Below are 57,671 nucleotides of genomic sequence, written 5' to 3' on the forward strand. Positions count from 1 at the left end.
TCAAAAATATTTAGCCTTAGGTACAGTTTTCAAGCTCCATACAGTTGCCAGACAACACTATTACAGGCACTTTCAATCACATAATATTCCTCCCAAAAACGACTGTGTTACATCAATTAAAATCCATGTTACACCCTTAATACAGAATGCAACATCAGTTAATCTTTCTGCAATAGTAACATATTAGCTACTATTATCATACTTTCTACATTTGTCTCCGGGAACAAAAAGTTCTTTATCATTCATTTATTAATCTTAAAAACTAACAGAATTATGAAAAGCATGTATGACAACAGTTAACCCTACTTTATGACATCAGAGAAAATATAGTTATTAACTATCTTAAACTAATGGTAATGAAAAATGTAAAAAAGAAAATTCAAAGGATTCCTTACTTGTTTCTTTTGATGCTTTTCAGCTGCCTGACAGCTTCGGCACAACAAGGAATAACAGTGAAAGGAACAGTCGTGGACGACAATGGAGAGACGATTATTGGAGCCTCAGTAGTTGTAAAAGGTAATAATTCAATAGGTACAATCTCAGATATAGACGGTAATTTTATGTTGACCGTGCCCAATGAGAAATCTATTCTTGTCGTTTCGTTTGTAGGTATGGAGGCACAGGAAGTGAAAGCTTCCAAAGGAATAATGAAAGTGATTCTGAAAGATGACACACAGCTATTGGACGAAGTAGTTGTAGTAGGTTATGGACAGCAGAAAAAAGCATCAGTAGTGGGAGCCATCACACAGACTTCCGGAAAGACGCTGGAACGATCCGGAGTAAGCAATTTGGGAGCTGCCTTAACGGGTAATCTTCCAGGTGTCATCACTTCCAGTTCTACTGGTATGCCCGGTGCAGAAGACCCTAAAATCATTATCCGTACACAGAGTTCATGGAACAACAGTGAACCCTTGGTGTTGGTAGACGGTATTGAGCGTGAAATGAGTTCGGTAGATATCTCCTCCGTAGAAAACATTTCGGTATTGAAGGATGCATCAGCTACTGCAGTTTATGGAGTGAAAGGTGCCAACGGCGTAATCCTCATTACTACCAAACGCGGTAAAGAAGGAAAGGCCAACGTACAGATCAAGGCCAATATGACGGCTAAAGTAGTATCGAAGCTCCCTGAAAAGTATGACGCTTACGATACATTTTATCTAATGAACAATTCTATTGAGCGCGAAGCTGGTCTCAATCCTGCCGGATGGGCCAACTATACACCGGCAGCCATCATCGACAAGTATCGTCATCCGGCCAATGCCGAGGAATGGGACCGCTATCCTAATGTGGATTGGGAGAAGGAGCTTTTCAAGAAAGCCGCCATGTCCTACAACACTAGTGTCAACGTATCGGGTGGTACAAAAGTAGTGAATTACTTTGCAGCTGTGGATTTCGTGAACGAAGGAGACTTGTTCAAAAGCTTCGAAAACGGCCGTGGTTATAACTCCGGCTTCGGCTATAATCGTATCAACGTGCGCAGTAACTTAGACTTCCACTTGACCAAAACCACCAAATTCTCTACCAACCTGTTCGGTTCGAACGCACAACGTCAGTTGCCTTGGGATATGAACGACAATGATACCGGTTTCTGGAACTCAGCCTATAAGTCCGCTCCTGATGCCATGCGTCCCATCTATTCCAATGGCATGTGGGGATGGTATGCCCCACGCGATGCTGATGTACCCAACTCGGCCTACTTCCTGGCTGTGGGTGGTAAAGAAAAACGTACCACCACCAAAATGACAACTGACTTCATTCTGGAGCAGGACTTAGCCATGCTGACAAAAGGACTGAGATTCAAGGCAAACTTCTCTATGGACTACACTTTTGCAGAAAATAAACGTGGTCTCAGTGACCAATACAACGATGCACAACGCATCTGGGTGGATCCCGATACAGGCAATATCTCCTATAAATTTGATCCTGATACAGGAACCGGACTTGACAAGGTTATCAACCCTATCTATTGGTTACAGCAGTCCGGTAGTGCCAACATCGGTGCCACTTATCGTAAGCTTTATTACTCTATGCAGCTTGACTATGCCCGCACTTTCGGCAAACATGAAGTGACCGTTCTTGGCCTTTTCAGCCGATTAAAGGAGGCACAAGGAAGTGTTTTCCCCATCTATCGGGAAGACTGGGTGTTCCGCCTGACTTATAACTACGCCATGCGCTATTTCTTTGAGGCTAATGGTGCTTATAACGGCTCTGAGGAATTCGGTCCTGATTATCGTTTCGCTTTCTTCCCTTCCCTCTCACTGGGCTGGATGATTAGTGAAGAGAAGTTTATGAAACAACTGAAATTTGTCGATATGCTGAAGCTTCGCGCTTCCTGGGGACGAGTAGGTGATGATGCTGTGGTTGCTCCATGGCAGAGATTTACAGCAGGCCGCTTCTTATACAAAGATCAACTGAGCAATGGTGGTAACACTGTTATGGGTAGCATTAATCCGGACAATTCTCCTTATACCCACTGGAAAATCTCTTCACTAGGTAACTCTAATGTTTCTTGGGAAACTGTAGAGAAACGTAATATCGGTTTGGATTATGCTTTCTTTAACGGACTGGTAGCAGGTTCAGTAGACGTATTCAATGATACTCGCACGGACATTATAGTTAGTGGTGATAGCCGTGCTATCCCTTCCTATTTTGGCGCAACGGCTCCTCGAGCTAATTTAGGTAAAGTCAATAGCCACGGCTACGAATTAGAATTGCGTTTGAACCATGTATTCAACAACGGTTTACGTGCCTGGCTGAACACCAGTATGACTCATGCCATCAATGAAATCAAGTTCAGAGATGATGCCCCCTTGTTACCTGCTTATCAGAAAGGAGCCGGACATACCATCAACCAAGTCTATTCATACATAGACCATGGCAATCTGGCTACTTGGGATGATGTGATAGGTAGCAGTACCTGGACAACCGGAAATGATATGAAATTACCGGGTGATTATAATATCATTGACTTCAATGGCGACGGTATAGTTGACAACGACGACCGCGCTCCCTATCAGTATGCCAGTACCCCACAAAACACCTACAATGCTTCTCTCGGTTTTGACTGGAAAGGATTCAGTTGCTTCGCCCAATTCTATGGTGTAACCAATGTAACCCGTGAAGTCAATTTTCCGACGTTCCGTTCCACAGCCCACGTAGCTTATGCAGAAGGCACATATTGGACACCAGGAGGAACAGCTACCCTGCCCATTCCTCGTTGGGGAACCACTGTAGACGCAGCAGCAACCGGCACACGCTATTGGTATGACGGTGCTTACCTTCGCCTGAAAACTGTCGAATTGTCCTATACTTTCAAGAACAATTGGCTGAAGAAAATGGGAATCAACTCCTGCCGCCTCTACCTGAACGGTGACAACCTCTATATGTGGACCGATATGCCGGATGACCGTGAAGCCAACTACGGCACAGGCTCTTCAGACGGTGCCTATCCTACGGTACGCCGTTTCAATCTCGGTATCGATATAACCTTATAATAACGAAGAGATGATTATGAATAAATATATCAATAAACTATTTGTGATGTCGGCCATTGCAATGGCAGGCATGATGGGGATAACCTCGTGTACCGACTATTTGGACAAAGCTCCGGAAAGTGACTACCAAGAAAATGACCCCTACAAGAATTTCAAGAATTTCCAAGGTTTCACAGAGGAACTCTATAACTGCATCCCAGTAGTCTCGAACAACAAAGATGCCGGACATACTTGCTTCAACTATGGTGAAGAAGAATACTGGGAGCCGCAAGAAATGCGTATGCAAGCTCGTAGCGTAGACAACGGGGACTTTTGGGGTTGGACAACTGCTTACTATGGTTACCCGAACAATCAAGGGGCGGCAGGTTCAGCAAACCGAACTGACAAAGGTCACTTATGGGCCAATTCTTGGTATGCTATCCGTAAAGCCAACATAGGTATCGCCAACCTCAGCAATTTAGTAAGCGCTACGGAAGAAGAACGTAATCTCATAGAAGGACAGCTTTACTTCTTCCGCGCATGGTTCCACTTCATGCTGATGGAATGGTGGGGTGGCATGCCCTATATCGATGAGGTGTTGCCTTCAGACGTGACTCCTACATTGGCCCGTCTTAGTTGGCAAGAATGTGCTGAAAAATGTGTAGCCGACTTTGAACATGCGGCAGGTTTGCTTCCTGTCGACTGGGACGCAACAACCGCCGGAAAAACGACACTGGGCAAGAACAATATGCGTATCAACCGTATCATGGCTTTAGCCTACAAAGGCAAAACCTTGCTCTGGGCAGGTAGTCCGTTAATGAACTGGACTTCGGGTGGTGCGAAAGAATACAATACAGAGTTGTGCAAACGAGCTGCCGATGCTTTTGGACAAGCACTTGCCCTTACCGAATCAACCAACCGTTATGAACTGGCTAACTTCTCCGAATACAATGACATCTTCCTTTTACACAACTCCAGCGGTAAACTGAATGGAGTGAGAGAATCCATCTTCATGGAGAATATCAAGGATTATGCTGCACGCTGGCGCTGGAACATGGTCAATGATTTCCGGCCGCAATCCATTGAGTATTCCGGTATCAAGTGCTATCCCACAGCCAACTACGTGAATTACTACGGAATGCAGAACGGTTATCCGATTAATGATATGACAAAAGCAGATGCAGAATCGGGTTATGACCCTACACATCCTTGGAAGAATCGTGATCCACGTTTCTACAAAACTATCATGTTCGATGGCGTGAAATGGAAAAATACCGGTGGTGCAGGTGGAACAGCAGAATTGTTCACCGGAGGTCGGGAGAGTGAAGAGGCAAACGAAAAGAAAGGTTGCTTCACAGCCTATATGAATAGCAAACTTTGCCCGCAATTAATGAACACAGTTGATGGTTACAAAGAAAACAACATTATGATTCTCAGCCTTATGCGCCTGGCTGATGTTTATTTGATGTATGCTGAAGCTACAGTTGTAGGCTACAACGGTCCGAAGGAGAAAGCCACAACTTACTCACTCACAGCCGAAGAAGCATTGAACAAGATCCGCGAGCGTGCTGGTGTAGCCCCCGTACTCGAGAAATTCCTGGGTAGCACTGCTGACTTTCTGGGTGAATTGCGCCGCGAACGTGCTGTGGAACTATCCTTTGAAGGTTTCCGCTTTACCGACCTTCGCCGCTGGATGCTTCTTACTCAATATCCTTACACGCTGAAGACAAAGATTGAATTCGACCGCGCCAATCCTAATGACTATAATTACGATGCACCGGAAGAAAACGCTATCAAGAATTTACGTGAAATAGTATTGCTGGAGCGTAAATATACCGATAGACACTATTGGTATCCGCTTCCCAAAAAGGATGTCAGCATGTATGAAGGATTTTATCAGAATCCCGGATGGTAATCTTGACGTATTAACTAATAATGACGCAAAAAATGAATAGAAAGTTTATATATATTGGCTGTACTGTTTTTGCCATGTCTCTGTTTCACGCAGGAAGCATTCAGGCACAAGAAGAAAACAAGGATAGCCTAGTGAATGTAGCTTTCGGTACAGTTGCCCAGGAAGACTTGACGCATGCCATTTCTACTGTCAACACGTCCGAACTGATAAAAAAGGTTAATAGCTCCAGCAGCTTAGTAGGTCTGGAAAGCCTGATAGGTGGATACACCGGCAACATATGGGGCCAGGAAGCACTTATTCTGGTAGACGGGATACCTCGCAGTGCAAGCAATGTGCGCGCTTCCGAAGTAGAAAGTATTTCGGTAATGAAAGATGCCGCTGCCGTAGTACTTTATGGTAGCCGCGCAGCAAAAGGTGTTATTCTGATCACTACCAAACGAGGTAAAAATGAACCGATGCGCATCGACGTACGGGGAAATGCAGGTATCAATGTCCCCAAATCTTATCCTAAATACTTGGATTCGGACTGCTACATGACCCTTTACAATGAGGCTTGTCGCAATGACGGCTTGTCGCAAAGATACAATCCATCAGATATTTATAACACCGCCATGGGAACCAATCCTTATCGGTATCCGAACATCGATTTCTATAGTTCCGACTACCTGAGAAAGGCATATTATAATGCTGACATGACCGGTGAAGTATACGGAGGTAATGATCGCACACACTATTATCTGAACTTCGGTATGGATTATAGTAACGACCTACTGAAATACGGTGAAGCAAAAAATGCCTATAACATGCGTTTCAATGTACGAGGTAATGTAGACATGACACTTGCCTCATGGCTGAAAGCTACTACCAATGCAGCAGTTGTCTTTACCAATCAATATGCAGGTCGCGGAAACTTTTGGGGAGTTGCATCCACTTTGCGCCCTAACTGGTTTGCCCCGTTGCTTCCCATTGACATGATGGATACCAATGTCTCTCAGATACAGGAATATATTACCAATAGCAATCACCTGATCGACGGTAAATACCTGCTTGGAGGAACATCATCCGACATGACCAATCCTTTTGCAGATCTTCTGGCTGCCGGCTATGTCAAGGAAAAAGCACGTATGTTTATGTTCGATGTCAGTCTTGCAGCTGATCTGGGTTCTTTTCTGAAAGGCCTGTCATTTAAGACTTCCTATAGTGTAGACTATACATCTTACTATTCGGAAGCTTTCAGCGAGACCTACGCTGTTTATGAGCCTACATGGTCTCAAGTAAACGGCAAGGATATGATTATCGCCCTGAAGAAACACAATGAAGACAAAAAAGATCCGAATGAATATGTTGGTAAGTCCACTTACGATCAGACTATGACATTCAGTGCGCAGTTTGATTATGCCCGTACTTTCGAAAAATACCACAACGTAGCGGGCACATTTATAGGCTGGGGCTATCAGACGCAGAATTCTGCCGATGAAAACCATGAAAGCAGTGATTATCACCGCACCAGCAATGTAAACTTAGGCTTACGCGCATCTTATAACTATAATCACAAGTATTACGTTGACTTTAGTGGTGCTGTGATCCATTCAGCCAAGTTACCCGAAGGCAAACGCAACGCTTTCTCCCCGGCAGTTACTTTAGGATGGAGAATCAGTGACGAAAAGTTCATGGAGAATGTGGACTTTATAAATGACTTGAAAGTCACGGCTTCCTATGCTAAGCTGCATCAAGATCTCGACATCTCCGATTATTACCTGTATAAAGGAACTTTCTCCAAAAGACAAAATGAAGGTTTCTATGTACAATGGCATGATGGCACAGCCGGCGGATGGACTCCAGCTTCCAAGCGTGGTGATAATCCTAACTTAGGTTTCATCACACGTGAAGAGTTCCGTGCAGGTATTGATGCTACACTGTTCAACCGTCTGCTGAAGTTGAATGCCAACTATTTCAGACAGGAAACGAAAGGCTTACTTACCCAAGGTTCCTCTTCCATTTATCCTACGTACTTTGCTTTAAGCAGTAACTCCACCTTCATGCCTTGGATCAATTATAACGAGGACAGACGCAACGGTTTTGATTTCTCGCTGAGTGCCAACAAGAAGTTCGGTGACTTTGACGTAACACTTGGGTTCAACGGTATGGTATATTCATCTAAAGCCCTGAAACGTGATGAACTTTATGATGAAGATTACCAGTATCGCAAAGACCGTGCACTTGATGCCTCTTACGGTTATGTATGTGAAGGCTTCTTCCAAGATCAGGCAGACATTGATAGCCATGCTCGACAGACATTTGGTACAGTAAAACCCGGTGACTTGAAGTATAAGGATATTAACAAGGATGGCGTAATCGATAGCAAAGACCAGATTGAATTAGGAAAAAATGGTTGGGCTGCCCCTCCTTTCTCCTTCGGATTGAACCTGACCGTAAAATGGAAGAACTTCTCATTGTTTGCTATGGGATCAGGACAGACCGGAGCAGTAGACTACAAAAGCAGTTCTTACTACTGGAACCGCGGTACAAGCAAGTTCTCAGAAATAGTATGGGGACGCTGGACTGAGGAGACCAAAGATGTGGCCACCTATCCACGACTCACTACCACCAACGGTGACAACAACTACCGCAACTCCACTTTCTGGATGTACAAGCGCAACTATTTCCGCCTGAATCAGGTGCAGTTAACGTATGATTTCCCTGAAAATACTTTCAAAGGAACATTTGTTCGCGGCTTAAGCGTCTATTGTGGTGGCAACAACCTGCTTACCATTTCCAAAGAACGTAAGCATATGGAACTGAGTATCGGTTCCCCGCAATGCCGCAACTTCTATGCAGGTTTTAAGGCTGCATTCTGATTTTATTGATTAATAAAGAAGAAGATTATGAAAAAAAAAGTTATACCTTTTATAATAGGTGTCCTGATGCTTACCGGTTGTGATGACTTGTTTTCACCGGCCATCGAAAACTTCCAAGGCGTGGAAAACATGTACAACGATGCGGAATATGCACGAGGAATCTTGCACAATGTATACAGTCTAATTCCGGGTTATTACGACAACAGTGAATATGGCACGGATGACGCCGTGACCAATCAGCCGAGTAACGTGTATCTACAAATGGCCACTGGTGCCTGGACCTCAAGTTCGTATAATCCACAGAATCAATGGACCAATTCTTATGGTGCCATTCAATACATCAATCTCTTCCTGGCGAATGTGGAAGGTGTAAAATGGTCGGATGATGAAGAATTAAACAAACTATTCGCACAACGCCTCATCGGCGAAGCTTACGGACTCCGTGGCATGTTCTATTTTTACCTACTCCGCGCCCACGCCGGTTTCGGTGCAAACGGTGAACTACTTGGTGTGCCCATACTGACAGAGTTTCAGACAGTAGAGTCGGACTTCAACCAACCGCGTGCTTCATTTCAGGCTTGTGTAGAGCAAATCTATAATGACCTTTCCGAAGCAGAAAGAAGGCTTCCCTATGAATATGAAGATGTTTCGGGAAGCGTTCCTACAGACTTCCAAAGTCTCACAACAGATGTCGGGAAGTATAACACCGTCATGGGTGCCAAAGCACGTCAGTTGTATAATGGAATCATAGCCCGCGCTTTCCGCGCACGCACAGCCATACTGGCCGCCAGTCCTCTTTTCGAAGATGCTACTAACGCTGCCACATGGGTAGATGCCGCCAATGCCGCTGCTGCTGTGATAGATTATAAAGGAGGCGTATCAGGATTAGCCTCCGATGGAGTAGAATATTACTCCCCCAGCATTGTAAATACCATTCAGGATGGTGCTAATCCGAATGAAATCTTATGGAGAGGAAACAAAGGCAGTGGTGATAACGATCAGGAATCCCAAAATTTCCCACCAAGTTTGTATGGAAATGGTTATATGAATCCATCACAGAATCTGGTGGATGCATTTCCTATGACCAATGGATACCCCATCAGTGACGCAGCCAGCGGATATGATGGCAATAATCCTTATGCAGGACGTGACCCTCGTTTGGGTAAATATATCCTCTACAACGGAAGTACGATCAGCGAAAAGAGCATAACCATCAACATCAATGAGGGAAACCAAGACGGCGTTAATGTGACTGAAAACCGTTCGACTCGAACGGGTTACTACATGAAAAAGCGCTTGCGTATGGATGTGAACTGCAATCCGGCAGCCACCTCCAAACAACCGCACTACACTCCCCGCATCCGCTACACTGAAATGTATCTGGACTATGCTGAGGCCGCCAATGAAGCTTGGGGACCGAAAAACGCCAATGGCAGAAATTACTCCGCTTACAATGTAATCAAAGCGATCCGAAAACGTGCCGGCGTAGGTGGTTCCAATGATACTTACCTAGAAGCATGCGCTACCAGCAAAGACAAAATGCGTGAACTGATCCGCAATGAACGTCGGTTGGAACTCTGTTTCGAAGGATTTCGTTTCTGGGATCTCCGTCGTTGGAAAGCAGATCTGAACGAACCGGTATATGGTATTAACTGGAGTGGCAACAATTATCAGAAGATAACCGTGGAAGAACGTTCGTATGGAGAATACATGTACTGCTGTCCCATCCCCAATTCTGAGATACTGAAGTACAGCAATCTCATCCAGAATAAAGGATGGAAATAATCAATAATTGTAAACACTATCAATAAAATAGAATGATATGAAAAAGAAATTAGCATATATCGGACTGGCCTCATTGCTCTTATCTTTTACTGCATGTGAAAGCTCGGACAATGAATTTCCCGACTTCGATTATCAAACTGTATATTTTGCCAACCAATATGGCTTACGTACCATTGAATTAGGCGAGGACGAGTTCCTTGACAACTCTATGGATAATCAGCACAAAGTAGCCATCAAGGCAGCCTGGGGTGGTGGTTACACCAACCGTAAAAATGTGATTATTGATACCAAAGTAGATAAATCACTCTGTGAAAACCTCTACTTCAAAGGTACCAACATTCCTGTTACCCCTATGCCATCTTCCTACTATACATTGGCTGCCAACCAGATCAATATTCCTAAGGATAAAATTATAGGTGGGGTGGAAGTGCAATTCACCGACGCATTCTTCGCTGATAAGAAGTCTCTTGACAATTACTATGTGATTCCTCTGAAGATGACGGACGTACAAGGTGCAGACTCCATCCTTCAGGGTAAAGCTGCCGTAGAAAATCCCATATTGACAAATAGTGGAGACTGGAGCGTACAGCCCAAAAACTTCGTATTGTATGCGGTGAAATATGTCAATCCCTGGCATGGCGAATACCTGCGTCGCGGAGTGGATCAAGCTGTCATAAATGGAATCCCTTCACAATTAGTACGCCATCAGCCATATGTAGAGAAGGATGAGAAAGTAAAGATTACAACCGAAAGTTTGAAAGATAATATCCTATCATTATCAACTAAAGATGCACAGGGCAATCTTTTCAATTACAACCTCAGTCTGTTTTTTGCGGAAGACGGCAGTTGCACAATAGGTAGCACCTCCGATGACTTCACTATTTCAGGTACTGGCAAATTCGTAAAAAAAGGCGAAAAGAACAGCCTTGGTGGTAAAGATCGTGACGCTATCTACCTGAACTATACAGTTGACTTCAAGACCAAAAACATGCAGTATGCCACCAAAGATACATTAGTGTTGAGTAGCCGTGCCGTACAAGGTGGTAAGTCATTCGAAATAGAGATAAAATAGTATTATCTGGTATAAACGTTAAAACTAAGAGAATATGAAATATTTTAATCATAAACTAATCGGTCTTGCCATGATGGGCATAGCAGTCATGGCATGTACCGATGAGTACGACTGCAACCTTCAGATAGAAAAACCTGAAGAAGTGGCCAATAGTGAATACTTAGCCAGCTTCGACTTGTTGAAATCGTACATCAACCGCGATGCCAGTTCACCGTTTAAATTTACGGCAAACATGTCTTCAACAGACTTTATAAAAAAAGAGATCGGATATAGCACCATCCTGAACAATTTTGATGGTATAGATATTGGCGGTTCTTTCACACCTGTCAGTTCATTGAAAGAAGATGGTTCCTATGACTTTGGCGGAATGCAATTAGTGACTGATGCAGCCAAAGAAGCAGGTGTAACGCTGTATGGCGGTACACTCTGCTCCAACCAAGGACAACGCGCCGCTTACTATAATGAATTGATTCAGCCTATCATCATTCCCTTCGTACCCGAAAAAGGCAAAACCGTGATCTGTGACTTCGAAAATGATGAACTTGGTACAGCCTATGGCATGACCGGCGGAAGTCAGGCAGTGGTAGAAAATGATCCGGATGGTAAGAGTGGTAAAACATTACACGTAGGTACCGATGATAACAAAGCGGCCTATTCGCATCCTAAATTCAATGTAAAATTGCCGGAAGGCCGAAAACTGGGTGATTATGTTAACCTGACTATTGACATGCGCATTGTGAACAGTGACGGTATATATGGAGCAGGTATGAGAGTTTTTATCAATGGACAAGAATTTAACGTAGGTACAAATGCTCAAGGACTTGGTTGTAACCCGAATACCTGGAATCGTGGAGCAATCATTAGCTTGAACAGTGCCAAGGCTCCAGGCTTCATACTACCGGATGAATTGAAAGGGCTTACAGAATTCGAACTGGCTGTCGGCTCAGCTTCTGGAGGAGCACAATACTTTCTCGACAATATCGTGATGAATTATGAACTCCCTGGAACAGGTATTACCAAAATCGATTTCAGCAAAGATGCACTTGGTACGTCTTATCCAATGACCAACGGCAATCAAGCTGTGATAGAAGATAATCCTGAAGGTAGTGGTAAAGTGCTACATGTAGGTACAGCAGCTACTCCCTGCTCTTATTCTTATCCTAAGTTCACAGTAAAATTACAGAATGGAAGAACATTAGGCGACTACACCGGACTCTCTCTCGACATGTACTTGATAGATGGTAAAGGTGGCTGGGGTTCCGGTATGAGAGTGGTGATTAACGGACAAGAATTCAACAGCGGGCAAGGTCCGTTCGGTTTCGGCTGTGAAAGCAACAAATGGGGAAGAGATAAAATCTATATCACATTCCTGAAAGAAGGCGAAACAGCAGGAGGTGGAAAAATAGCTATCCCCAACTCAATGAAGGATCTGACCGAGATAGAACTCGCCGTAGGTTCAGGCTCGGGAGAATGGCACGCTTACATCGATAACGTCTGCCTACATTGGAAAGCTGATGACACCATCATCGAGAAAACTCCTGAAGAGAAAAAAAATCTCTTCACTGAAGAACTGAACAAATGGATTGGCGGTATAGTAAATGCAGGTGGTGAAACTGTAAAAGTATGGAATATTATAGGAGAGCCATTAGATAAGAGCGTGGATTCCAATACCTTCAACTGGGGCGAATACCTGGGCGATGTAGAGTATGCACGTACAGCTGTAAAGTTGGCACGTGACACAGCGAAAGTTGATCTCAACCTCTTTATCAGCAACACATTCAATCAACAGGATGAAATGGATCAGAAAGCTGATGAAATGGTTGCATTGGTGAAATCCTGGGAAGCAGATAATGTAACCAAGATTGACGGATACAACATCGTTCTCCATGCAGTTTACTCAAAAGACGCCACTGTCCAGAAAAGAAATGAAGAAATGATTACCGCATTGTTCGATAAGTTGGCACAGACCGGTAAGTCGGTACGTGTATCCGACCTCAGTATGATGGTGGAAAATGTAGATGGCAATTTTATTCAGACCAGCAAACTAACTGCGGATGAACGGACAGCTGCCGCCAACTATATGGCTTTCATTATGAAAGAATATCGGAAAGCTATTACTTCAGACAAGCAATACGGTATTTCTATTTCAAGTATGACTGAAACAAGCACAGGCAATAAAGTTTGTCCGTGGACATCGGGATACAACCGAAATGGAATGTATGAAGGAATAGTTGAAGGATTGAAATAAACCTAAATATTTACAGATGAAAAACATTGCATCATTATTTTGTTTCTTCCTAACGGGTATCCTCTTATGGGCTTGTTCGGATGGGGGAAATGAAGAAGCAAATGTAGATGAAAGGAAGAGCGCATACGCGCTCTTCCTTAAAAAATCTATTATCGTGAGCGCTGGAGAGAATCAAACAGATGTCGTTATAGAGTGGGCAAAAACATCCTGGGATATAACCCTCGGAAAGGGAGATGTTGTGAAAAACATAACCCCGATGTCAGGTGGAAGTAATGATGGAGAAAAACAGTATACAAAGATTCAGGTGATCTGCAACGCTAACACTACAATGAAACAGCGTACACAGACCATTCACATTACTGACAAGGTCAATAAACAAACTGCCGATTTGTTAATAGAACAGGACCCGGCATTTAAGTCAGTAGTGCTCAATATTGACCCTGTAGTAAAATACCAACCGATAGTAGGATTCGGTGGGATGTACAATCCTAAAATTTGGTGTGGTGGAAATCTCATTTCTGCCCGGCAACTGGATAAAATGTATGGTAACGGTGGATTAGGTTACTCAACCCTCCGCCTGATGGTTTATCCCAACGAATCAGATTGGAGTGCCGATGTGGAAGCAGCCAAAACAGCGCAGGAAAACGGAGCAATTGTCTTTGCATGTCCATGGGACTGTACGGATGCCTTTTCCGAGAAAATAAAAGTTAACGGTAAAGAAATAAAGCATCTCAAAAAAGAAAACTATGGAGCATATGCCGGCCACTTGATCCGCTATATCAATTTCATGAAACAGAATGGAGTAAATCTCTATGCTATATCTGTCCAAAATGAACCTGATATGGATTTTACTTACTGGACACCTCAGGAAGTAGTGGACTTTGTGAAACAATACGGTGCCAGTATTCGTGAAACCGGTGTCAGGCTAATGTCACCTGAAGCATGTGGCACACAGCCTGAATATACCGATCCGATAATCAATGATGTCGGAGCATTTGCACAAACTGATATTGTAGCAGGACACCTTTATCAAGGTTTTTCAGACTTAGATAACGGATATGTCAAAAATCGCCACGATTATATTTGCGGTCTCTATCCCCGCATTCAGGGAAAGACATGGTGGATGACGGAACATCTCTTCAACGATGGAGAAAAGTCTGACGATCCATCACAATGGGAGTTTCAAAAATGGCAATACAGCCTCAACCATCTCGGCAAGGAAATTCACATGTGTATGGAAGGCTATTGCAGTGCATATGTATACTGGTATCTGAAACGTTTTTATGGATTGATGGGTGATAGCGACGAACGCTGTCCGGTGGATGAAGGCGAAATCACAAAGAATGGCTACATCATGGCACATTATGCACAGTATGCTACTAGTACTACACGTATTAAAGCTGCTACGGATAATATAGGAATATGTGCTACAGCCTACATCAATGGAACAAACGACGAAATAACAGTGGTATTACTGAATTTAACAGGGGCTACCCAGTGTATTGAAATACCGTTGGCAGGAGTAAAAAATGCAACTGCTGTCGAAACCAACGAAAACAAGAATATGGAAACTGTCAAAGTCGAATCTTCAGAAACGGGCAATAGAATATATGTTTTGTCGTCTGGCAACAGCATAACTTCCATCCGATTGACTTTATAATTATACGAATAGATATTAGATAACCATATGAAACGTATTTTTTATACTCTCCTTCTATTAACAGTCACAGTACTTTCACCAAGTGCTGCCGAACAGTTTGTGTCTTTTACCCAAACAGGTAACAGTCTCTCTCTCCTCTCCCCTGGGAACCGTTCGTTTACTATTCTTTGCAGTGGTCGAGATGAGCACAAAGGAGTGCTTATAGCCATAGATAATTTGCAAGCAGACTTTGAAAGAGTTTGTGGAGTGAAACCTGAAAAGGTAAACGGTACCGCAGATAATGTTAAAATTATCATAGGCTCAATAGATAGCAGTCCGATCATAAAACAATTGATAAAAGCAAAAAAGCTTGATGCGAATCTGCTCAAAGGCAAAAACGAAAAGTATATCATTACTACGCTCCATTCGCCATTGAAAGGCATTGAGGGTGACGTATTGCTGATTGCCGGAAGTGACAAGCGCGGAACAATCTATGGTATCTACGAACTATCGAAACAAATGGGTATCTCACCTTGGTATTGGTGGGCAGATGTTCCCGTGCAACATCAAGATGCTATCTATATCAAGGAAGGTATTTACACCGATGGTGAACCCAAAGTGAAATATCGTGGCATCTTCATCAATGACGAATGGCCTTGCATGGGTGGATGGACCACCGAAAAATTCGGTGGATTCAATAGCAAAATGTATGTGCATTTGTATGAACTGCTACTGCGGTTGAAAGCCAACTTCTTGTGGCCCGCCATGTGGAGTGCGGCATTTTATGCAGATGATCCGATGAACAGTCCCTTGGCTAATGAGATGGGAATCATTATCGGCACCTCCCACCACGAACCAATGGCACGCAACCATCAGGAATATGCCCGCAACCGGAAAGCTTATGGAGAGTGGAATTATCAAACCAATAAACAGGGGGTAGACCGTTTCTTCCGCGAAGGTATCGAACGTATGAAAGGAAAAGAAGAAGTAGTAACTATTGCCATGCGTGGTGACGGAGATGCTCCGATGGGATCTGATACAGACACTCGCTTATTAGAAAACATTGTGAAAGAACAGCGCAAGATTATAGCCAATGTAACAGGTAAGCCTGCTTCTGAAACTCCCCAGTTATGGGCACTCTATAGCGAAGTATTGGAGTATTATGACAGAGGAATGAAAATACCTGATGATGTGATGATTCTGCTATGTGATGACAATTGGGGCGACGTTCGCCGCCTACCAGACTTAAATGCCAAGCAACATCCCGGAGGATATGGTATGTATTATCATGTCGACCTGCATGGAGCACCACGTGCTTATCAATGGCTGAACATGACACAAATCCAGCACATGTGGGAGCAACTTATTCTAACTTATCAGTATGGTGTAGATAAAATGTGGATATTGAATGTCGGTGATTTAAAACCGAATGAGTTCCCCACAGACTTCTTTTTGCGTATGGCCTGGAATCCTACAGCCTATACTGCCGACAATTTGATGGATTATACCCGTGATTTTTGTGAGCAACAATTTGGTGAAACCCAAGCTGATGAGGCTGCTCGTATATTAAATCTCTATTGCAAATATGCATCGAGAATTACGGCTGAGATGTTGGATAGTAAGACCTATAACCTCGAGAATGGAGAATTTAAAGCCGTTACCGATGAATTTCTGGCATTGGAAGCCTATGCTTACCGACAGTTCTCATCATTGCTTCAAGAGCAGAAAGATGCTTATAGAGAACTGATTCTGTTTCCGATTCAGGCAATGGCTAATCTTTACGAGTTATATTATGCCGTAGCCATGAACCGTAAGTTGGCTCAATGTGGAGATGTACGTGCTAATCATTGGGCCGACCGCGCTGAATATTGCTTTAAACGTGATGCAGAACTTTGCCATGATTATAACCATCATATTGCCAACGGTAAATGGAACCATATAATGGATCAGACACATATAGGCTATACCAGTTGGGATGAACCGAAGGGCGGAAACATTATGCCCAAAGTGAAGCGTGTAACCATCTCCAAGAACACAACAGGAGGATATGAATACGAAGAGAATAACGGTGTAATAGTGATGGAAGCCGAACGTTTTGTCGATTGTAAGCAAGGTAGAGAAACGAAGTGGACGGTTATTCCCGATCTCGGACGCACACTCTCCGGCCTGTCCCTCATGCCTTATAATAAATCTATTGAAGATGCCTCTGTTTCATACAAATTCAAACTGAAGAATGATTTAAAGGATGTCCGCCTCCGTCTTATCTTGGACAGTACATTACCTTTTGTACAGGGTGGTCATAGCTATGCCATCAGCATTGATGAAAGCGAAGAACAGATAATTAATTACAATAAAGATTTGAACTGGGCTCATAACTACAGTAGAATGTATCCAGCTGGCGCCGCCCGCATCATTGAATCAAAAGTATCATTCATTAATGCTGATCTTAAAGCAGGTAACCATGTTCTGACTATTCGTCCGATAACTCCGGCTGTGGTTCTCCACAAGATTATAATAGATTGTGGCAGTGACGGCCCGAGTCATCTGAATCTTCAAGAAAGCAAGTTCAGTATGAAAGTAAAATGAACTTTGAGAGTTTTATTATAATAAACAGAAGACGAATTCTATGAGACGAATAATAATTGCCATGAGTTTATGGTGTTTATTCTTAGGAACAGGTGTAATGATTGCAGAAACTGATGGCAGAGAAACAATCAACCTAAACAAAGAATGGACATACAGGTGTGGTGATTATCATGATGCCCAACAACCGATATATGACGATTCAAAGTGGGAAGCTATAGGTTTACCTTATTCATTCAGTATACCTTATTTCATGTCTAAAGACTTCTATGTAGGATACGGCTGGTATCGGAAACATCTCAGATTGGATAAATCGGACTTGACTAAACAGTTATTTCTGGAGTTTGATGGAGTATTTCAGGAAGCCGAAATATTTGTTAACAGGCATCTGGCCGGAAGCCATATAGGAGGATATACAGGCTTTTGCATCGATTTCTCACAATATGCTGTAAGAGGAGACAATATTTTGGCGGTGAGGGGAAATAACCTTTGGTCGCCGAAAGTGGCTCCCCGTGGAGGCGAACATGTTTTCAGCGGTGGCATCTACTGCAATGTCCGGTTAGTGAAAAAGCAACCGGTACATTTGGACTGGTATGGAATTTCAATCACTACCCCTCGTTAGAAATAAATCAAGGTAGTGCGTCAGAAGTGCGGGTAAAGGCTTGTGTAAGGATACTCTGCCGGTTATGCGGCTGATGGAGATAAAATGACCTGGTGGCAGCCAGATAAAGAAGATCGTTCCATCTACTGGAGCCTAGATACCGAAAGGGTGCTTTTACTTCATCAGGTAAAAATAACTTTTGCACAATTAAAAGCATTCCGATATAAAGTTAAAGTTTCAAATGACAGCAATAACTGGTCACTCCTCTCTGACCAAACAAATAACTCTAAAGAGATAAAAGAACAAATTATAGAAAAAGACGATAAAATGAAGCTATGTTTCGTCCGAATAAGTTTTCCATATCAGGACGGTTTCATATTACCCGTATTGTCGGAAGTAGAAGTAAAAGGGATTGTCTCTAATTAAGACATAACTACGTAGAGTTACTGCACAAAAAACTCTGCAACAGGACTTCAGCTAACAGTCACTCGATACTCGTTCTTCAAATCCTTAGTTTTGTCTTGCCAGCCAGTTTCCGAATTTGAACATCCTATCAGTCAGCTTGTGTATTGCTTCGTTAAATGTGCAAACAGTCTATAAAATAGCATAGCTTTCCTAAAGGAAAATATTGTCAAAGCAAAATAAAACTTCCCTTATGTAACACTTCTTTCATTTTTGATGCCGCATTCTCTTTTCCTAATAATCCGCCTTTACCTCATTATGCTTTTCCAGACACATTGCCTGTTCTTTATCGTCTCTTCTGAAGGCTGTCCGCCTCCCAAAGAAATTTGCACTTCTCCTTTCATTGGCACAAAGTTTCCAGCAACATCTACTACGGACAACTCTTTAGATGTCAGGACAAACTCTACCATCTGTGATTCGCCTGGCTTTAGATTAATTCTCCTGAATCCCTTCAGAGCTCGAATCGGAGTTACAAAGTCACGAGGATTGGAGACATACAACTGAACAACTTCCTCCCCTTCGTATTTACCCACATTCGATACTTCCGCTGTTACCTTAACTGATAGCTTATCCAGTGACGGCTGTACTTTTATCGTGTTATACTGAAAATCAGTATAACTCAATCCATATCCGAAGGGGTAAACAGGAATACCCGTAAAGTAACGGTAAGTACGATTCTTCATACTATAATCTTCAAAATCAGGTAGGTCATTTACGTTCTTATAGAAAGTCAGCGGCAAACGACCTGATGGATTATAATCTCCAAACAGGACATCAGCTATAGCCTGACCGCCTGCCTGACCACCATACCATGCATTCAAAATGGCCGGAAGATGTTCGGATTCCCATTCAAGTCCGACAGCACTTCCTGTCATTAATATAAAAATGACAGGTTTACCGGTTGCATACAGTTCTTTCAGTAAGTTTTGCTGCACAACTGGAATAGAAATGGAAGTACGGTCTCCCCGCTTAAAACCATCTATTTCAACTTTCATTTCTTCACCTTCTACTTTTGCAGAAAGACCTCCGACAAAAACAACTACATCTGCGTCCTTTACAGAAGAAGCCGTTTGCCTGTAATCAGCTTTCCTTAGCGTCCCCATATCAAATTTGATTTCTGCATTATCAGCGTGCTGTACATAATGGATTTCCATCAGATATGATTTACCCTTTTCTGCATTCAGAGGATAATATGAGTTAATATTTCCGACTTTATTTTGCTTGACTCCGTCAATATACAAGTCTGCCATATCGTCGGCTTTTAATTCGAAACAAATCTCACCCGTCCGCTCAGGTTTAAAAACCGTAGTCCAAACGGCAGACATCTGTCTCGTAATAATGCTACTGCCTATCTCCTGTCCATCCCCCCACTGGTAATCGACATTCTTTTCCTGCCGGGATAAACCGGGGCTACCTTTCCACTGTGTATTCTGATAATAATCGGCCTTAAATCCTTGTTGCCCGTCATAGCTGAACAAATCATCATCATATGCAGAAGTGAAAATGAAATCATCTGTCAGATTAACTCCTTTCTCATAAATGACTTCCACCTGATCGCCTACCTTTCCCTTAATGCCTTCCAGAACAGTTGTCACACATGATGGATAACCATAATAATTGGCAAGCAACACACTTTTATCATCCGCATTCGGTCCCACCACTGCTATCTTCTTTATTTTATTCATATCCAGAGGTAACAGTTGCTTTTCGTTCTTTAGTAATACAATAGATTGACGTGCCATTTTCAAAGCATGCGCCTTATGAGCATCACATTCCAGAACCGATATAGGTATATCCGAATAAGGCACGCGGTCATCCGGATCGAACATACCCAAACGGAAACGAATTTCAAACAATTTCTTCAAAGAAACATCCACTTGTTCTTCCGTTATCAATCCTCGGACAATAGCATCCGCCAAAGCCCGATAAGCTCCATTTCCGCACTCACAATCAGTGCCATGCAACACAGCATCCGCAGAAGCTTCTGCTGCATCCTCATGAGTATTATGAGTATTATAGAAATCCTCGATAGCTCCACAATCCGACGTCACATATCCATCAAACTTCCACTGATTTCGCAAAATATCCATCATCAGCAGATCGTTGCCACAACATGGTTGTTCAAAAAATGAATTATAAGCACACATCACTCCCGTCACTTTAGCATCAACCACCAATTCACGGAATGCCGGAAGATAGGTATCCCACAAATCATGATTACTCACCTCTGCATTATAAGTATGTCGGTTCCACTCCGGTCCGCTATGCACAGCATAATGCTTTGCACAAGCAGAAGACTTCAAATAAACAGGGTCATCCCCTTGAAGCCCCTTTACGAATGCTACGCCGATAGCAGCAGTCAGATATGGATCTTCTCCATAAGTTTCCTGCCCTCTCCCCCAACGTGGGTCCCGGAATATATTGATATTCGGACTCCAATAAGTCAATCCTCTGAATATACCCGGAGTTCCTTTTCGGGCAGCATCATGATAGATGGCACGTCCCTCATCCGAAGCATACTCTGCCATCTGATAAACCGACTTCGTATCCCAGGTAGCTGCCATTGCAATAGCTTGCGGAAAGGAAGTGACCGGATAAGGACTTCGGGCTACCCCGTGTAAACATTCGTTCCACCAATTATAAGCCGGAATTCCCAATCGTTCAATAGCAGGAGCATTATTCATCATCTGAGAAATTTTTTCTTCCAGTGTAAGGTGTCCCACTAAATCATTCACTCTTTCCTCTACCGGAAGATCCGGGTTCTGAAATTTGTACACTGTTTGTCCCGCCAGTCCAACAGAAAATAGAAACAAACTACAAATTAAGCTCAATTTTCTTTTCATATTAGTTTCAATACAATTTATTCTGAATGCAAATATATCTCCTCTCCATTAAAGAAACTATAAAAAGAGACTTAACACGAACTTAAAAAACAAGCAATCTTACGAATTATTCTTTTTTTCATATTTGATGTCACGTTTACCAACTTCATTCGTCTTATCAATGTAAATGGAACTTAAACAATTTAAAATATCCGTTCTTCCTCTCCGCGATAAGCTATTGAATTATGCGCGGAAGTTGACCGAAAGTCCGGACGATGCAGAAGATGCCGTGCAGGAAGTCTTGCTCAAGCTATGGAACAAAAGGCTTGAACTGGAGCAGTACCGCAGTATTGAAGCATTCGCCATGACCATGACTCATAATCTCTGCATGGACATGTGGCGCACCAGGCATACTACCAACGTACCGCTGGAATATGTGCAGGATGCCACTCCCAGTGGAACACCGGAACGGCTGCTCGAAATAAAAGATGAAATCCGCCTGATGCGTGAAATTATCGATTCACTGCCTGCCTTGCAGCGCACCATCATGAAAATGAAGGACATCGAGGAATACGAAACGGAAGAGATTGCCAACATCACAGGCTGCAACCCGGAAGCTATCCGAAGCAACTTGTCGAGGGCACGGAAGAAAGTGAGGGAAATTTACCTGCAAACCATACAAGAAAGAATAAGGAGGAACCAAGCATGAAGATAGAAGAATTAATAGATCGCTATTTCGAGGGACAGACCTCGTGCGAGGAAGAACGTGAACTACGCTGTTTCTTCAACCGGGAAAATATACCCGAACACCTTCAAGTGTATCGTCCCTTGTTCATCTGTCTGGAACAAGAGGTAAAAGCATTCCAAGAAAAGAGTGTCCCTACAGCTAAGCTTCCCTCCCATCGCCGCCGCTTCATCTATATGATGAGCGGAGTGGCAGCCGGAATATTATTGCTTATCGGTATTGCCGGCACCAAACAATACCTTCACGTTACTCCAGAGAATTATGTCATCATTGATGGCAAGCAATATACCGACGACAATCTGGTACGTGAACAAGCTCTTGCCGCTTTTCGTGATATGCGGACCACAGAAGATGAAGTACTTGACCTGATGTTTGAATAATAGAAAAAATTAATAGATATGATTATGAAAAAGTTCATTCGTACCCTGCTATGTTGCCTGCTGTTACTATTCAGCACCGGCATGTACGCCCAAAAAGGGCTACAAATAGCTTCCGTATTTCAAAAATACGGCAACCAGAAAGGGGCTACCTACGTGGAACTGTCCAAAATGCTATCCAAGAACTGGGACATCACCCACTATCAGAGCCTGAAACTGGCGAAAGCAGAAAAAGCATTGCCCGAAATTTACCGTTGCCTGGAAGCTGACCGCGAACACGCCAAGAAGATAAAAGAAGTAGTGACTGACGGACAAATACAATCAGGTTACTACCAGTTGCCTCCATTACAGAATAAGACTAACCGTTTCATACTGTTCCGGCTTGGAAAGAAAGGTGAAGCCACACTTATCTATATCGAAGGCGAAATAGACAGTGACGACCTTGTTACACTGATATTCAGCAAAGATTAACTCTGAAAATTATAAATCACAAATTATAAAACTTATGAAACGAACATTCTTTTTATTCCTGCTTATGACTTCCATGGCGGTCATGGCACAAGAAAGCATCCCACAAGACACCACTCTTTACCTCAATGGACGTAAAGTTGTCATCAAGGAGCGTGACGGCAAAATTAAAGTAAAGATGTACGAAGCCAAAACTGAAAACGATACCATAGAGAATACACAAGTGTTTGAAGGTGTATATCTGGACGGCCGCAGTATCGAACGAACCACTACCGTATCCGTACCCTTTATGAAAAAGAAAAAAGGCAACTATCGCTTCGATCCGCATTATCCTGCCTTTTACTTTGGCTTCGACAAGCTGGCAGGCAGCAAGTTTCAATATTCTGCTGAAGTCCCCCAACTCGGTTCCAAGTCCTGGGAATGGGGTATCAACCTGTTCAATACCGGGGTTGCCATCACTCCTAACAATCACTGGGGACTGACTACCACCCTCGGTTTTGCCCGCATAGTCCATAAACTGGATGATAATTATGGCTTCGAAAAACTGGATGGCATCACCGTTTGTCGCCCGGCTGAAGGAGATACTGAATATCAGAAAAGCTGGTTGCGCTACTGGGCTTTCCGTCTGCCCGTCAGCCTTGAATGGCAAACCAGATTTGGTAGCCGCCGTGCCTTTCTTGCAGCCGGTCCGGAAGTGGAATGGCGTGTGGGAGTTAAATCCAGAGCCAAATATGATAATAAAAAACATACATTGAGTGATAAGTTAAATACCCATCCGCTTGGATTGAATCTGTTGTTACAGGCAGGTTACGGTTGTCTGGGATTCAATGCTCGCTTCGCACTCACTTCTCTGTTTGAAAAAAATAAAGCTCCTGAACTCTATCCGGCTTCTATAGGCATAGGTTTATACTGGTAAGAGTTACACAGCACTGGCAATATCGATTGGTTTTAGCTGATAAAGCAAAAAGATTTCTTATCTTTGCCTTATTACTAAAACCAATCATTTTATTATGACCAAAGAAGAATTAATGAGAAAAGCGATTGAACTCTCCACGGAGAATGTCGCTAACGGTGGCGGTCCGTTTGGTGCCGTCATTGCCAGAAATGGTGAAATCATAGCCACCGGAACAAATCGTGTTACAGCTTCATGCGACCCAACAGCACATGCTGAAGTCAGCACTATTCGTGCGGCGGCTGCCAAGCTGGGAACTTTCGATCTCAGTGGGTGCGAAATCTATACTTCTTGCGAACCGTGCCCCATGTGCCTCGGTGCTATCTATTGGGCTCGACTGGACAAGATGTATTATGGAAACAACAAGACTGATGCTAAAAATATAGGTTTCGACGACTCCTTCATTTATGATGAGATTGCCTTAAAACCTGCTGACCGTAAACTACCGTCGGAAATATTGCTGCACAACGAAGCTATCAAGGCTTTTGAAGCATGGACCAAGAAAGACGATAAGATAGCCTATTAAGACCCTGTCAACAAGAAGTTAAGAGTTTGTCTACAAAGAGCTAAGAGTTTATTGACAAGGTATCAACTCTTTGTAAAAGTATTATTTTCAAGACTTTATACAACAGTAAAATCCCCGAAGTTCTGCAAAGCAGTCTCCGGGGATTTTGGTTTAATACACAAGGTATTTGCAATGAAAGGTTATTTGCTTATATTGTTGTTTTTTTAGAAACGCATACCTAAAGTAAATATCACTTGACTACGTGTATTGGTAACCTTAGTTTTGTTCAGATATTCATCATCAAAAGCATAGAAATCAGACTTATAAGTACTATACTGATATGCTAAATCCGCATAAACCAATGAGCCACGATAACCAATACCTAATGTGTAATTACTCTTGGATTTCGCATTAGCATAGTCTGTATCTGTCATAACTGAATTCAATGGCAAATCTTTATATGCTCCATCTTTGTAAGCAGCTGAACTATAATTATATCCGGCACGCAAAGCAAACTCTGGAATCACCTTATATTCAGCACCTAAACGGAGAGTACTCACTCCCTTTAACATTTCTTTCACAGTAGAATTCTCATATCCCATTTCATCTCCTTCAGGATAATGAAGGCGTATGCTCGAATAATCTTGATATTCATATTCAGCACCAAGAGCAAGGTTTGTACCTACCGTATATCCTAAACTCAAATTATACTTCCACGGAGTGCGGAGTTCATAATCATAAGTCATATCCTTATTATTCAGAAAGTCATAACTGTCTACTGTTGATCTGTAAAGTTCATCCTCACCTTTATCATTCTGTCCATAAATATCAGACACAAGGCGAACATTAGTAGCCAATGTCAATTTATAAAACGTAGGAGTATGCAAGGCAAGACCAATACGCAAAGGAGAAGTTTCAATAGGACGTATGATTGCTCCGATTTTAAAGTCAAATCCACTTCCGTCAATATTCGTCCAGCTTGTCACATCATAACCTTCACCCGCTCCATAATCTTCACTATAAACAGAACTCTTGGTATAATTCAAATCATAAGCCCCTACAGTTAACCCCAAGTATACCCGATCATTAAAATTGAAAGAGATATTGAAATCATACTGGTCAATTCCACCAGTTTCCCGTGAATTGAACTTGCTATAAGGTTGAGGAAGAAATGCTCCAAACCCTGTCAGCTTGTCTTTATGTTCTTTATCCTCATATAGAGGGTTATAAAGCGCTCCACCCCAACCTATGGCAGCCAACCAGCCTACATTAGGGTTCGTAAAGACATTATCATTGGTCGTGGCATTATCATCTATATATTTTATATTATACCCCTTTTCGAACATTCCACCAGCCTGAGATGCCATCTGAAATGTTTGCGAAACAACGTCACCATCGGGGGTTAAATTAATCAACCCCTCCATTGACATCGTCTTATTAAATGATTTGGCACGATTATAATTAAAAGCAAAATTCACATAACGCAAAGCAGTCTGATTACCTATTTTATTAGAAAGCACAAAACCCGCATTATTCAATTGCCAACGGTTCTTATTTGAATTTAAAGTATTTCCACCATACGTACTTTCTGTCCCGGTTGAAGAGAAACCAAATGAGACAGCAGCATCATTGCTACGATAGATACCTATGCCGGCAGGATTGGTTGCAATGGTAGACATATCGCCACCCAATGCTCCCATAGCTCCGCCCATACCTACAAAACGAGCTGTTCCATTCAAATCTTTCTCTGTCATCTTCGTGACATCATATATAGTCTGTGCACCCATCCCTATCGAAGCAAGTAAGGAAAAGGCCACTAAAGTCAATTTCTTATTCATAATCAACGTTCTTTATAGTTCAAAACTATTACATTCTCACAATCTATTTATCTTCTTCCGCCGCCTCTGCTGGAAGATCCGCCTCCACCGCCACTTGAACGGGTGGAGCCTCCACCACCGCCTGAAGAATAGCTACCGCTGGAACGTGAACTACTTCCTGATGAATAACTACTGCTGGAAGAAGAACGAGTAGTGGAAGAAGAGCGATTGCTATCATAAGAACGAGTGTTTGAGCCACTATTGTAATTACGTGGGGTAGATGAACTACCGCGGTTGTATGTTGACGAACTGCGAGTAGTGCTACTACTGCGGGTACTGGTTCCTGAAGGGCGAACTGCAGAACTTCCACGATTGCTACTGCTACTACCACGTACACTTTCCACGTTGCTATTATATGAATTGCTACGAGTACTGCTCGGACGCGTATATGTAGAGCGACGTGATGAAGCTGCATCTGTCCGTGTACTCATTCCCGGACGTTCGGATGAAGCACGGGTTCCTACTACACGCCGAGTTGAACTTGCACCGGAACTTCTTCTTACTTCTCCACTTGTGGAGCCTGAACTACGACGAGCCTGATAACCACTTGTTCCTGACGAACGACGGGCTGTAGATGAACCGGATACACGATTTCCGGAAGATACGCGGTTTCCATAAGAACGTCTGTCTGTATACACACGACCTCCGCCCCAGTTGCCACCTCCCCAGTGTCCACCACCGGGATACCAGCCACCGCCGGGATAGTGATGATGGTGATGGTGCCCCCATCCCCAATTCCAACCGCCATAGAAGCCGCCCCAGCCAATGCCCCAGCCGCTGTAGCTATAATAAGGAGAGTAACCTCCCCAACCATAGTAAGGATAGCCGCCCCAGCCATAGGAGTTATAACGCCAATCCCACCACAAACGGTTAGAGAAAGTTGGGAAAGCATAAGCATACATTCCATCGGTATATACATTCCAGTCCCATGAATTCATGCCATATACAACATCCCAATAGTACGGGCTACTGATGCTCACAGCATAACGCGGGTTACGGAAACGAACAATACGCATTGCATATTCATAATCATCTTCCGAACCTTCGAAGCCATTCACCCATTCACCATCCGGATCGGGCACTGCCTTTTCTTTTATGTATAAGGTATCGTCTTCCATGGCAAAGTCATTCTCACGCGAATCATAACGACGGTTATATTCGTCCACATCACGTGTATTTCCTTTACGATCCTGTACTACAACAGTAGTGTTCCCCGACGACGTATAAACCGTAGTCGGTACATTCGACTTTACTACAATTTCTTCAGCACGAGTCGTTGTTTTCTTCTCCTGCTTCTTTTCCTTCTTATCCTTAGAAGGGATGTAGTAAAGGTCGTCATCTATGCTCTGCGCCGAAACCATCCAGGGGAGGCACAAGGCAAAAAGCGATAAAAAAACAATCTTTTTCATATGGGTGTGGTTTATAGGTTTTACAATAATCCATTCTATCACGTCACAAAGATAGCGATGGGATTTACCGTATGGGGGAGAAATTCCCGAAATGATTATAGGGATTTCCCTAAATGCTTTATCTTTAAAGAAGATAAGCTGCATCTCAGCATAACTTTTTCATGCAAGCATGAAAGTTCTGCATTCGATTTGCATTATCTTTGCAACTGATAAACAAATATACAAAGAAACAGGTTCGCCATATAGAAAAACTCTTTGTATTTAACAATAAATTGTATTCCAATGAAATATTTAGAATTTACCTTCCGCACTTCTCCCTGTACCGAAACAGTAAATGATGTGCTTGCCGCTGTCCTAGGTGATGCAGGCTTCGAGAGTTTTGTTGAACAGGAAGATGGCATTGCCGCTTACATACAGAAAGATTTGTATGACGAAACAGCCGTCAAAACAACAATCGAAGAGTTTCCTCTGCCGGACACAAAGATTGAATATACTTTTGTGGAAGCTGAAGATAAAGACTGGAACGAGGAATGGGAAAAGAACTTCTTCCAGCCAATTATCATTGGCGACCGTTGCGTTATTCACAGCACCTTCCACCATGATGTTCCCAAGTCGGAATATGATATCGTAATCAATCCACAAATGGCTTTTGGCACAGGACATCACGAAACTACCAGCCTCATTATAGCCGAACTGTTGGACAGCGACTTGAAAGGCAAGTCCCTGCTCGATATGGGTTGCGGCACTTCCATCCTCGCCATTCTTGCCCGCATGCGTGGTGCAGAGCCTTGCACCGCCATTGACATTGACGAATGGTGTGTGCGTAACTCTCTGGAAAATATCGAATTGAATCATGTGGATAATATTTCCGTATTCCAGGGAGACGCTTCTTCTCTGGAAGATAAAGGCCCATTCGATGTGATTATTGCCAATATCAACCGGAATATCCTGCTGAATGATATGGAACAATATGTACGCTGCATGCATCCTGATTCGGAGCTCTACATGAGTGGATTCTATGTGGATGACATTCCTCTAATTCAGGCAGAAGCCGAACGCAACGGACTGCACTTTGTCCATCACAAAGAAAAAAATCGTTGGGCAGCCGTAAAATTCAAACTTTAAAACTTATTCATCCCGCAAAGCATCTACCGGAGAAGTCCGGCTGATGCTGAGCGCCGGAAGAAACACTCTTTAACGTTTTCTCCATAGGGAGAAAACAAAATCCCCCTGTCTTTACTACACAGAGAACGAAACTGGACATTTACTATAAACTATCAACTTACAGACAGAATGGGAAAACATCAAAAAGACATGATCGATGATATCATGAACACTTTCAAAAAGTACGCAGAGAACCCTGCATTTGTAATCAATGATATCACCTATACCTATCGGGAACTATCTGAAACCGTATATAGAATATCTACTTTAATCAACGAAAGAGAAGAAAAAACTATCGGTATTGTAGCAGAAAATAAGTTAGAAACATATGCCTCCATACTGGCAGTCTTAATCAGTGGAAAGACTTATGTAATCTTACACCCAGCCTATCCCAAACATAGAAATAAAAAGATAGCCGAGTTAGCCGACATCCATTTAGTCCTATATACCAAGAATATTCGTGTATTGAATTTGGATACCCAGAACGTAGACTTCATATGCACTTCAGACCTGCAAGAGACCATCCCGTCACCGTCTGCCACTCATACGGATAAAAATGGAAATGCCTACATCATCTTCACTTCCGGCAGTACGGGAGAGCCTAAAGGAGTCCCTATCTCCCGCCGAAACCTGAATGCTTTTTATGTCGCATACAACCAACTGGGCTGGCAATTGGATGAGAATGACCGGATGCTGCAAATGTTCGAACTCACCTTCGATGTTTCTATCGTATCTTTCCTATACCCACTGACCATAGGCGCATGTGTATATACTGTTTCACCGGAAGGTGTGAAGTATATCAATGTCATTGAAACCTTGGAAAAATATAATCTCACATTTGCTGCAGTAGCCCCTTCCCTCCTCCAATTACTACTACCCTATTTCCCGGAAATTCAACTTCCCGAATTGAAATATCTGGTAGTGACTGCCGAAGCATCCGATGTGGAGTTATTGTCAGCTTTCAGAGCCTGTGCCCCCAATGCCTCCTTCGTAAACCTTTACGGTCCTACAGAAGGTACCATCTATTGCACGGCTTACCCAATACCAAACACTTTGTGCAAACACCACAACGGTATGATTGCCATCGGAAAACCCTTCGCCGGAATAGATGTGCTAATTATGGACAGCAATGCCACTCCCGTCTCTACAGGAGAAACCGGAGAACTCTGGATCAGCGGTATGCAAGTAATGAACGGCTATTGGAATTCCCCGGAAAAGACACAAGAATGTCTCACCGAAGGACCGGACGGAAAAATCTATTATAAAACCGGAGACCTTTGCCAGATAGATGCAGATGGTGATATTATTTATTGCGGACGAAAAGACTCCCAGATAAAGCTGCAAGGATTCCGCATCGAACTCAGTGAGATAGAGCATGTGGTGAAGAACTACTTCAATAATGAGTGCAAAGCTATCGTTCTCCCTAAGTATGGAGAAAACAATCAATGCGAACTACATCTGGTCGTTGAGAAAGTTTATCTCGACAAGCAGCAGATAGAAGAGCACATGAACAGCCGATTGCCTTTCTATATGGTTCCCAAGCACATTCACTGTATGGAACACTTCCCACTGAACACCAGCAGCAAAACTGATCGTAAAAGAATACTAGAATTAATATAAACTAACATGGATACGCAGACTATTTTAGACCAACTGAGCCTGATTTTTCAGGAGATTTTAAAGAGAGACAACATCGCTCTCACGAGTGAAACCACAGCCCAGGATGTAGAAGGGTGGAATTCGTTGACCAATATGCTCCTGATAAGCAGAATAGAAAAAGAGTTCAATGTGCATTTCACTTTCAGAGACATCGTTCGTTTCAAGAATGTAGGAGACATTTGTAGCGCTATTTTAACCAAAACAAAATAGAAAATGTCATTCATATCCTTAAATTTTGTCACACTGTTTGTGTGTACGTTCCTCCTATACTACACAACCCCACCCAAATACAAAAAAATTATATTACTGTTGTCGAGCTGCATTTTCATAGGCTTCTACCACATAGCCTTTCTGATGATAGCACTTCTCATTTCACTGACAACCTTCTTTCTTGGCAAATGGGTGGGGCGGGCGCAACGTGAGCAGGATGCAAAGAAAGTCTATGTCTCAGGCCTATGCTTTCTTATCATAAGCTGGCTGACATTCCGATATGCCAACCAACTGCCTGGCTTGCATTTATTATTTCCGCTGGGCATCTCTTTTTATACCTTCCAGGCCATTTCATATCTGACGGAAGTTTACTGGAAAGAAGAAAAACCGGAAGAGAACATCATCGACTTCATGATATACATGCTTTTCTTCATGAAGTTCCTCTCAGGCCCTATAGAGCAGGCAAGAGACATGCTCCCCCAATTGAAAACAGGCAAACCAACAGACTATTCATCCATCGTCTACGGCATGAAACTGATTGTAGTGGGACTAGTAAAGAAGCTGATACTTGCCGACTATATCTCCCCATACGTGGATGGTGTTTTCAATTCCGTACACGCAGCATCCGGCATCCAATTACTGATGGCATGCCTTTTATATCCCATAGAACTATATGGAGACTTCTCCGGGTATACTGATATTGCACTCGGGGGAGCCTGTATGCTGGGATTTAAACTCAGTCCCAACTTCAACCGCCCGTTCATAGCGCAAACCACCGCCGAATTCTGGAGAAGATGGCATATGTCCCTCTCTTTCTGGGTGAGGGATTATCTGTATCTTCCCTTATCCTCCGGGATGCGCGGTTGGGGGCAATGGGGCGTATTTCTAAGTTTATGCCTGACATTTGCAGGATTAGGGACCTGGCATGGCGCAGGATGGAATTTCATCATTTACGGACTAATACAGGGACTCATCATTTTCTATGAGATGAAGACAGGCACTTTCCGTAACAAGATTAAAAACTGGCTGGGTTCTCCTTTGTTCAGCACTTTATCCATTATCCGCACCTACCTTCTTTTTGCTCTTTCCCTGATTTTCTTCCGGTTGGAATCTGTTTCCGATGCACTTTATTACATCAAGAATATTTCGTTCAGCACCCATATCAGTTGGAGAGAAATGAACATCGGAATGCCGGACCATAACTGCATCATAGCAGGTAGCGCCCTCGTTCTGATTTTAGTCTACGAGTACTTCATGTCCAAACGGGATATATTAAAAGCTTTGGAAAAGCAGTCAATGCTTGTCAGATGGGGTGTCTATTATCTGTTAGCCATCCTGTTCTTCACCTTGGGGCAGTTCAATTCCGACAGCTTTATCTATTTACAATTCTAACCATCAACAAAAGACAGAACAATGAAAAAAAACAGTGAGCAGAGTGCAGCCCTGCGCTTCGCTATGAAATTATTCATACTCCTGATACCATTCATCGCCTTATTGGCGGTGTACTTCCTGAACGACCCTTTCATGGTCCTGAAACGTTATGAACGTTACGATAAGTCTCCTGTGTTACTGAACGAAGGATACGCCGGTTGGCAAATGTACATGAATAATCGGGATTCCATTACTTTTGATTCTTTTATAATGGGAAACTCCTGTACGATGGCTTATCAGTGTCATGAGTGGGAAAAATATCTGGATGGCGGCAGAGCAGTCCGCCTGTTCGGAAACGATGAAAGTCTGGCAGCCATCTGCCGGAAATTACAAGCTTTGGATGAAAATGGTGCGGAAATAAAGAATCTGCTTCTGATTCTGGATAAGGAATCACTGAGTAAAGACCAGATTCAGAACAGTTATAACTACGTGCTTCCACCTGCCGTATCGGGAATGAGTAATTTCAGCTTCCAGGAGAAATTCTGCCAGGCTTTTTTCTTTCCCGGTTTTCTGTTTCCTTATCTCGATTATAAGATGTTTCATCAATATCGCCCTTATATGAAAGGAGTGATAAATCCTTATGATGCTATCAAGGACCCGGTAACGAATGATGCTATAAATCCCAGAGAGAAAATGATTCAGGATGAAGGAGAGCAGTATTGGGAAACTCATAAGAAGGAATTCCAAAAAACAAGCGACAGCAATTACAGAAATGGAAAATATCGAGAAGATGCACAAGTACTTTGGGAAGCGCAAACCGCATTATTACAAAAAATAGAATGTATTTGTCAGCTACATAAGACTTCGGTAAAAGTGATAATCAGTCCTAACTATAATCAAATCAACATCAATCCGGCTGATATAGAAATACTGAAAAATATCTTCGAAGAAAAGAATGTATTTGATTTCAGTGGTGTCAATGAATATACGAATGATATCCATAACTATTATGAGAAGGGGCATTACAGGCCTATACTTGGGGCACAATTATTGCAGAAAGTATATGGCGGACAATAGGGAAGAGCCTCACTTTTGCAGAGTGAGCGCCCGCAAATCTTCTAATGTGCCATTAAATACATTCAGGTCCACCTCCTCCTTGATGCCGGGAACATTCCCTACATCCGTATGTTGCCAGAAGTGCCACGGACCTTCGTATTTCACAGAGTCCACGTAATAATGCGCAATCCAATAAGGATACGTATTGAATACAGAATCATTGAGAAAGCGGCTCTTAAATTTATAAGAAGTATAAAGGATGGGCTTTACGCCATAATGCGCCTCTACACGGTCGAGCCAAGTCTTGACGGCAATCTTTAAATCATGGGGTGTGCTTTTGCCGATGGTTTCCACATCAAGCACGGGAGGCAAATCTCCGGTAGTAAGCTGAACGGTGCGGATAAAGAAATCAGCCTGTTTGTTGGGATCAGTTTTGGGAGAAAAGAAATGGTAAGCACCACGAATAAAGCCATAACGGCGTGCTTGGTCAAAGTTGAACGGGAAAGTATCGTCACCATGATCACCACCTTCGGTAGCTTTCATAAAGACAAAATGAATGGGGAATTTGGATGCTTTGTTGGAAGTCAGTTGCACCCAGTCTATGCTTCCCTGATAATGAGAAATGTCAATGCCATGCACTTCATAGTCGCAGGGCATGCAGACACCGTATCCTTTTTGCCCCGCACAGGGTTTCCAGCGATAAGCATACGGACGAATGAAGAACCAATAGAAACCTGCGGAAAATACAGCAATAATGCAAACAGCAAGTATAGTGCGTAACCATGCAGGCATGATGCGCTCTTTACTTTTCTTCTTACCCCGACGTGCAACGGGTGCAGTTGGGCGGGAAGCAGGTTTCCGGCGGGTTGTGGTTGTACGAGGTTTCTTGTCTGCCATAAATGACAATAATAGGAAAAGAAAGGGCGGAACCAAGCCCGCCCTTCCCTTTTATTTAGAAGATTATTTTGCTTGTTCTAACTGCAAAGTCTTCGTCGGCTGGTCACAAACTTCCGTAGGTCCGAAGTACTGGATAGGTCCCGGATATACATAGTCCGTAGTGATAGCCCACTGATCGCGCTGAGCGGCAAATGCCTTGAACGGAGCACCGTCCAGTTTCACCAGAGCTTTCTGGATAACCGGCTTCATTTCGCCGTGACGACGTTCCATGTTCATCATCATTGTGATGGGCACACCACCTGCAATCCATTGGTCAGCCGGAGCAGTAGTATTGCGTACAGAAGACATATAACCGGTCTTACCGTTAGCAATCAAAGAAGCTGCCGTATAACCCAGTGAGTAGCAATAGTCAGCATCGTAATTAGACGGAGCAGCACAACGGCCTTCATAACCGAAGAAGTGGTGCTGAGAAGCGAACTTACCAACGAACTTGCCTTCTTCTTTCCATGCAGCAAGCTTGGTAGCTACCATTTCGGACAACAGTTTCTCTGTTTCGATAAGAGATACCTGTACGTTTCCATGCGGATCACGATCCAGTGTCAACTGACGTGCAACGCCTTCGGGCAAACTGGCATAAATAGCTGCATTTTCCGGAGAAAGTTTACGGATGATATAATCACGTTGGTGTGACTTCTTGATTTGAGAGAATTCTTCTGCATTTGCAGCAAGGAAGTCGTTCAACTCAGCAATCAGACGCTTCATAGCAGGGATGAACTCAATCAGACCTTCGGGAATAAGTACCGTACCGAAGTTGTTGCCTTGTGCAGCGCGGTTAGCTACCACCTGAGCGATAGATGTTACCACATCGTCCAGAGACATGTCATTAGCCTCAACTTCTTCTGATACGATACATACGTTAGGCTGTACCTGCAAAGCACATTCCAATGCGATGTGAGAAGCAGAACGTCCCATCAGTTTGATGAAGTGCCAGTATTTACGAGCTGAATTACAGTCACGTTGGATGTTACCGATAACTTCAGAGTAAACCTTGCAAGCTGTGTCGAAACCGAAAGAAGTTTCAATCATCTCGTTCTTCAGGTCACCGTCGATAGTCTTCGGACAACCGATTACCTGTACGCCGCACTTCTTAGCTGCATAATATTCAGCCAATACACAAGCATTCGTATTAGAATCGTCACCACCGATGATAACCAATGCTTTGATATCAAGTTGTTTCAGGATTTCCAAACCTTTCTCAAACTGGTCTTCTTTTTCCAACTTCGTACGGCCTGAACCGATGATATCGAAACCACCCGTGTTGCGGTATTCATCGATAATGTCAGCAGTCAGTTCCATATAGTTATGGTCCACCAAACCACCGGGGCCAAGGATGAAACCATAGAGCTTGCTGTCCTTATTCAGATTCTTGATACCGTCGAAAATACCGGAAATCACATTGTGACCACCAGGAGCCTGACCACCTGAAAGGATAACACCCACATTCATAGCGGGGAAGTTAGCCACTTCGTCAGTAGCCTCAAACTTAATCAAAGGCATTCCGTAGGTGTTAGGGAACAATTTCTGGATAGCCTCCTGGTCGGCTACAGATTGAGTAGCTGCGCCAGCCACCGCCTTAACGGCACCCTTCAGCGCTTTCGGAAGTTTGGGCTGATAAGCAGCCCTTGCAATTTGCAATGCACTTTTTGTCATTTTATCTAATTATTTAAAGGTGTTAGTAAAGTTTCGTTCAAAAGCGTCGCAAATTTCGTGTTTTTTTCTGAATTATGAAAGGATGCGCACATCAAAAAAAATATGAAATGTTGGTTTATACCGTGGAAAGTACTTATCTTTACCGAAGAAATTTCAATTTATTCATTAAAAAAGTAAAGATTATGGCAAGTAGAAGAGAACTCAAGAAAAACGTCAACTATATCGCAGGTGAACTGTTCATGGAGTGTTTGGTAAACAGCTTATACGTACCCGGAACTGATAGGGCAAAAGCTGATAAACTGATGGGGGAAATTCTGGAAATGCAAGATGAATTCATTAGCCGCATCAGCCATACCGAACCGGGAAATGTAAAAGGTTTCTACAAGAAATTCCGCGAAGACTTTAACAAGCAAGTGGACGCAATTATTGACGGTATCGGTAAACTGAAGTAAGCATCCGGAATGAAAAAAGCAATATACGGCTTTATCTACTATCGCATTTTGGGATGGAAGACGAACGTGACGGTGCCGGATTATGATAAATGCGTGATAACCGCAGCACCTCATACATCAAATTGGGATTTATTTATCGGCAAACTATTTTATGGCGCCATCGGTCGGAAAACTAGTTTCATGATGAAGAAAGAATGGTTCTTCTTTCCGCTGGGACTAATATTCAAAGCAGTGGGTGGTATACCTGTGGATCGGGGACGCAAAACATCATTGGTAGACCAAATGACGGAAAGGTTTGCAAAAAGTAAGAAGTTTCAACTTGCGATTACACCGGAAGGAACCCGTAAAGCTAATCCTAATTGGAAGAAAGGATTTTATTTTATTGCTTCAAAAGCGCAGGTTCCTATTGTGATGATAGGAATTGATTATAGAACCAAGACGATTTCTGCTACAAAGGCAATAATGCCGTCAGGAGATATCGAAAAGGATATGCGTGAGGTAAAGCTCTATTATAAAGATTTCCAAGGAAAGAATCCGGAAAACTTTGCTTTGGGGAATATATAAAGGTATCGACTCCATATCTTCCCTGTAGTTTATCCATATCAACTCCGTACCAACTCCGTGTCTGCTCCGTAGTATCTCCGTACCAGCTCCGTACTCTATAGATACGGAGATACTACGGAGTTGGTACGGAGCAGACACGGACCGGATACGGTTCGGACTAAGAGCTGAACGTACAAAGCGAATAATCATTTACTTCTTAGCTAAATATTATGCGTGTAACTCTATTACAAACAGATATTGTTTGGGAAGATAAACAAGAAAATCTCCGCCTACTCCGCAAAAAGCTGGAAATGCTTCGCGGAGAAGCGGAGATTGTTGTCTTACCCGAAACCTTCTCTACCGGATTCAGCATGAACAGCCGGCAATTGGCTGAGCCTGTAATCGGAAACACCATCACCACCCTGCGCCAATGGGCGACAGAGTTCCAAATTGCCATCGCAGGCAGTTACATTGCCTGTAACGAGGATGCAACTTCTTCTACAGAAAACCACCCCTACTACAATCGTGCCTTTTTCCTTACTCCCGAAGGAGAAGCTTATTACTACGATAAACGCCACCTTTTTCGCATGGGAAAGGAAACGGAGCATTTCACTGCAGGAAACCAGCGGCCCATTATTTCTTACCGGGGCTGGAACATCCTTTTGCTTGTCTGCTACGACCTGCGCTTTCCGGTCTGGAGCCGCAATGTGAACAATGAATATGACCTTCTGATATATGTTGCCAACTGGCCTGTGCCCCGCCGCCGGGTATGGGACGTACTACTACAAGCCCGCGCACTCGAAAACATTTGCTACGTATGTGGCGTGAATCGTGTCGGCACGGATAACAACCAAATGTCCCATAGTGGTGGCAGTGTGATTTACTCCCCCAAAGGCGAACTCCTCGCCAGTGTGCCCGACAACGAAGAAGGTACCGCCACCGCTCCTCTCGACCTCTCTGCATTGAGAGAATTCAGACAAAGATTTCCCGCATGGAAAGATGCGGAGTGTTTTCAAATTAACATTTAATAATTCAAGTTCATGGAACGAATGAAAGCTGAACGCTGTATAGCCAATCCGTTATTCTTTCTGTTACTGAGTATTGTTGTCCTTGCTTCCTGCACAAGCAGCAAGAAAGACATTGTTCCTTCCGCCGAATACGCTCCTTACGTGAACGCATATACCGGAGGAGTTATCTCGCAGACTTCGAACATCCGCATAGAGCTGACGCAAGACCAGCCTATGGTGGATTTAAATAATGAACTGAAAGAAAATCCGTTCAGCTTCTCCCCCTCCCTGAAGGGTAAAGCGTATTGGGTCAGCAACAATACGATTGAATTCGTCCCCGAAGCGGGTATCCTGAAACCGGGGCAGTTCTATGAAGGTACCTTCCAGCTGGGCAAATTTGTAGAAGTGGACAGCCGCCTGAAGGAATTTAAGTTTTCTTTCCGCGTGCAGAAACCCAATTTCTCTCTCAACATCGAGCCACTGACGACAGTCGACATTAACAGCCACTCCGAACAGGTGGGTATCAAAGGAGAAATACGCTTCAGTGACGCCGCAAAGAAAGAAGTGGTAGAAAAGATGCTGGTTGCCGGAAACGGAAAGGGACAGACCTATCCGGTAAACATCACCCCTACAGATAATCTGACACGCTATCAATTCGAGATTATCGGTATTCCCCGTGAAGAAGAAGATTACGAACTGGAAATAAAAGCAGATGGCACACCCGCAGGCATCGAACGCAAATTGACTGAAAGCGTACTGATTCCTTCAAAAAACAGTTTTCGTTTTCTTTCTGCCAAACGTATCGAAGAACCGGAAAACGGAATAGAAGTCGTATTCTCCGACCCGGTTTCCACTACACAGGATTTAAAAGGATTGATTGAAATCCCGGAAGTATCTACTTCCATCTTCCAGGTAGAAGATAACAAAGTATATATCTACTTTGAAGCGAATCAACTGGCTAAGCTGACATTAAAGGTACACGAAGGAGTAAAAAACAGCAAAGATAAAGCACTCGGCACCTCCCACTCTATCTCGTTCAGCGAACTGAATCTGAAACCGCAAGTAGAAATGTCTACTTCGGCCGCTATCCTGCCCGACTCCAAAAGCCTGATTATCCCGTTCCGGGCAGTCAATCTTTATGCAGTGGATTTAAGTGTCATCCGCATTTTTGAAAACAATGTGCTGATGTTTATGCAGACAAATACCCTTTCGTCTGCCAGCGAACTGCGCCGTTCCGGACGGTTGGTTTACCAGAACACGCTCTGGCTGAGTAAAGACAGTACGAAAGATGTACACCGGTGGGAAGACTACTCAATAGACCTTGCCGGACTTATCCGGCAGGAACCGGGAGCCATCTACCGCGTCATTCTCTCTTTTCGCCAAGAGTATTCGGCATATCCTTGTAGCGGAACTGAGAATCAGGAGATGAGTTTTGCAGATAACACTGCGTCAGAAGGGCTGACAAAAGTCAACGGAAACATTCTCTTTGAAGAGAACGAGGCGGAATGGGATACACCCGAAGCTTACTTTTATTATAATGGTGGAGTTAAAATGGACTGGAGCCAGTATGACTGGAGACAACGCAATAATCCCTGTCATCCCTCCTATTATATGGACTCCGACCGGGCAGCGTCCTGCAATGTATTCGCTTCGAATATAGGAATGATCGTGAAACGGAATTCCTTGAACAAGCTCTGGATTGCCGTAAGCAACATTCTGGACACCCAGCCGATGGAAAAAGCGAAAGTAACCGCTTATAACTTCCAACTGCAAGCCATCGGAACAGGCGAAACCAACAGTGAAGGTTTTGTGGAAATCACTCCCAAAGGCGTACCTTTCATCCTGGTAGCCGAAGTGGACAAACAGAAAGCATACGTCCGCGTGGCAGATGGAGAAGAACAATCCGTCAGCCGGTTTGACGTTGGTGGAAAAGATATCCAGAAAGGATTGAAGGGCTTTGTATATGGAGAAAGAGGAGTATGGAGACCGGGAGATACGCTTCATGTAACCTTTATCTTGGAAGACCGGGAAAAGAGAATTCCGGATAAACATCCCGTAGCACTGGAACTTTATAATCCAAGAGGCCAGTTCTATACAAAAATGATTTCTACGCAAGGTGTGAATGGCTTCTATACTTTCGATATTCCGACACGGGCAGAAGACCCTACCGGGCTATGGAACGCATACGTCAAAGTAGGTGGAACAGCCTTCCACAAGAGTCTCCGCATAGAAACCGTTAAACCGAACCGACTGAAGATTAACCTGAAATTACCCGATAACGTCATTCAGGCCTCAGTAAAAGAAATGCCGGTAGTCCTTTCTTCCACATGGTTGACGGGAGCCACGGCATCCAGATTAAAGACCAAAGTAGAAATGTCCCTGTCGAGGGTAAACACGCAATTCAAGAATTACAGCCAATACATCTTCAATAACCCGGCAACAGAATTTACCACCGTGAAGAATGATGTATTCGACGGTACACTCGATGCAGAAGGAAAAGCTGCTTTCACTTTGAAACTGCCATCTGCTACGAATGCACCGGGTATGCTGAATGCAACCCTGACAAGCCGTGTATTCGAGCCAGGAGGAGATGCCAGTATACATAGTCAGACTATTCCGTTCTCCCCCTTCTCTTCTTATGTAGGCATCAACCTGAACCAGCCGAAGGGAAAATACATAGAAACAGACCAAGACCATGTATTCGACATCGTCACAGTGAACGCGGAAGGTCAATTGGTGAACCGTTCCAACCTGGAATACAGAATCTACCGCGTCTCCTGGAGTTGGTGGTGGGAGAATCGGGAAGAATCGTTCGGCACATACATAAACAGCAGTTCCATCACTCCCGTGGCCAGTGGAAACATCCAGACCACCGGTGGAAAAGCGACTTTCAAATTCCGGGTTAACTATCCGGATTGGGGACGCTACCTGGTATATGTAAAGGACAAAGAGAGTGGGCACGCCACCGGCGGAACCGTTTATATTGACTGGCCCGACTGGCGTGGACGTTCAAGCAAGACTGACCCTAGCGGTATCAAGATGCTGGCTTTCTCACTGGATAAGGAGTCTTACGAGATCGGCGAAACGGCAACCGCCATCATCCCTGCCGCCGCAGGAGGACGCGCGCTGGTCTCTCTGGAAAACGGTTCAACTGTATTGCAACGCGAATGGATGGATGTTTCCAGCAACGGAGATACCAAATATACTTTCAAAGTAACTCCGGAAATGGCTCCGAATGTTTACCTGCACATCAGCCTGTTGCAGCCGCATGCACAGACGGTGAACGATTTGCCGATACGTATGTACGGTGTTGTTCCGGTATTGGTGACCAATAAGCAAACCATACTGCAACCTCAGATTAAAATGCCGGAAGTGCTGCGTCCGGAAACAGACTTCAATGTAACCGTCAGTGAAAAGAGCGGTAAACCGATGACGTATACACTGGCTATCGTGGACGACGGATTACTTGACCTGACAAACTTCAAGACACCCGACCCGTGGAATGATTTCTATGCCCGCGAGGCACTGGGCATCCGAACCTGGGATATGTATGACGATGTGCTCGGAGCTTCGGCAGGACGTTACAGTTCTCTGTTCAGCACAGGTGGTGACGAAACATTGAAACCTGCCGATGCGAAAGCAAACCGTTTCAAACCGGTAGTCAAATTCGTCGGTCCATTCTATCTGGATAAAGGTAAACAAAAAACGCATACGCTGAAACTGCCCATGTATGTAGGTTCCGTCCGCACAATGGTAGTTGCCGGACAGGACGGAGCTTACGGAAAGGCGGAAAAGACATCGTTTGTACGGACACCGTTAATGCTATTGTCTACACTTCCCCGTGTACTGAGCACACAGGAGGAAATCACGGTTCCGGTGAATGTCTTTGCGATGGAAAAAGAAGTGAAGAATGTAATGGTATCTATTCAGGCAATCGGCGGCGGTGTGCAAATTGTAGGCAATAAACAACAGTCCATCACTTTTGCCCAACCGGGTGACCAGCTTACATTCTTCAAAATCAAGACAGGCAGCCAAACCGGAAAAGCAACTATCCATCTGACTGCCAATGGTGACGGAAAACAGACGAAAGAAACGATTGAAATAGAAGTAAGGAATCCGAATCCGGCAGTCACTCTGCGCACCAGCAAATGGGTGGAAGGCGGAGAAAGTGTAACCATTCCGTATAGTTTGAATAACGCATCTCCGGCAAACAGTCGTCTGTTGTTGGAAGTTTCGCGCATACCTTCGGTGGACATCAGTCGACGATTCGACTTCCTATACAACTATCAGCACCATTGCACAGAGCAACTGACTTCGAAAGTATTGCCGTTGCTGTTTGTCAGCCAGTTCAAAGCCATAGACAGTGAAGAAGCTGAAAAGATAAAAGCCAATATACAGGAAGGCATCCGGCAGATTTACTCCCGACAACTTCCTAACGGTGGGTTTGTCTACTGGCCGGGAAATGCGGTGGCTGACGAGTGGATCACTTCTTATACAGGTATGTTCCTCGTGCTGGCACAAGAAAAAGGCTATGCCGTTCATCCGAATGTGCTGAATAAATGGAAGCGCTTCCAGCGTGCCGCCGCCCAGAACTGGCGGATGCCGGAACAGAATGACAGTTGGATGTACTGGCAATCTGGATTGCAACAGGCTTACAGGCTATATACATTAGCATTGGCAAGCGCCCCGGAACAGGGAGCCATGAACCGGATGAAGGAACAAGCCAACCTGTCGTTGCAAGCCAAATGGAGACTGGCGGCAGCATATGCCCTGACGGGTAAGACGAAGCCGGCAGAGGAATTGACATTCAATGCGGAAACGACCGTGAAGCCCTATTCTTCACAAAACTTCATCTACGGTTCATACGATCGTGACGAGGCGATGATACTGGAAACCCTGCTTTTGCTGCACAAAGACCAGGCTGCCCTGCAACAAGCCAAGAAGGTTTCGCAGAATCTGGCAGATGAAAATTGGTTCAGCACACAATCCACAGCTTTCTCACTGATGGCAATGGGACGCCTGGCGGAGAAACTTTCAGGCACACTGGATTTCACCTGGAACTGGAACGGAAAGCAACAACCTGCCGTGAAATCGGCTAAGGCTGTATTTGAAAAGGAACTGGCGACCACTCCGGCAGTGGGAAATGTGACAGTGAAGAATCAAGGAAAGGGAGCATTGAATGTGGATTTCATTACGCGTACCCAGTTAGTCAACGATACGCTACCTGCAATTTCCAATAATCTCCGTCTGGACGTGAAATATACGGATATGAACGGAGCGACTATAGCCATAGATGACATCAGACAAGGTACGGACTTTATGGCTGTCATCACCGTAGGTAATATCAGTGGGACTACCGGATACAGTAACCTGGCGTTAACGCATATCATTCCGTCAGGTTGGGAGATTTACAACGAACGCTTCATAACTCCGGAAGCCACTCCGACGCGCAATTATACCTATCAGGATATTCGCGACGACCGTGTACTGACTTACTTTGACCTGCAACGCAGCGAACTGAAAAAGTTTACCGTAAGGCTGCAAGCCACGTATGCCGGTAATTTTGTTCTGCCTGCTATCCAGTGCGAAGCAATGTATGACGCTTCGGCACAGGCACGGACAAAGGCGGGAAGGACAACGGTAAGCCGTTAAAGTAGTTTCATGGGAGCCAGGATTATCAATTTATTCAAACATCTGTCTATCACCGGAAAAGTAATACTCAGCACGATTACAATTCTGGTGATAGCCTATATATTTTGTCTCCCCAAAGAATTATTCCATGTCCCCTACTCTACCGTCGTTGCCGACCGTAACGGAGAATTATTGGGTGCACGCATTGCCTCCGACGGTCAATGGCGTTTCCCGCCCCGAAGCACTACACCGGAAAAGATAAAGCAATGCTTGATTATGTTTGAAGACAGGCATTTCTATCACCATTGGGGTGTCAACCCTTTTGCTACCGGAAGGGCCGCCTGGCAAAACCTGAAAAACAAACGTGTCGTCAGCGGAGGAAGTACCCTCACGATGCAAACCATCCGGCTGGCAAGAAATGAATCGCGCACCTTCGGAGAGAAATTCATTGAAATGATTCTGGCTACCCGCCTCGAATTCCGTGCTTCGAAAGAAGAAATCCTATCGATGTATGTCTCACACGCCCCGTTCGGCGGAAATGTTGTAGGGCTGGATGCCGCCGCATGGAGATACTTCGGACATTCTGCGGAAGATTTGTCGTGGGCAGAAGCTGCCATGCTGGCTGTGCTTCCCAATGCACCTTCTATGATTCATCTTTCAAAGGCACGCCAGGCATTACTTGAAAAGCGTAACAGACTCCTGAAACAGTTATATAAGAAAGAAGTGATAGATGAATCGGCTTATGAGCTAGCTGTCAGTGAACCACTTCCCGAAGAACCACATTCGTTGCCACAAGTAGCTCCACATCTCGTCAGCCGCTTCTATCAGGAACGCAACGGGAAGTATTCCGTATCGACCATTGACAGGGGCATCCAGACCCAGATTGAAAGTCTGGCCGAACGATGGAGCAACGAATTCAACCGGAGCGATATACGCAATCTGGCAATCCTGGTGATTAACATACGGACCAATCAAGTAGTAGCCTATTGCGGGAATGTCAATTTTGAGCGCAAACAGGCAGGGAACCAAGTGGATGTCATCCAGGCTCCCAGAAGTACGGGAAGCATTCTAAAACCATTCCTCTACTATGCGATGTTGCAGGAAGGCACTCTGCTACCAGATATGTTATTACCCGATATACCGGTTAATATCAATGGCTTCACTCCCCAGAACTTCAATTTGCAGTTTGAGGGGGCGGTTCCTGCATCAGAAGCGCTTGCACGGTCGCTGAATATTCCGGCTGTCACGATGCTGCAAAAATATGGAGTTCCGAAGTTTCATAATTTCTTGCGACAAGCAGGATTTAAGACGATTAACCGTCCTGCCTCCCATTACGGACTATCACTGATTCTGGGCGGTGCAGAAGCTACACTATGGGATGTGACGAGTGCATACGCCAATATGGGACGGAGTTTGCTGCAACTTCCACAAGAAAAATGCAGTTTACTGCTTGCCTCTCCTCTGGAAAAGGAAGGTACTGTAACAGATCTTTTTCAACCCGGTGCCGTATGGCAAACCTTTGATGCCCTGACCGAAGTCAACCGCCCCGAAGAAATAGACTGGAAATCCATCCCCTCCATGCACCCCATTGCCTGGAAAACCGGGACAAGTTATGGTTTCCGCGATGCCTGGGCCGTCGGAGTTACCCCCGAATATGCGGTAGGCGTATGGGTGGGAAACGCAACAGGAGAAGGGAAACCCGGTCTTGTAGGAGCACGGACAGCAGGTCCGGTGTTGTTCGACACATTCAATATGCTCCCTGCATCACGATGGTTCAAACGACCGGGAAGCATCTTTGTCAAAGCAGAAATATGCCGGAAATCAGGGTATCTGAAAAGTAGGTTCTGCGAAGAGACAGACACTCTGCCCGTTCTTCCTGCAGGACTCAAAACAGAAGTCTGTCCCTATCATCATCTCATCACTTTATCGGCCGATGAAACCCTGCGTATTTATGAAAATTGCGCCAATACAGAACCTACCATCCAGAAATCATGGTTCACCTTGCCGCCCGTATGGGAATGGTATTATAAACAGCATCATCCGGAGTACAAACCACTCCCCCCCTTCAAGCCGGGTTGTGGAGAAGACGCCCTCCAGCAAATGCAGTTCATCTATCCGCCAATGAATGCCCGCATCGCACTACCCCGGCAAATGGATGGAAGCAAAGGTTTCATCACCGTCGAACTGGCACACAGTAATCCCGGCACTACCATCTATTGGCATCTCGACAACAGTTATCTGACTCAAACGCAGGACTTTCATAAAATTTCCTTGCAACCTAAACCGGGGAAGCATTCGCTGACTGCCGTAGATGACGCAGGGAATACGGTTTCTACGACTTTCTTTGTGGAATAAATTAAGTAAACCATACTATTTAATCAGAGTTCATTATAAGATGTATTTATCTGGTGTACTACTACGTTGCTGTAACCTTACTACTTTTCTTTCCAGATTTAAATTAGCAACAAGCTTAGCAATCGCCCCAACACTAAAGCAGAAACCCTACATCAGAGCAAATTTTAGGCTTTTTAAAGAAAATACCTAAAAAGAGTGAGTGCTTTGTTGCTAAAAAGTGCCTACATTTGTACCCCGAAACAGTGCGGCAAAAAACACCTTTTTCCGAAAAACAACCCCACCGCTTATATAAGTGAACATTGTTTTTCGTATATTTGTTAAATCTTAGAAGCGACAAGCTTTAATCAATTTATTAATACCAAATAAGTTATGAAAACCAATCTTAGTTCTCAAATCACTCTCAACAGAGTCTCCCCCAGGTATTACAGACCTGAGAATGCATTTGAAAGGTCAGTACTGACCCGACTTGAAAAAATCCCAACCGACATTTACGAATCGGCAGAGGAAGGTGCCAACCACATTGCTTGCGATATTGCACAGCTCATCCGCGACAAACAGAAAGCCGGACGTTTCTGTGTATTGGCATTGCCCGGTGGTAACTCTCCCCGCAACGTATATTCAGCCCTCATCCGTATGCATAAGGAAGAAGGTCTGAGTTTCCGTAATGTTATCATATTCAACCTTTACGAGTATTATCCGCTTACTTCAGATGCCATCAACAGCAACCTGAACGCCTTGAAAGAGATGTTTCTGGATCATGTTGACATTGATAAGCAAAACATTTTCAGTCCGGACGGCACCATTCACAAAGATACCATCTTTGAATACTGCCGTCTATACGAACAACGCATGGAAAGTTTTGGTGGCCTGGATGCTGTACTGCTGGGTATCGGGCGCGTTGGTAACATCGGTTTCAATGAACCGGGTTCCCGTCTGAACTCTACCACTCGCCTGATTTTGCTGGATAATGACTCACGCAATGAGGCATCCAAAATGTTCGGTAGCATTGAAAGTACTCCTATCAGCTCCATAACAATGGGTGTCTCTACCATATTAAGTGCTAAGAAAATCTATTTGATGGCTTGGGGTGAGGATAAAGCAAAAATGGTAAAAGAATGTGTGGAAGGCCCGGTAACCGATACCATCCCAGCCTCTTACCTACAAACCCACAACAATGCCCATGTCGTTATCGACCTTTCTGCTGCGGGTAATTTGACACGTATTCACCGTCCATGGTTAGTTACTTCCTGCGAGTGGAATGATAAACTAATACGCAGTGCCATCGTATGGTTATGCCAACTGACCGGTAAACCAATTCTGAAACTAACCAACAAGGATTACAACGAAAACGGTCTGAGTGAACTGTTGGCTTTGTTTGGTTCTGCATACAATGTAAACATCAAGATATTCAATGACCTGCAACATACCATTACCGGCTGGCCGGGTGGTAAGCCAAATGCAGATGATACGTATCGTCCTGAACGTGCGAAACCGTATCCGAAACGTGTAGTTGTGTTCTCTCCACACCCGGATGATGACGTCATCTCCATGGGTGGCACAATCCGCCGTCTGGTAGAGCAAAAACACGACGTACATGTGGCTTACGAAACTTCCGGTAATATCGCTGTAGGCGATGAAGAAGTAATCCGCTTCCTGCACTTCATCAATGGTTTCAATCAAATTTTCAATAACAGCGAAGATAAGGTAGTCATTGATAAGTATACGGAAATCCGCAAGTTCCTGAAAGAAAAGAAAGACGGTGACATTGATACTCGTGACATCCTGACCATCAAAGGTTTGATACGCCGTGGTGAAGCGCGTACCGCTTGTACATATAACAACATTCCGTTAGACCACTGCCACTTCCTTGACCTGCCGTTCTACGAAACAGGCCGTATTCAGAAAGGTCCGTTAACAGAGGCTGATGTGGAAATTGTACGCAATTTGTTGCGTGAAGTGAAACCTCACCAGATATTCGTTGCCGGTGACCTTGCCGACCCGCATGGTACACATCGTGTCTGCACAGATGCAGTATTCGCAGCTATTGATTTGGAAAAGGAAGAAGGTGCCAAATGGTTGAAGGATTGCCGTATATGGATGTATCGTGGTGCGTGGGCTGAATGGGAAATTGAAAACATTGAAATGGCAGTACCTATTAGCCCGGAAGAATTGCGTGCAAAGCGTAACTCCATCCTGAAACACCAGTCTCAGATGGAAAGTGCACCGTTCCTGGGCAATGATGAGCGTCTGTTCTGGCAACGCAGCGAAGACCGCAACCGTGGTACTGCTGCATTGTATGACAGCCTCGGTCTGGCATCTTATGAGGCAATGGAGGCATTTGTGGAATATATTCCGCTGTAAATGTTTGCTAAATAGAAATAAAGAAGAGTGGGGAGCTAAGGTTTTCCACTCTTTTTTTACGTACTTTTGCGGGTAGTCTTCACCACAGAAGACACAGAGTTCACAGAGGGTTTTCGTTATGAAGAAGAATATAGTATTAGTTATCTGTTGCTTCATCTTGGCTTTCAATGGAAAACTGAGGGCACAGGATATTGAGGCGAACGTACAGGAACGCCTCGCAGCATTTTTCCGGGAATATACCACCACAACAGTCAATATCGGCACCTGCCGGCTGGATAGTTTTCGCATCGATTACCAGAAGAAGAAGTTCGCCATCTATGCTGACGACAAATTCTCTTACCAACCTTTCCGACCGGAAACAGTGGATGCCATCTATCGGTATCTGAAACAAACATTGCCAGGTCCTGTGAACTATTATGATATGACAGTCATAACAGGTGGACAGGCTATTGAAGATTTGATTCCCAACCTTTACAGGAAAGGGAAAAAGGATAAATCACGGCTATACGGTGGTCTGGAGTATAAAGGTAATCCCTGGGTGACACGCACTTCCCGCCCTTATGAAATTAACCGCGGACTGGAAGGCAAACATATCGCCTTATGGCAAAGCCATGGAAAATACTTCATCAATAAGACCGGAGAATGGGGATGGCAACGTCCCCGCCTGTTCTGCACAACGGAAGACCAGTTCACCCAGTCGTTTATTCTTCCTTACGTCATCCCGATGCTGGAAAATGCAGGTGCCAACGTATTTACTCCCCGGGAACGGGACACACAAAAGTATGAGGTTATCGTGGACAATGATACTCCGCAAAATTCTCTTTATCTGGACATCAAAAGTCGCAAAGCTAACTGGAAACAAACAGAACTTCCCGGTTTTGCACAACGGAAACAGATTTATCAAGACGGCGAGAATCCATTTGTAAGCGGAAGTGCACGCTTCACCAACACAGAGAAGAAAAAGAATAAAGCTTTTGCTGAATGGATACCCGATATTCCGGAAACAGGCGAATATGCCGTATACGTTTCTTATCAGACATTGCCCAACAGCGTAAGTGACGCCAAGTACATCGTTTTCCACAATGGCGGGGCCACCGAGTTCAAAGTAAACCAGCAGATAGGTGGCGGTACCTGGGTGTACCTCGGAACATTCTCTTTTGATAAAGGCAAAAATGATTACGGTATGGTAGTACTCAGCAATGAAAGCAAACAGAAAGGTGTGGTTTGTGCGGATGCCGTACGTTTTGGCGGCGGAATGGGAAACATTGCACGCGGCGGAGAAACCAGCGGACTGCCCCGGTATCTGGAGGGCTCCCGCTACTTTGCACAATGGGCAGGTATGCCTTACCCCGTTTATGGTGGACGTGAAGGGAAAGATGACATGTCTGATGACATAAATTCCCGTTCCAAGATGATTAATTACTTGTCGGGCGGTTCCATCTTCAATCCTAAGGAGCAAGGTCTGGGAGTACCTTTCGAAATGGCAATGGCATTGCATAGCGATGCAGGAGCCAGCAAAGAAGACAAAATTATCGGTACACTCGGTATCTATACCACCAATTTCAATGACGGATTACTTGCCAGTGGTACCGACCGGTATGCTTCACGCGACCTTTCCGATATTCTGCTCACACAACTCCAGCGTGATATCCGTTCCAATTATGCTATAGACTGGACACGCCGCAGCATGTGGGATCGTAATTACAGCGAAACCCGCCTTCCGGCAGTGCCTTCTACCATCGTGGAATTACTATCACACCAGAACTTTGCCGACATGCGTCTCGGACACGACCCCAACTTCAAGTTTACTGTAGGACGCTCCATTTATAAAGCAATTCTTCAATATCTTTGCAACCAGCATGGCAAGGATTATGTAGTACAACCTCTCCCTGTAAGCAACTTTGCTATCCGCTTTGGCAACAAAAAGAACACGCTGGAACTTTCCTGGAAAGGTGAAGAAGACTTATTGGAGCCGACTGCCAAACCGCGCGAGTACATCGTTTATACCCGTATCGGACGTGGCGGTTTTGATAACGGAGTACGTGTAAGCAGTCTTTCTTATACTGCAAAGATAGAACCGGGCATCGTCTATTCCTTTAAAGTCACCGCAGCCAACCGTGGCGGAGAAAGCTTTCCATCTGAAATCCTCGCAGCTTATAAAGCCAAAAAGGAAAAAGGACGTATCCTTATTGTCAATGGCTTCGATCGTATCAGTGGCCCGGCAGTTATTGACACTCCCACCGCAGCCGGATTCGATTTAGCCAAAGATCCGGGTGTACCTTATTTATATGACATTTCACTTTGCGGTGCCCAAACCGAATTTTCACGTAAACAGACGGGAAAAGAATTGGGGCGCAGCAGCAATGAATGGGAAGGAATCAAGATTGCCGGAAACATTTTCGACTATCCATTCATACATGGAAAAGCAATACAGGCAGCAGGTGATTATAGTTTCGTTTCATGCAGTGACGAAGCTGTAGAAAACGGAAATGTTCCGTTGGAAGTTTACGATATTGTAGATTACATCCTCGGACTCGAAAAGGAGGACCGGCAAAGCAATCCTGCCAGTAACATGTATTACAAAACCTTCTCCTCGCCCATGCAACGTGCATTGACGGCCTACTGCCAATCCGGAGGCAACCTCCTTGTGAGTGGTTCCTACATCGGTAGCGACATGAACAATTCCCAAGGTGACCGGGAGTTTACGCAGAACATCCTGAAATACGCCTACGGACAATCCATAAACGATACCCAATCCGGAAACATCAATGGTTTGGGACGCACATTCACCATCCCCCGACTGCCCAATGAGCAAGCTTATCCCGTGACCACCCCCGAATGTATTCTTCCGACAGGTGCAGCTTTTCCGGTGCTCACTTATGTTCCCGGCAACCAAAGTGCAGCCATCGCCTATCAAGGCAATTACCGCACCTTCATTATGGGCTTTCCATTGGAAAGCATCGAACAGGAAACAGACCGTAATGCCATCATGGCCTCCATACTGCAATTCTTTCAAGCAAAAAAATAGAAAACAATACGCCTAATTAAAAATAACACTTATCTTTGCTCTCAGAGTATAAACCTTTAAAAACATAAAAAACATGTACACTATACAAGCAAATCCCAGCGGTACCCGCAGTTTAGAGATCTCTGAAGAAAATCTGGCAACCATTGAGAAATACGGGCTCTTCCGTCATCTCATTGACAGTAATGGTATTGTAGACGAATCTGTATTGGATAAATTGAGACTGAACATCCGCTCTCTCATCGCATCACAAGAGGAAGACAGCAAAGATTTACTCGACCTCTGCATCGACGTGATATACCACAACAACATGAAAGCCTTCGGATTGCAGCAACTCATCAAGCTCTATCTGGAATGGTTTTCCAAACAAGAACCTGTAGAAGAGGAATAATGAAATGAAAACAATCGACACATGTGGTCAAAAACATTACAGCCCGCTCATCCCGGCCATGAAAGCCATGTGCGAAGCCACACCGGGTGAAAAGCTGGAAATAATCATGGATGATGCCGCTGCTTTCAATGACTTGAAAGAGTATCTGGCCGAGCAACAAATTGGTTTCCGCGAAATATATGATGGAGAACGGATGACGTTGCAATTTAAGACGAAACAGCTTGCCTGATACCTTCCTCACGGTAAGTTTCAACTTCTAAGACAAATATAAGAGGTGTACCAGAAACTTCTTCTGATACACCTTTTTTACATAACACACACCTAACCTAATACGCAAAAAATGAAAGCACTTTACTTCTCTCTTCAAATCCTGATAATACTCGTTGTCAATCCATTAAATGCACAAGACATGCCTGAATGGCATACTGTCAGAATGGATAAACATCTCTCACCTCACAGCGTAACCTCCGTCACCCCATGAGGGAACACCCGTTACATGCCGAAGTAAATGCTTTTACACACCGATGTAAAGGTCGTTACAATACGGGGTAAATGCCGTTACATACCGGGGTAAATGCTTTTACATACTAAAGAAAAAGAAATGTAAATGCAATAGTTTGATACATAATAGCATAAGCTAATACAGACAAACTTACGGACTGATTCTATTCCTCTCCGTTTTGTCATCTGTTTATACGTATCTTTGCGGCAATTTTCCTATTTGGCTGTTTTTCCCTTCACAGTCAAAGGTAACACAAACCAGAATGTAGAACCTTTATTTACCTCAGACTCCAAACCTGCCCTTCCCCCCAGATTCCGGATAATGGATTGTGAAAGCGTCAAACCAAGGCCAGTTCCCGGTACTTCCCTGTCTAACTTTTTGAAATGGGAAAAGATTTTTTCCTGTTCTTCCTTGGGAATCCCAATCCCGGTGTCGGACACATAGAAAAAAGCCTCATCCGTTCCCTCTATACGGCAGCCAAAACGTATTTCACCCGATTTAGTAAACTTAATTGCATTATGAATCAGATTTGCCATAACCTGAATGATGCGGTGACGTTCAGAATACATCATAATAGGCTGTAAGTTAGCCTCACAAACCAAATCCACTGAGGGATTATCAGCCAACTTCACCATAAATATTCCTTCTAATTCTCTGATCAAGTCATTGGCATCAAACTCCGAATATTCAAAATTCAAAGTTCCGGATTCTATTTGAGAAAGATCAAAAATATCATTTATCAGACGTAACAAGCGTTCGTTATTCTCTGAAATAATATCCATATACATCTTCTTCTCCTCTTCACTGGAAGCAGTAGCTATCAATCCCGAGAAACCGACAATCGCATTGAGCGGAGTGCGTATTTCATGGCTTATATTGGCTATAAAAGCCGATTTCAGTTTGTCAGCAGATATAGATTTTTCTCTTTCAATATTCAGTAATCTTTGGATATTCTTCAATTCCGTCACATCATAAACGGTCAACACCATGTACCCCTTTCCATGAATGTCCAGATAGGTACCCGATACAGAAACATCACAAGGAATCACCCTATTCTCATCTTCACTCAGAAGATTCATTGAAGCATTCAGCTTTTTAAAGCCTTCTTTCGTGCAGAAAGCTTTTCCAATAGCTGCACGGACGCCACAAAGCTTGCATTGTTCATGTTTACCACATTCACCAGCCGCAGCAGCATTTCTGCAATGTAGCAAGTCGCCCACTCTTTTTATCACCCCATCCTCTGGAGCAGGAAGTCTGTTCAATGAATAATAATTAGTATCGCGAACAATAAATTCTTCATCAATCAGCAGAAAGTAAGCATTAATATTCTGCAGAATCATAGTCGACTGATCAAGTTTGCGTTGTATCGTCTCCTCTGAACTCGCTTCTTTATACGGAGGTATTTCCATGGTATATAAATTGATTTATATTTATTCGGGCTATTGATGCGCAAATGTATAAAATATACGAATAGTACCAGTTTTATTTATGCCTTTTTATTTGCACTTACCCGATAAAGTTCAAAAGACTTTTCTTGACCGGGCATTGTTTATCCCTCTCCATTTTTACATCTTATCATTTTATGCGTATCTTTGCGGCATGAAAGAACATCGACTGACTGATTGGTTGCCCACAACCAAAAAAGAAGTGGAATTGCGCGGATGGGACGAACTGGACGTTATCTTATTCAGTGGAGACGCATACATAGACCACCCCTCTTTCGGGGCTGCCGTCATCGGACGTATCCTCGAAGCGGAAGGCCTGCGCGTGGCAATTATACCTCAACCTAATTGGCGGGACGACTTACGCGACTTCAAGAAGTTAGGACGTCCACGTCTGTTCTTCGGTATCAGCCCCGGGTGTATGGACTCAATGGTAAATAAATATACGGCCAACAAGCGATTACGTAGTGACGATGCCTATACACCGGATGCACGCCCAGACATGCGACCGGATTATCCATCGATTGTATATACTCAAATCCTGAAAAAATTATATCCTGACGTTCCCGTTGTATTGGGAGGTATTGAGGCAAGTATGCGCAGGGTGACGCATTATGATTACTGGCAGGACAAACTGATGAAAAGTATTCTTGTAGAAAGCGGTGCAGATTTGCTGATTTACGGAATGGGAGAAAAGCCGGTGGTAGAATTGGCAAGAAGATTTAGTGATAAGCGATTAGTGATAAGTGATAAGCATTTGGATGATGCAAGCTGCTTATCACTTATCACTAACCACTTATCACTAACTACCATTCCACAAGTTGCTTACTTATGCAAAACAGTGGATTTCGTGGCAGAAGAAGGAGATATCCGTCTTTTTTCCCATGCTGAATGCCTGAAAGACAAGAAGAAACAAGCTGCCAACTTCCGCCATATCGAAGAAGAAAGTAACAAATATGCCGCCTCCCGCATCACGCAGGAAGTGGATAACATGACGGTTGTTGTCAACCCGCCCTATCCTCCCTTGACAGAAGAAGAACTGGATCATTCTTTCGACCTTCCCTATACCCGACTACCTCATCCTAAATACAAGGGTAAGCGCATTCCGGCATACGATATGATTAAGTTCTCTGTGAATATCCATCGCGGATGTTTCGGAGGATGTGCATTCTGTACCATCTCGGCACATCAGGGAAAGTTTATTGTAAGCCGCAGCAAAGAGAGTATCCTTAAGGAGGTAAAAGAAGTAATGGAACTGCCCGATTTTAAAGGATACCTAAGCGACCTCGGTGGCCCGTCCGCTAATATGTACCGGATGAAGGGACGCGATGAAGCTGTCTGCAAGAAATGCAAACGCCCATCGTGCATCCATCCCAAAGTATGTCCGAACCTGAATACCGACCATCGCCCGTTACTGGATATTTATCATGCAGTCGATACCCTGCCCGGCATCAAGAAGAGCTTTATCGGAAGCGGTGTAAGATATGATCTGTTATTGCATCAGAGTAAGGATCCCGCCACCAATAAAAGCACGCAGGAGTATACCCGCGAACTCATTACCCGCCACGTCAGCGGCCGCCTCAAGGTTGCCCCGGAGCATACCAGTGACCGTGTACTGAGTATCATGCGTAAACCTTCATTCAATCAGTTCCAGGAGTTCAAGAAGATATTCGACCGCATCAATCAAGAAGAAGGGTTGCGGCAACAGCTCATTCCTTATTTCATTTCCAGCCATCCCGGCTGCAAGGAAGAAGATATGGCCGAACTTGCTGTCATCACCAAACGTCTGGACTTCCATCTGGAACAGGTGCAGGACTTTACTCCTACGCCTATGACCGTAGCTACTGAAGCGTGGTACACCGGTTATCATCCATATACGCTGGAACCTGTGTTCAGTGCCAAAACCCCTCGCGAAAAACTGGCACAACGCCAATTCTTCTTCTGGTATAAGCCCGAAGAACGGAAAAATATCATTAATGAGTTGCGCCGCATAGGGCGCCAGGACCTGATTGATAAACTATACGTAAAACGATAAATACCCCCAAAAGCAATGATGAAGCGACTATTACCCATTCTGTTTACTGCATTTCTGAGTTATGCAGGCACATCTCTGCAAGCGCAAGATTATCTACCGCAAACCTTCAGCGTTGCAGTAGGTGGCGGACTAACGCTGCCGCATGTAGAGGGAAACAGCAACGACTTCTTCAGTAAGAATGGTGACCGCGCAGGATATGACTTAATGTTGGAAGGGCGCTACTACTTTACCCCAAACTTTGCATTAGGAGTTCAGTACGATTACCTGCGAATAGCAGATTTACCTGACAAAATGCATCTCCACTATGCACGTCCCACAATCACTTTTCGCCATCTATGGAGTAACGGGAACCAAGGTGCATTCCTGTCGTTCGGCATCGGTTATATGAATTATCAGGAACGAACGTACCAACGAGGCAACCGATACGGACATCTCTTTCAAAGAGGATATTGCGGGTTGTCATTTGGCATGGGATACGAATTCCGTATTACCAAGAAAGTATCAGGAGTCTTTCGGGCCGATATGCTCACAGCAGACTGGTTTGCCAATCCTGATGCCCGATTATCCAACACGGACGGGTATGATGACGGGATAGACCATAGCTGGTTTAAGAACAACATCACATTCCTTAATATAGGGTTTGCGGTACAGTTCGGACGATAGGACGTCTTCTTTCTTTCACTCCTCAATAATGATTGTTGATATGTTCCAGTTGTATCTGAACTTCGTCTAAGAAGTTGCCTCCACATGCTGAAAGAGATAGGACTGCTGCGGAGCATGATCCGCATATTCATTACTGCATTGGGTATTATCATACTTATAACAGCAGAGCCCCGTTGGATATTAGCAATTACTGCCATATTACTTTTAGGAGTTTATCACAATAACCGGAAAGATAAAGTCTTCTTAAGATCACAAATTAAAAGCCCCGTCAGATTTTATCAGAAAGAATATCTATCACTAAGCCTCCCGTTCATTATAACCGAATCATTCCCTGGTTTCCATTAGGATTACCTCTTGACCGCTTCTTCCACGGTTCGCACATCTTTCTCCGAACTGAATAGAGATTACATCAACTTACCTGAAAATAGCCTACTCCCTTGATAACATGAAAAAAGCCCTTCCACCCCTACGAAAAGAGACATAGGTATGGAAGGGAAGTAACTACTTAATCAGTTTATATAATTCACTACCAGCCAATAGGAAAGCACCTACACCATACACATCGGTAGCGTCACGCCCTGCTGCTTTTGGAGCAGCTCCTACAGGCTGTATATATCCTAACTTGCCATCGGCATGTACCGCTTTAACCAATGACTGCCAACCTTTCTCAAGCACAGGCTTATAAGTACGTTTAGCCAGATATTCATTCCGGAGTCCCCATGCAATCCCATAACACATGAAAGCAGAACAACTATTTTCAGGCATATCATAAGAATCTGGATCCAACAAACTTGTGCGCCAGTCCCCACCCTCGCATTGAGTTTTACGTACGGCTTCGGCCATCTTCACAAACAGTTGGATGTAATAGTTGCGCGCCTCACAGTCTATCGGAAGATTATCTATAATCAATGGAAGCCCGGCAAACACCCAACCATTACCACGTCCCCAAAATTGTTTGGCACCATTCTTTTCACGCATCGGGATTCGCTTATTGTCCCTATAAAAAAGAGAATACTCTTCGTCATATAATGAATCCACACATTCTTTATACTCACTATTCATATAATTTAGATAGACATCATCCCCCGTCATCGTATACAGAGCAGCGTATATCGGCGGTGCCATGAACAGCGCATCCGCCCAAGACCAACGTTCCAATGTTCCCACTGCGTCCGTTTTCAGCAGAGGAGCTTTTGAAGGATGAGTTGCCACATAATATGCCCGTTCCATTACCGGCTGCAACATACGTTTATCTCCCAGTTTACGGTACATCTCAATAAATGCCTGCCCTACGCAAATATCATCTGCATGATAAACACGATCCCACATATTCCAATTATACTTCTCTCCAATTTCACGTATAAAGTCATAGCATGCTTCATTACCGGAAACCTTTCCCCATTCTG

The 57,671-nt window shown here is 44.1% G+C and carries 38 protein-coding genes (1 of these 38 only partly in view); 31 read left to right on the top strand and 7 right to left on the bottom strand.

Annotated features, from left to right (window positions below; genetic code table 11):
• Positions 1-350 precede the first annotated feature (350 nt).
• The 10 genes from HMPREF9447_RS17885 (at position 351) to HMPREF9447_RS17930 (ending at position 18,600) form a co-directional block, all read left to right on the top strand.
• A complete protein-coding gene (locus HMPREF9447_RS17885) occupies positions 351-3,494 on the top strand; it encodes a SusC/RagA family TonB-linked outer membrane protein (RefSeq protein ID WP_009131170.1) in 3,144 nt (1,047 codons plus the stop codon).
• Between the two features lie 16 nt (positions 3,495-3,510).
• Positions 3,511-5,388 (top strand): RagB/SusD family nutrient uptake outer membrane protein, encoded by a 1,878-nt coding sequence (locus tag HMPREF9447_RS17890; protein ID WP_044138438.1) that lies wholly within the window; start codon positions 3,511-3,513, stop codon positions 5,386-5,388.
• Positions 5,389-5,420: 32 nt separating this feature from the next.
• Entirely contained in the window at positions 5,421-8,246 is a 2,826-nt protein-coding gene (locus tag HMPREF9447_RS17895) for a SusC/RagA family TonB-linked outer membrane protein (RefSeq protein WP_009131172.1), read from the top strand.
• 27 nt (positions 8,247-8,273) lie between these two features.
• A complete protein-coding gene (locus tag HMPREF9447_RS17900; RefSeq protein WP_009131173.1) occupies positions 8,274-10,031 on the top strand; it encodes a RagB/SusD family nutrient uptake outer membrane protein in 1,758 nt (585 codons plus the stop codon).
• 37 nt (positions 10,032-10,068) lie between these two features.
• Complete coding sequence (locus HMPREF9447_RS17905) at positions 10,069-11,103, top strand: DUF5627 domain-containing protein (RefSeq protein WP_009131174.1); 1,035 nt, start codon at positions 10,069-10,071, stop codon at positions 11,101-11,103.
• Positions 11,104-11,137: 34 nt separating this feature from the next.
• Entirely contained in the window at positions 11,138-13,351 is a 2,214-nt protein-coding gene (locus HMPREF9447_RS17910) for an endo-1,4-beta-xylanase (RefSeq protein ID WP_009131175.1), read from the top strand.
• Between the two features lie 16 nt (positions 13,352-13,367).
• Complete coding sequence (locus tag HMPREF9447_RS17915; RefSeq protein ID WP_009131176.1) at positions 13,368-15,011, top strand: glycoside hydrolase; 1,644 nt, start codon at positions 13,368-13,370, stop codon at positions 15,009-15,011.
• Positions 15,012-15,038: 27 nt separating this feature from the next.
• Positions 15,039-17,576: a glycosyl hydrolase 115 family protein gene (locus tag HMPREF9447_RS17920; protein ID WP_009131177.1), complete on the top strand. Its 2,538-nt coding sequence runs from the start codon at positions 15,039-15,041 to the stop codon at positions 17,574-17,576.
• Positions 17,577-17,616: 40 nt separating this feature from the next.
• Entirely contained in the window at positions 17,617-18,195 is a 579-nt protein-coding gene (locus tag HMPREF9447_RS17925) for a sugar-binding domain-containing protein (RefSeq protein ID WP_009131178.1), read from the top strand.
• 84 nt (positions 18,196-18,279) lie between these two features.
• On the top strand, positions 18,280-18,600 hold the full coding sequence (locus tag HMPREF9447_RS17930) for a hypothetical protein (RefSeq protein WP_044138352.1): 321 nt from the start codon (positions 18,280-18,282) through the stop codon (positions 18,598-18,600).
• Positions 18,601-18,884: 284 nt separating this feature from the next.
• Here HMPREF9447_RS17930 and HMPREF9447_RS17935 read toward each other — a convergent pair whose 3' ends face one another.
• On the bottom strand, positions 18,885-21,479 hold the full coding sequence (locus HMPREF9447_RS17935) for a glycoside hydrolase family 3 C-terminal domain-containing protein (RefSeq protein ID WP_009131180.1): 2,595 nt from the start codon (positions 21,477-21,479) through the stop codon (positions 18,885-18,887).
• 166 nt (positions 21,480-21,645) lie between these two features.
• Between HMPREF9447_RS17935 and HMPREF9447_RS17940 the strand changes: the two genes are divergently transcribed.
• The 5 genes from HMPREF9447_RS17940 to HMPREF9447_RS17960 all read left to right on the top strand — a co-directional run bounded on the left by HMPREF9447_RS17940 (position 21,646) and on the right by HMPREF9447_RS17960 (position 24,526).
• On the top strand, positions 21,646-22,167 hold the full coding sequence (locus tag HMPREF9447_RS17940) for an RNA polymerase sigma factor (protein ID WP_009131181.1): 522 nt from the start codon (positions 21,646-21,648) through the stop codon (positions 22,165-22,167).
• A complete protein-coding gene (locus HMPREF9447_RS17945) occupies positions 22,164-22,583 on the top strand; it encodes a hypothetical protein (protein ID WP_009131182.1) in 420 nt (139 codons plus the stop codon). Before HMPREF9447_RS17940 ends, HMPREF9447_RS17945 begins: the two co-directional genes overlap by 4 nt.
• Positions 22,584-22,607: 24 nt before the next feature.
• On the top strand, positions 22,608-23,051 hold the full coding sequence (locus HMPREF9447_RS17950) for a DUF6108 family protein (protein WP_009131183.1): 444 nt from the start codon (positions 22,608-22,610) through the stop codon (positions 23,049-23,051).
• Between the two features lie 34 nt (positions 23,052-23,085).
• Complete coding sequence (locus HMPREF9447_RS17955) at positions 23,086-23,964, top strand: hypothetical protein (RefSeq protein WP_009131184.1); 879 nt, start codon at positions 23,086-23,088, stop codon at positions 23,962-23,964.
• A gap of 94 nt (positions 23,965-24,058) precedes the next feature.
• Positions 24,059-24,526, top strand: a complete 468-nt coding sequence (locus HMPREF9447_RS17960) for a nucleoside deaminase (protein ID WP_009131185.1) — start codon at positions 24,059-24,061, stop codon at positions 24,524-24,526.
• 203 nt (positions 24,527-24,729) lie between these two features.
• Here the strand turns inward: HMPREF9447_RS17960 and HMPREF9447_RS17965 are convergent, their stop codons facing one another.
• Both HMPREF9447_RS17965 and HMPREF9447_RS17970 read right to left on the bottom strand, forming a co-directional pair.
• Positions 24,730-26,343, bottom strand: coding sequence for an OmpP1/FadL family transporter (locus HMPREF9447_RS17965; protein ID WP_009131186.1), 1,614 nt, complete (start codon positions 26,341-26,343; stop codon positions 24,730-24,732).
• A 47-nt stretch (positions 26,344-26,390) separates the two neighbouring features.
• A complete protein-coding gene (locus HMPREF9447_RS17970; protein ID WP_009131187.1) occupies positions 26,391-27,791 on the bottom strand; it encodes a hypothetical protein in 1,401 nt (466 codons plus the stop codon).
• 282 nt (positions 27,792-28,073) lie between these two features.
• On the opposite strand from HMPREF9447_RS17970, the gene prmA reads away from it, so the two are divergent.
• The 5 genes from prmA to HMPREF9447_RS17995 all read left to right on the top strand — a co-directional run bounded on the left by prmA (position 28,074) and on the right by HMPREF9447_RS17995 (position 33,272).
• Positions 28,074-28,916: a 50S ribosomal protein L11 methyltransferase gene (gene prmA / locus HMPREF9447_RS17975; protein WP_009131189.1), complete on the top strand. Its 843-nt coding sequence runs from the start codon at positions 28,074-28,076 to the stop codon at positions 28,914-28,916.
• A gap of 168 nt (positions 28,917-29,084) precedes the next feature.
• The gene (locus HMPREF9447_RS17980) at positions 29,085-30,575 is read left to right on the top strand and encodes an amino acid adenylation domain-containing protein (RefSeq protein ID WP_044138353.1); all 1,491 of its coding nucleotides are present in this window, start codon (positions 29,085-29,087) and stop codon (positions 30,573-30,575) included.
• Between the two features lie 6 nt (positions 30,576-30,581).
• Positions 30,582-30,824, top strand: a complete 243-nt coding sequence (locus HMPREF9447_RS17985; RefSeq protein ID WP_009131191.1) for an acyl carrier protein — start codon at positions 30,582-30,584, stop codon at positions 30,822-30,824.
• Positions 30,825-30,827: 3 nt separating this feature from the next.
• Positions 30,828-32,216 (top strand): MBOAT family O-acyltransferase, encoded by a 1,389-nt coding sequence (locus HMPREF9447_RS17990; RefSeq protein WP_009131192.1) that lies wholly within the window; start codon positions 30,828-30,830, stop codon positions 32,214-32,216.
• A 21-nt stretch (positions 32,217-32,237) separates the two neighbouring features.
• Positions 32,238-33,272 (top strand): hypothetical protein, encoded by a 1,035-nt coding sequence (locus HMPREF9447_RS17995; RefSeq protein ID WP_009131193.1) that lies wholly within the window; start codon positions 32,238-32,240, stop codon positions 33,270-33,272.
• Between the two features lie 9 nt (positions 33,273-33,281).
• Here the strand turns inward: HMPREF9447_RS17995 and HMPREF9447_RS18000 are convergent, their stop codons facing one another.
• On the bottom strand, positions 33,282-34,148 hold the full coding sequence (locus HMPREF9447_RS18000) for a glycoside hydrolase family 25 protein (RefSeq protein ID WP_374937425.1): 867 nt from the start codon (positions 34,146-34,148) through the stop codon (positions 33,282-33,284).
• Positions 34,149-34,211: 63 nt separating this feature from the next.
• A complete protein-coding gene (locus HMPREF9447_RS18005) occupies positions 34,212-35,858 on the bottom strand; it encodes a diphosphate--fructose-6-phosphate 1-phosphotransferase (protein ID WP_009131195.1) in 1,647 nt (548 codons plus the stop codon).
• A 182-nt stretch (positions 35,859-36,040) separates the two neighbouring features.
• Here HMPREF9447_RS18005 and HMPREF9447_RS18010 point away from each other — a divergent pair, with 182 nt between their 5' ends.
• The 9 genes from HMPREF9447_RS18010 (at position 36,041) to HMPREF9447_RS18050 (ending at position 51,852) form a co-directional block, all read left to right on the top strand.
• Positions 36,041-36,310 carry a hypothetical protein gene (locus HMPREF9447_RS18010; protein WP_009131196.1) on the top strand — a complete coding sequence of 90 codons (270 nt, stop codon included), beginning with the start codon at positions 36,041-36,043 and terminating at the stop codon, positions 36,308-36,310.
• 9 nt (positions 36,311-36,319) lie between these two features.
• A complete protein-coding gene (locus HMPREF9447_RS18015) occupies positions 36,320-36,874 on the top strand; it encodes a 1-acyl-sn-glycerol-3-phosphate acyltransferase (protein ID WP_009131197.1) in 555 nt (184 codons plus the stop codon).
• Between the two features lie 209 nt (positions 36,875-37,083).
• Positions 37,084-37,881 carry an amidohydrolase gene (locus tag HMPREF9447_RS18020; protein WP_009131199.1) on the top strand — a complete coding sequence of 266 codons (798 nt, stop codon included), beginning with the start codon at positions 37,084-37,086 and terminating at the stop codon, positions 37,879-37,881.
• Between the two features lie 12 nt (positions 37,882-37,893).
• The gene (locus HMPREF9447_RS18025; RefSeq protein ID WP_009131200.1) at positions 37,894-43,512 is read left to right on the top strand and encodes an alpha-2-macroglobulin family protein; all 5,619 of its coding nucleotides are present in this window, start codon (positions 37,894-37,896) and stop codon (positions 43,510-43,512) included.
• A 9-nt stretch (positions 43,513-43,521) separates the two neighbouring features.
• Positions 43,522-45,846, top strand: coding sequence for a penicillin-binding protein 1C (pbpC, locus tag HMPREF9447_RS18030; protein ID WP_009131201.1), 2,325 nt, complete (start codon positions 43,522-43,524; stop codon positions 45,844-45,846).
• 369 nt (positions 45,847-46,215) lie between these two features.
• Complete coding sequence (locus HMPREF9447_RS18035) at positions 46,216-48,207, top strand: glucosamine-6-phosphate deaminase (RefSeq protein WP_009131202.1); 1,992 nt, start codon at positions 46,216-46,218, stop codon at positions 48,205-48,207.
• 118 nt (positions 48,208-48,325) lie between these two features.
• A complete protein-coding gene (locus HMPREF9447_RS18040) occupies positions 48,326-51,235 on the top strand; it encodes a golvesin C-terminal-like domain-containing protein (RefSeq protein ID WP_009131203.1) in 2,910 nt (969 codons plus the stop codon).
• 73 nt (positions 51,236-51,308) lie between these two features.
• Positions 51,309-51,623 (top strand): hypothetical protein, encoded by a 315-nt coding sequence (locus HMPREF9447_RS18045; RefSeq protein WP_009131204.1) that lies wholly within the window; start codon positions 51,309-51,311, stop codon positions 51,621-51,623.
• Positions 51,624-51,627: 4 nt separating this feature from the next.
• Positions 51,628-51,852 (top strand): sulfurtransferase TusA family protein, encoded by a 225-nt coding sequence (locus HMPREF9447_RS18050; RefSeq protein ID WP_009131205.1) that lies wholly within the window; start codon positions 51,628-51,630, stop codon positions 51,850-51,852.
• Between the two features lie 488 nt (positions 51,853-52,340).
• Here HMPREF9447_RS18050 and HMPREF9447_RS18055 read toward each other — a convergent pair whose 3' ends face one another.
• Positions 52,341-53,534: a sensor histidine kinase gene (locus tag HMPREF9447_RS18055; RefSeq protein WP_009131206.1), complete on the bottom strand. Its 1,194-nt coding sequence runs from the start codon at positions 53,532-53,534 to the stop codon at positions 52,341-52,343.
• A gap of 190 nt (positions 53,535-53,724) precedes the next feature.
• Here HMPREF9447_RS18055 and HMPREF9447_RS18060 point away from each other — a divergent pair, with 190 nt between their 5' ends.
• Together HMPREF9447_RS18060 and HMPREF9447_RS18065 are read left to right on the top strand one after the other, a co-directional pair.
• Complete coding sequence (locus HMPREF9447_RS18060; protein WP_044138440.1) at positions 53,725-55,602, top strand: YgiQ family radical SAM protein; 1,878 nt, start codon at positions 53,725-53,727, stop codon at positions 55,600-55,602.
• A 15-nt stretch (positions 55,603-55,617) separates the two neighbouring features.
• A complete protein-coding gene (locus HMPREF9447_RS18065) occupies positions 55,618-56,265 on the top strand; it encodes a hypothetical protein (protein WP_009131208.1) in 648 nt (215 codons plus the stop codon).
• 501 nt (positions 56,266-56,766) lie between these two features.
• Here the strand turns inward: HMPREF9447_RS18065 and HMPREF9447_RS18075 are convergent.
• Positions 56,767-57,671: the 3' portion of a glycoside hydrolase family 88/105 protein gene (locus HMPREF9447_RS18075; RefSeq protein WP_009131210.1), read on the bottom strand. Its footprint extends 193 nt past the window's final position; the window shows 905 of its 1,098 coding nt (coding positions 194-1,098); its start codon lies off the right edge, out of view; its stop codon occupies positions 56,767-56,769.

The organism is Bacteroides oleiciplenus YIT 12058, from assembly GCF_000315485.1.
Lineage (GTDB): Bacteria > Bacteroidota > Bacteroidia > Bacteroidales > Bacteroidaceae > Bacteroides > Bacteroides oleiciplenus.

What these genes read in the sequence shown, in the direction of transcription:
- HMPREF9447_RS17885 (WP_009131170.1), top strand. Translation starts at nt 351, where the DNA reads ATGGTAATGAAAAATGTAAAAAAGAAAATTCAAAGGATTCCTTACTTG.
- HMPREF9447_RS17890 (WP_044138438.1), top strand. Translation starts at nt 3,511, where the DNA reads ATGAATAAATATATCAATAAACTATTTGTGATGTCGGCCATTGCAATG.
- HMPREF9447_RS17895 (WP_009131172.1), top strand. Translation starts at nt 5,421, where the DNA reads ATGAATAGAAAGTTTATATATATTGGCTGTACTGTTTTTGCCATGTCT.
- HMPREF9447_RS17900 (WP_009131173.1), top strand. Translation starts at nt 8,274, where the DNA reads ATGAAAAAAAAAGTTATACCTTTTATAATAGGTGTCCTGATGCTTACC.
- HMPREF9447_RS17905 (WP_009131174.1), top strand. Translation starts at nt 10,069, where the DNA reads ATGAAAAAGAAATTAGCATATATCGGACTGGCCTCATTGCTCTTATCT.
- HMPREF9447_RS17910 (WP_009131175.1), top strand. Translation starts at nt 11,138, where the DNA reads ATGAAATATTTTAATCATAAACTAATCGGTCTTGCCATGATGGGCATA.
- HMPREF9447_RS17915 (WP_009131176.1), top strand. Translation starts at nt 13,368, where the DNA reads ATGAAAAACATTGCATCATTATTTTGTTTCTTCCTAACGGGTATCCTC.
- HMPREF9447_RS17920 (WP_009131177.1), top strand. Translation starts at nt 15,039, where the DNA reads ATGAAACGTATTTTTTATACTCTCCTTCTATTAACAGTCACAGTACTT.
- HMPREF9447_RS17925 (WP_009131178.1), top strand. Translation starts at nt 17,617, where the DNA reads ATGAGACGAATAATAATTGCCATGAGTTTATGGTGTTTATTCTTAGGA.
- HMPREF9447_RS17930 (WP_044138352.1), top strand. Translation starts at nt 18,280, where the DNA reads ATGACCTGGTGGCAGCCAGATAAAGAAGATCGTTCCATCTACTGGAGC.
- HMPREF9447_RS17935 (WP_009131180.1), bottom strand. Translation starts at nt 21,479, where the DNA reads ATGAAAAGAAAATTGAGCTTAATTTGTAGTTTGTTTCTATTTTCTGTT.
- HMPREF9447_RS17940 (WP_009131181.1), top strand. Translation starts at nt 21,646, where the DNA reads ATGGAACTTAAACAATTTAAAATATCCGTTCTTCCTCTCCGCGATAAG.
- HMPREF9447_RS17945 (WP_009131182.1), top strand. Translation starts at nt 22,164, where the DNA reads ATGAAGATAGAAGAATTAATAGATCGCTATTTCGAGGGACAGACCTCG.
- HMPREF9447_RS17950 (WP_009131183.1), top strand. Translation starts at nt 22,608, where the DNA reads ATGAAAAAGTTCATTCGTACCCTGCTATGTTGCCTGCTGTTACTATTC.
- HMPREF9447_RS17955 (WP_009131184.1), top strand. Translation starts at nt 23,086, where the DNA reads ATGAAACGAACATTCTTTTTATTCCTGCTTATGACTTCCATGGCGGTC.
- HMPREF9447_RS17960 (WP_009131185.1), top strand. Translation starts at nt 24,059, where the DNA reads ATGACCAAAGAAGAATTAATGAGAAAAGCGATTGAACTCTCCACGGAG.
- HMPREF9447_RS17965 (WP_009131186.1), bottom strand. Translation starts at nt 26,343, where the DNA reads ATGAATAAGAAATTGACTTTAGTGGCCTTTTCCTTACTTGCTTCGATA.
- HMPREF9447_RS17970 (WP_009131187.1), bottom strand. Translation starts at nt 27,791, where the DNA reads ATGAAAAAGATTGTTTTTTTATCGCTTTTTGCCTTGTGCCTCCCCTGG.
- prmA (WP_009131189.1), top strand. Translation starts at nt 28,074, where the DNA reads ATGAAATATTTAGAATTTACCTTCCGCACTTCTCCCTGTACCGAAACA.
- HMPREF9447_RS17980 (WP_044138353.1), top strand. Translation starts at nt 29,085, where the DNA reads ATGGGAAAACATCAAAAAGACATGATCGATGATATCATGAACACTTTC.
- HMPREF9447_RS17985 (WP_009131191.1), top strand. Translation starts at nt 30,582, where the DNA reads ATGGATACGCAGACTATTTTAGACCAACTGAGCCTGATTTTTCAGGAG.
- HMPREF9447_RS17990 (WP_009131192.1), top strand. Translation starts at nt 30,828, where the DNA reads ATGTCATTCATATCCTTAAATTTTGTCACACTGTTTGTGTGTACGTTC.
- HMPREF9447_RS17995 (WP_009131193.1), top strand. Translation starts at nt 32,238, where the DNA reads ATGAAAAAAAACAGTGAGCAGAGTGCAGCCCTGCGCTTCGCTATGAAA.
- HMPREF9447_RS18000 (WP_374937425.1), bottom strand. Translation starts at nt 34,148, where the DNA reads ATGGCAGACAAGAAACCTCGTACAACCACAACCCGCCGGAAACCTGCT.
- HMPREF9447_RS18005 (WP_009131195.1), bottom strand. Translation starts at nt 35,858, where the DNA reads ATGACAAAAAGTGCATTGCAAATTGCAAGGGCTGCTTATCAGCCCAAA.
- HMPREF9447_RS18010 (WP_009131196.1), top strand. Translation starts at nt 36,041, where the DNA reads ATGGCAAGTAGAAGAGAACTCAAGAAAAACGTCAACTATATCGCAGGT.
- HMPREF9447_RS18015 (WP_009131197.1), top strand. Translation starts at nt 36,320, where the DNA reads ATGAAAAAAGCAATATACGGCTTTATCTACTATCGCATTTTGGGATGG.
- HMPREF9447_RS18020 (WP_009131199.1), top strand. Translation starts at nt 37,084, where the DNA reads ATGCGTGTAACTCTATTACAAACAGATATTGTTTGGGAAGATAAACAA.
- HMPREF9447_RS18025 (WP_009131200.1), top strand. Translation starts at nt 37,894, where the DNA reads ATGGAACGAATGAAAGCTGAACGCTGTATAGCCAATCCGTTATTCTTT.
- pbpC (WP_009131201.1), top strand. Translation starts at nt 43,522, where the DNA reads ATGGGAGCCAGGATTATCAATTTATTCAAACATCTGTCTATCACCGGA.
- HMPREF9447_RS18035 (WP_009131202.1), top strand. Translation starts at nt 46,216, where the DNA reads ATGAAAACCAATCTTAGTTCTCAAATCACTCTCAACAGAGTCTCCCCC.
- HMPREF9447_RS18040 (WP_009131203.1), top strand. Translation starts at nt 48,326, where the DNA reads ATGAAGAAGAATATAGTATTAGTTATCTGTTGCTTCATCTTGGCTTTC.
- HMPREF9447_RS18045 (WP_009131204.1), top strand. Translation starts at nt 51,309, where the DNA reads ATGTACACTATACAAGCAAATCCCAGCGGTACCCGCAGTTTAGAGATC.
- HMPREF9447_RS18050 (WP_009131205.1), top strand. Translation starts at nt 51,628, where the DNA reads ATGAAAACAATCGACACATGTGGTCAAAAACATTACAGCCCGCTCATC.
- HMPREF9447_RS18055 (WP_009131206.1), bottom strand. Translation starts at nt 53,534, where the DNA reads ATGGAAATACCTCCGTATAAAGAAGCGAGTTCAGAGGAGACGATACAA.
- HMPREF9447_RS18060 (WP_044138440.1), top strand. Translation starts at nt 53,725, where the DNA reads ATGAAAGAACATCGACTGACTGATTGGTTGCCCACAACCAAAAAAGAA.
- HMPREF9447_RS18065 (WP_009131208.1), top strand. Translation starts at nt 55,618, where the DNA reads ATGATGAAGCGACTATTACCCATTCTGTTTACTGCATTTCTGAGTTAT.